Source organism: Rhodococcus sp. NPDC127593, from assembly GCF_042671975.1.
GTDB lineage: Bacteria > Actinomycetota > Actinomycetes > Mycobacteriales > Mycobacteriaceae > Rhodococcus_F.
Genome location: NZ_JBHXWI010000029.1, coordinates 1 through 57284, shown reverse-complemented (window position 1 = coordinate 57284; position 57284 = coordinate 1). Strand labels below are relative to the sequence as shown.

The 57284-nt window shown below is 64.9% G+C and carries 51 protein-coding genes and 2 pseudogenes; 26 read left to right on the top strand and 27 right to left on the bottom strand.

What is annotated here, in order from left to right:
- Nucleotides 1–70 precede the first annotated feature (70 nt).
- The 19 genes from ACFVJ3_RS26110 to ACFVJ3_RS26020 form a co-directional block, all read right to left on the bottom strand.
- Nucleotides 71–1183 carry an NDMA-dependent alcohol dehydrogenase gene (locus ACFVJ3_RS26110; RefSeq protein ID WP_378454806.1) on the bottom strand — a complete coding sequence of 371 codons (1113 nt, stop codon included), beginning with the start codon at nt 1181–1183 and terminating at the stop codon, nt 71–73.
- 14 nt (nt 1184–1197) lie between these two features.
- Nucleotides 1198–2673, bottom strand: a complete 1476-nt coding sequence (locus tag ACFVJ3_RS26105) for an aldehyde dehydrogenase family protein (RefSeq protein WP_378454805.1) — start codon at nt 2671–2673, stop codon at nt 1198–1200.
- A 41-nt stretch (nt 2674–2714) separates the two neighbouring features.
- Nucleotides 2715–3593: an SMP-30/gluconolactonase/LRE family protein gene (locus ACFVJ3_RS26100; protein ID WP_378454804.1), complete on the bottom strand. Its 879-nt coding sequence runs from the start codon at nt 3591–3593 to the stop codon at nt 2715–2717.
- A gap of 177 nt (nt 3594–3770) precedes the next feature.
- On the bottom strand, nt 3771–4316 hold the full coding sequence (locus tag ACFVJ3_RS26095; protein ID WP_378454803.1) for a DoxX family protein: 546 nt from the start codon (nt 4314–4316) through the stop codon (nt 3771–3773).
- A gap of 49 nt (nt 4317–4365) precedes the next feature.
- Nucleotides 4366–5241, bottom strand: a complete 876-nt coding sequence (locus ACFVJ3_RS26090) for an HpcH/HpaI aldolase/citrate lyase family protein (protein WP_378454802.1) — start codon at nt 5239–5241, stop codon at nt 4366–4368.
- Nucleotides 5241–6455, bottom strand: a complete 1215-nt coding sequence (locus ACFVJ3_RS26085) for a CaiB/BaiF CoA transferase family protein (protein WP_378454801.1) — start codon at nt 6453–6455, stop codon at nt 5241–5243. The genes ACFVJ3_RS26090 and ACFVJ3_RS26085 overlap by 1 nt, the downstream gene beginning before the upstream one ends.
- On the bottom strand, nt 6452–7444 hold the full coding sequence (locus tag ACFVJ3_RS26080) for an LLM class flavin-dependent oxidoreductase (protein WP_378454800.1): 993 nt from the start codon (nt 7442–7444) through the stop codon (nt 6452–6454). The genes ACFVJ3_RS26085 and ACFVJ3_RS26080 overlap by 4 nt, the downstream gene beginning before the upstream one ends.
- Nucleotides 7441–8448, bottom strand: a complete 1008-nt coding sequence (locus ACFVJ3_RS26075) for a phosphotransferase family protein (RefSeq protein WP_378454799.1) — start codon at nt 8446–8448, stop codon at nt 7441–7443. Before ACFVJ3_RS26075 ends, ACFVJ3_RS26080 begins: the two co-directional genes overlap by 4 nt.
- Nucleotides 8448–9251 (bottom strand): SDR family oxidoreductase, encoded by an 804-nt coding sequence (locus ACFVJ3_RS26070; protein ID WP_378454798.1) that lies wholly within the window; start codon nt 9249–9251, stop codon nt 8448–8450. Before ACFVJ3_RS26070 ends, ACFVJ3_RS26075 begins: the two co-directional genes overlap by 1 nt.
- Nucleotides 9252–9324: 73 nt before the next feature.
- The gene (locus ACFVJ3_RS26065) at nt 9325–10584 is read right to left on the bottom strand and encodes an amidohydrolase family protein (protein ID WP_378454797.1); all 1260 of its coding nucleotides are present in this window, start codon (nt 10582–10584) and stop codon (nt 9325–9327) included.
- Nucleotides 10585–10616: 32 nt separating this feature from the next.
- Nucleotides 10617–10997, bottom strand: coding sequence for a Zn-ribbon domain-containing OB-fold protein (locus ACFVJ3_RS26060; RefSeq protein WP_378454796.1), 381 nt, complete (start codon nt 10995–10997; stop codon nt 10617–10619).
- Nucleotides 10994–12127: a thiolase family protein gene (locus ACFVJ3_RS26055; RefSeq protein ID WP_378454795.1), complete on the bottom strand. Its 1134-nt coding sequence runs from the start codon at nt 12125–12127 to the stop codon at nt 10994–10996. Before ACFVJ3_RS26055 ends, ACFVJ3_RS26060 begins: the two co-directional genes overlap by 4 nt.
- 44 nt (nt 12128–12171) lie before the next feature.
- Nucleotides 12172–13101 carry an acyl-CoA dehydrogenase family protein gene (locus ACFVJ3_RS26050; RefSeq protein ID WP_378454794.1) on the bottom strand — a complete coding sequence of 310 codons (930 nt, stop codon included), beginning with the start codon at nt 13099–13101 and terminating at the stop codon, nt 12172–12174.
- Nucleotides 13098–14255 carry an acyl-CoA dehydrogenase family protein gene (locus tag ACFVJ3_RS26045; RefSeq protein ID WP_378454793.1) on the bottom strand — a complete coding sequence of 386 codons (1158 nt, stop codon included), beginning with the start codon at nt 14253–14255 and terminating at the stop codon, nt 13098–13100. The genes ACFVJ3_RS26050 and ACFVJ3_RS26045 overlap by 4 nt, the downstream gene beginning before the upstream one ends.
- On the bottom strand, nt 14252–14626 hold the full coding sequence (locus tag ACFVJ3_RS26040; protein WP_378454792.1) for a carboxymuconolactone decarboxylase family protein: 375 nt from the start codon (nt 14624–14626) through the stop codon (nt 14252–14254). Before ACFVJ3_RS26040 ends, ACFVJ3_RS26045 begins: the two co-directional genes overlap by 4 nt.
- 2 nt (nt 14627–14628) lie before the next feature.
- The gene (locus ACFVJ3_RS26035; protein WP_378454791.1) at nt 14629–15936 is read right to left on the bottom strand and encodes an acyl-CoA dehydrogenase family protein; all 1308 of its coding nucleotides are present in this window, start codon (nt 15934–15936) and stop codon (nt 14629–14631) included.
- Between the two features lie 262 nt (nt 15937–16198).
- A complete protein-coding gene (locus tag ACFVJ3_RS26030; protein ID WP_378454790.1) occupies nt 16199–17245 on the bottom strand; it encodes an ABC transporter substrate-binding protein in 1047 nt (348 codons plus the stop codon).
- 49 nt (nt 17246–17294) lie between these two features.
- Nucleotides 17295–18746 (bottom strand): ABC transporter permease, encoded by a 1452-nt coding sequence (locus tag ACFVJ3_RS26025; protein WP_378454789.1) that lies wholly within the window; start codon nt 18744–18746, stop codon nt 17295–17297.
- 293 nt (nt 18747–19039) lie between these two features.
- Nucleotides 19040–20338, bottom strand: a complete 1299-nt coding sequence (locus tag ACFVJ3_RS26020) for an ABC transporter ATP-binding protein (protein WP_378454788.1) — start codon at nt 20336–20338, stop codon at nt 19040–19042.
- A gap of 606 nt (nt 20339–20944) precedes the next feature.
- Between ACFVJ3_RS26020 and ACFVJ3_RS26015 the strand changes: the two genes are divergently transcribed.
- On the top strand, nt 20945–21724 hold the full coding sequence (locus ACFVJ3_RS26015) for a FadR/GntR family transcriptional regulator (RefSeq protein ID WP_378454787.1): 780 nt from the start codon (nt 20945–20947) through the stop codon (nt 21722–21724).
- Between the two features lie 141 nt (nt 21725–21865).
- Here the strand turns inward: ACFVJ3_RS26015 and ACFVJ3_RS26010 are convergent, their stop codons facing one another.
- From ACFVJ3_RS26010 to ACFVJ3_RS26000, 3 genes and pseudogenes are all read right to left on the bottom strand, one after another.
- On the bottom strand, nt 21866–22270 hold the full coding sequence (locus ACFVJ3_RS26010; protein WP_378454786.1) for a histidine phosphatase family protein: 405 nt from the start codon (nt 22268–22270) through the stop codon (nt 21866–21868).
- A 1774-nt stretch (nt 22271–24044) separates the two neighbouring features.
- Nucleotides 24045–24215: a hypothetical protein gene (locus ACFVJ3_RS26005; protein WP_378454785.1), complete on the bottom strand. Its 171-nt coding sequence runs from the start codon at nt 24213–24215 to the stop codon at nt 24045–24047.
- Nucleotides 24216–24299: 84 nt separating this feature from the next.
- Nucleotides 24300–24805: pseudogene (locus ACFVJ3_RS26000) on the bottom strand (transposase); the annotation flags it as partial.
- Between the two features lie 11 nt (nt 24806–24816).
- On the opposite strand from ACFVJ3_RS26000, the pseudogene ACFVJ3_RS25995 reads away from it, so the two are divergent.
- Both ACFVJ3_RS25995 and ACFVJ3_RS25990 read left to right on the top strand, forming a co-directional pair.
- Nucleotides 24817–25035: pseudogene (locus tag ACFVJ3_RS25995) on the top strand (WS/DGAT domain-containing protein); the annotation flags it as partial.
- An 837-nt stretch (nt 25036–25872) separates the two neighbouring features.
- Nucleotides 25873–26769, top strand: a complete 897-nt coding sequence (locus ACFVJ3_RS25990; protein ID WP_378454784.1) for a LysR family transcriptional regulator — start codon at nt 25873–25875, stop codon at nt 26767–26769.
- Between the two features lie 13 nt (nt 26770–26782).
- On the opposite strand, the gene ACFVJ3_RS25985 is transcribed toward ACFVJ3_RS25990, so the two are convergent.
- Together ACFVJ3_RS25985 and ACFVJ3_RS25980 are read right to left on the bottom strand one after the other, a co-directional pair.
- The gene (locus ACFVJ3_RS25985; RefSeq protein ID WP_378454783.1) at nt 26783–27220 is read right to left on the bottom strand and encodes an OsmC family protein; all 438 of its coding nucleotides are present in this window, start codon (nt 27218–27220) and stop codon (nt 26783–26785) included.
- Between the two features lie 7 nt (nt 27221–27227).
- The gene (locus ACFVJ3_RS25980) at nt 27228–27512 is read right to left on the bottom strand and encodes an ArsR/SmtB family transcription factor (RefSeq protein WP_378454782.1); all 285 of its coding nucleotides are present in this window, start codon (nt 27510–27512) and stop codon (nt 27228–27230) included.
- A 335-nt stretch (nt 27513–27847) separates the two neighbouring features.
- Between ACFVJ3_RS25980 and ACFVJ3_RS25975 the strand changes: the two genes are divergently transcribed.
- The 19 genes from ACFVJ3_RS25975 to ACFVJ3_RS25885 all read left to right on the top strand — a co-directional run bounded on the left by ACFVJ3_RS25975 (nt 27848) and on the right by ACFVJ3_RS25885 (nt 48789).
- Nucleotides 27848–29227 carry an MFS transporter gene (locus tag ACFVJ3_RS25975; protein ID WP_378454781.1) on the top strand — a complete coding sequence of 460 codons (1380 nt, stop codon included), beginning with the start codon at nt 27848–27850 and terminating at the stop codon, nt 29225–29227.
- 56 nt (nt 29228–29283) lie between these two features.
- Nucleotides 29284–29856, top strand: coding sequence for an OsmC family protein (locus ACFVJ3_RS25970; protein ID WP_128638790.1), 573 nt, complete (start codon nt 29284–29286; stop codon nt 29854–29856).
- Nucleotides 29857–29858: 2 nt separating this feature from the next.
- A complete protein-coding gene (locus tag ACFVJ3_RS25965) occupies nt 29859–31451 on the top strand; it encodes an AMP-binding protein (protein ID WP_378454780.1) in 1593 nt (530 codons plus the stop codon).
- The gene (locus ACFVJ3_RS25960; protein WP_378454779.1) at nt 31448–32275 is read left to right on the top strand and encodes an enoyl-CoA hydratase/isomerase family protein; all 828 of its coding nucleotides are present in this window, start codon (nt 31448–31450) and stop codon (nt 32273–32275) included. The genes ACFVJ3_RS25965 and ACFVJ3_RS25960 overlap by 4 nt, the downstream gene beginning before the upstream one ends.
- Before the next feature lie 159 nt (nt 32276–32434).
- Complete coding sequence (ccrA, locus tag ACFVJ3_RS25955) at nt 32435–33715, top strand: crotonyl-CoA carboxylase/reductase (protein WP_378454778.1); 1281 nt, start codon at nt 32435–32437, stop codon at nt 33713–33715.
- Between the two features lie 44 nt (nt 33716–33759).
- Nucleotides 33760–34743: an NADPH:quinone oxidoreductase family protein gene (locus ACFVJ3_RS25950; protein ID WP_378454777.1), complete on the top strand. Its 984-nt coding sequence runs from the start codon at nt 33760–33762 to the stop codon at nt 34741–34743.
- A gap of 59 nt (nt 34744–34802) precedes the next feature.
- A complete protein-coding gene (locus ACFVJ3_RS25945) occupies nt 34803–35615 on the top strand; it encodes an enoyl-CoA hydratase (RefSeq protein ID WP_378454869.1) in 813 nt (270 codons plus the stop codon).
- 17 nt (nt 35616–35632) lie between these two features.
- Nucleotides 35633–36793 carry an iron-containing alcohol dehydrogenase gene (locus ACFVJ3_RS25940; protein WP_378454776.1) on the top strand — a complete coding sequence of 387 codons (1161 nt, stop codon included), beginning with the start codon at nt 35633–35635 and terminating at the stop codon, nt 36791–36793.
- A gap of 25 nt (nt 36794–36818) precedes the next feature.
- Nucleotides 36819–38366 carry a CoA-acylating methylmalonate-semialdehyde dehydrogenase gene (locus ACFVJ3_RS25935; protein WP_378454775.1) on the top strand — a complete coding sequence of 516 codons (1548 nt, stop codon included), beginning with the start codon at nt 36819–36821 and terminating at the stop codon, nt 38364–38366.
- On the top strand, nt 38359–39465 hold the full coding sequence (locus ACFVJ3_RS25930; RefSeq protein WP_378454774.1) for an enoyl-CoA hydratase/isomerase family protein: 1107 nt from the start codon (nt 38359–38361) through the stop codon (nt 39463–39465). The genes ACFVJ3_RS25935 and ACFVJ3_RS25930 overlap by 8 nt, the downstream gene beginning before the upstream one ends.
- Before the next feature lie 395 nt (nt 39466–39860).
- Nucleotides 39861–40061 (top strand): DUF3311 domain-containing protein, encoded by a 201-nt coding sequence (locus tag ACFVJ3_RS25925; RefSeq protein ID WP_378454773.1) that lies wholly within the window; start codon nt 39861–39863, stop codon nt 40059–40061.
- Nucleotides 40058–41671, top strand: a complete 1614-nt coding sequence (mctP, locus tag ACFVJ3_RS25920; protein ID WP_378454772.1) for a monocarboxylate uptake permease MctP — start codon at nt 40058–40060, stop codon at nt 41669–41671. Before ACFVJ3_RS25925 ends, mctP begins: the two co-directional genes overlap by 4 nt.
- A gap of 21 nt (nt 41672–41692) precedes the next feature.
- Entirely contained in the window at nt 41693–42505 is an 813-nt protein-coding gene (locus ACFVJ3_RS25915; protein ID WP_378454771.1) for an enoyl-CoA hydratase/isomerase family protein, read from the top strand.
- On the top strand, nt 42502–44592 hold the full coding sequence (locus ACFVJ3_RS25910; RefSeq protein WP_378454770.1) for an acetate--CoA ligase family protein: 2091 nt from the start codon (nt 42502–42504) through the stop codon (nt 44590–44592). Before ACFVJ3_RS25915 ends, ACFVJ3_RS25910 begins: the two co-directional genes overlap by 4 nt.
- Entirely contained in the window at nt 44589–45848 is a 1260-nt protein-coding gene (locus ACFVJ3_RS25905; protein ID WP_378454769.1) for a nitrate/nitrite transporter, read from the top strand. Before ACFVJ3_RS25910 ends, ACFVJ3_RS25905 begins: the two co-directional genes overlap by 4 nt.
- Before the next feature lie 18 nt (nt 45849–45866).
- Nucleotides 45867–46178, top strand: a complete 312-nt coding sequence (locus tag ACFVJ3_RS25900) for an ArsR/SmtB family transcription factor (RefSeq protein WP_378454768.1) — start codon at nt 45867–45869, stop codon at nt 46176–46178.
- A 102-nt stretch (nt 46179–46280) separates the two neighbouring features.
- A complete protein-coding gene (locus tag ACFVJ3_RS25895; protein WP_378454767.1) occupies nt 46281–46535 on the top strand; it encodes a hypothetical protein in 255 nt (84 codons plus the stop codon).
- 464 nt (nt 46536–46999) lie between these two features.
- Nucleotides 47000–47632: a hypothetical protein gene (locus tag ACFVJ3_RS25890; RefSeq protein ID WP_378454766.1), complete on the top strand. Its 633-nt coding sequence runs from the start codon at nt 47000–47002 to the stop codon at nt 47630–47632.
- A gap of 566 nt (nt 47633–48198) precedes the next feature.
- Nucleotides 48199–48789 carry a hypothetical protein gene (locus ACFVJ3_RS25885; protein ID WP_378454765.1) on the top strand — a complete coding sequence of 197 codons (591 nt, stop codon included), beginning with the start codon at nt 48199–48201 and terminating at the stop codon, nt 48787–48789.
- Nucleotides 48790–49380: 591 nt separating this feature from the next.
- Here the strand turns inward: ACFVJ3_RS25885 and ACFVJ3_RS25880 are convergent.
- Nucleotides 49381–49584, bottom strand: a complete 204-nt coding sequence (locus ACFVJ3_RS25880) for a cold-shock protein (RefSeq protein WP_005242781.1) — start codon at nt 49582–49584, stop codon at nt 49381–49383.
- A gap of 363 nt (nt 49585–49947) precedes the next feature.
- Here ACFVJ3_RS25880 and ACFVJ3_RS25875 point away from each other — a divergent pair, with 363 nt between their 5' ends.
- The 4 genes from ACFVJ3_RS25875 to ACFVJ3_RS25860 all read left to right on the top strand — a co-directional run bounded on the left by ACFVJ3_RS25875 (nt 49948) and on the right by ACFVJ3_RS25860 (nt 54031).
- Complete coding sequence (locus ACFVJ3_RS25875) at nt 49948–51006, top strand: hypothetical protein (protein ID WP_378454868.1); 1059 nt, start codon at nt 49948–49950, stop codon at nt 51004–51006.
- 6 nt (nt 51007–51012) lie between these two features.
- Complete coding sequence (locus ACFVJ3_RS25870) at nt 51013–51999, top strand: hypothetical protein (RefSeq protein ID WP_378454764.1); 987 nt, start codon at nt 51013–51015, stop codon at nt 51997–51999.
- 84 nt (nt 52000–52083) lie between these two features.
- Nucleotides 52084–53376: an adenylosuccinate synthetase gene (locus ACFVJ3_RS25865; protein WP_378454763.1), complete on the top strand. Its 1293-nt coding sequence runs from the start codon at nt 52084–52086 to the stop codon at nt 53374–53376.
- A gap of 7 nt (nt 53377–53383) precedes the next feature.
- Nucleotides 53384–54031, top strand: coding sequence for an NUDIX hydrolase (locus ACFVJ3_RS25860; RefSeq protein WP_378454762.1), 648 nt, complete (start codon nt 53384–53386; stop codon nt 54029–54031).
- 246 nt (nt 54032–54277) lie between these two features.
- Here the strand turns inward: ACFVJ3_RS25860 and ACFVJ3_RS25855 are convergent, their stop codons facing one another.
- Together ACFVJ3_RS25855 and ACFVJ3_RS25850 are read right to left on the bottom strand one after the other, a co-directional pair.
- Entirely contained in the window at nt 54278–54532 is a 255-nt protein-coding gene (locus ACFVJ3_RS25855) for a hypothetical protein (RefSeq protein WP_378454761.1), read from the bottom strand.
- 422 nt (nt 54533–54954) lie between these two features.
- Nucleotides 54955–56802 (bottom strand): RNB domain-containing ribonuclease, encoded by a 1848-nt coding sequence (locus ACFVJ3_RS25850; RefSeq protein ID WP_378454867.1) that lies wholly within the window; start codon nt 56800–56802, stop codon nt 54955–54957.
- Between the last annotated feature and the right edge of the window lie 482 nt (nt 56803–57284).

The following is a 57284-nucleotide window of genomic DNA, read 5'->3' as shown; positions in this document are numbered from 1 at the left end:
CCGACGTGTGTGCGGCGTCGAGTCAAGCCCCGCGTCGAAGACTGCTGCACTGTGCGAATAGGTATATCCGTCAGGAGTGTTCGATCACTCCTCGGATATTCTTCCCGTTAACGAGGTCGTCGAACGCCTGATTGATATCGCCCAGCCGGTACCGGCGGGTAATGAGCTCGTCCAGCAGCAACGCACCACGCTTGTACTGGTCGACGAGCCGCGGAATGTCGGACAGCGGGTTGCAGTTACCGAACATCACGCCTTGGATTCGTTGCTGGAACCCCTTGAGAGACTGCGTATTCATCTCCAGCTGGTTCTCCCCATTACGTCCCGTGGCCACTACAATGATCGAGCCGACCTTTCCGACGATCGAACTCGCCTGGTTCGTGATTTCCACCGTATGGTCCGTGACAGTGATGATCGCGTGGTTCGCGAGCCGTCCCCAGGTTGCCTCCTTGATGTACTCATACGCGTCCTCGTGCGTGGCGAATGTGTGAGTGGCTCCGAACGTCTCGGCCATCTCCCGCTTGAATGGAACCGGATCCACCACGGCCACGATCGATGCCCCCGAACGGGCTGCACCTTGAACCGCGTTGCTGCCGACACCGCCTGACCCGTAGATCACCACGACGTCGCCGGCCCGGACGCCGGCCGCGTAGACGGCGGCACCCCAACCCGTGGGCACACCGCACCCGAGCAGCGCAGCCACATCGAGCGGGAGGGACGAATCCACCTTCACGCACGAGTACTCCGAGATGACGGCACGCTCGGAGAACGTGCCCAGCGCGCAGACCCCGCCGAGATCCTCGGATCGGTGGTGGAACCGGAAGGTCCCGTCGGGCAGCTGCCCCGTCCCGGCGTTCAGGCCCAGGTCGCACAGCGCCTGGTGGCCGGTTGAGCACCAGTGGCAAACCCCGCACACCGGCAGGAAGGAGCACACGACATGGTCGCCCACCGCTACCCGGGTGACGCCGGGCCCCACCTTCTCCACAACGCCGGCTCCCTCGTGGCCCCCGACGAGCGGGAACCGGGCGGGGAAGTCGCCCACCTGGAAATGCCGATCCGATTGGCAGAGTCCCGAGTATGCGAGCCGGATGAGGACTTCACGTTCTTTCGGCTCGTCGAGGTCGAGTTCGACGATCTCCCAGGGCTCTTTGACCCCGCGGACGACCGCAGCTCGTGTCGTGCTCATGGTTGGCTCCTTACTCAGCGGATCTTGGTGAACACCGACTTCTCTTCCAGATAGGGATCGAGGCCGTTCGGCCCGTGTTCCCGGCCCCAACCCGACTGTTTGTATCCCCCCGTCGGCAGGTGGTAGTCGCCCGCGCTGTGCACGTTGATGCCGACCCGGCCCGCACGCAGGCGCCGGGCGACGGCGTGTCCTCTGGCGGCGTCGCCGGTCCAGATGCTCGACGACAGGCCGTAGTCCGTATCGTTGGCCAGCGCGACGGCCTCGTCGACGTCGCTGAACGGCAGAATCGACACCACCGGGCCGAAGATTTCCTCGCGTGCGGGTGCCGCGTCGGGCGAGATCGCCGTCAGCACAGTGGGTTCGATGAAGAATCCGCCGTCGCCGGTCCGTCCACCGCCCACCGTCACCTCTGCGCCGCCAGCACGCGCCGCGTCGACGTAGCCGATCACACGGTCAAGCTGTTTGCCCGAGATCAGCGGACCGATGTCCGCCTCCGGGTCGGCGTAGTAGCCAGGCCGGGTGCGACGAGCGATAGCGGTCACACCTTCCACGACACGGTCGGCCACGCGCTGGTCCACCAGCAGCCGGGACCCGGCCGAACACACCTGTCCCGAGTTGCTGAAGATCGCTGCCGCTGCCGCGGGAATCGTGGTGTCCAGGTCGGCGTCGTCGAGAACGATGAACGGTGATTTTCCGCCCAGCTCCAAGGTGAGCCGCTTGAGGTTGCCCTCGGCTGCGTGGACCAGGCGCTTCCCGACGTCGGTGGACCCGGTGAATGCGATCTTGTCGACGTCGGGGTGGGCAGCCAACGCGGCACCGGCGACGTGGCCGCGACCGGTGACGAGGTTCACCACTCCCGCGGGCACGCCCGCCTCGATCACGAGTTGACCGAGTCGCAGAGCGGTCAGGGACGTCTCCTCGGCCGGTTTGAGCACACCCGAGCACCCGGCCGCCAGCATCGGGGCAAGCTTCCAGGCCGCCATCAGCAGCGGCGCGTTCCAGGGAACGATCATCCCGACGACCCCGATGGGTTCCCGCCGGGTGTAGGCGTGGATGGGCTCGCCGCCGACAAGGACATCCGTCGCCACCCCGTAGTTGTGGTCGGCGAGCCCTGCGTAGTACCGGAGGCAGTTCGCGGAACCGGTCACCATCGCGCCCAGATAGGCGGGCGGCTGGCCCTGATCCACGCACTCCAGGAGGGTCAGCTCGTCGTGGTGCTGTTCGATCAGGTCGGCGATGCGCCAGAGCACCTTCGCCCGTTCCGATCCGGGCCGACTGCGCCAGCGCCCGTCCTCGAAGGCCTCGCGGGCCGCTGCGACGGCGTCGTCGATGTCCGTCTCGTCACCGCCAGCGATCAGGCCGACGGGACGGCCCGTCCCGGGGTCGAGGGTCTCGTAAAGTCCACCGGCCCGGGGGGCCACCCAGTCTCCCCCGATAAGCAGCTTCCCGCCGGCGCTGCCCAACAGCCCGGCTACATCGATATCTGACACGTCCGCTCCCATCTCCGACCTCACCTGTCCGGCACGCGTTGTCACGCGGCCGGGACGGCGACCTCGATGCGGATGATCCGTCCCGGTCGTGCTCGTTCGGACCCGTCCGCCGGAGGCGTCGTGGCGGCCAGGTTCGACATGGCCGCAAAGAGCGAGATGCCATCGGGGCCACCGAGCGCGACGTCGAACACGTCGTCGTCGAACTCGATCACGTCCGTCACCTCACCACCGTCGAGCACCCGACGAGCTTGCTTGACGTGCGGGAACGCGACCCAGAGCCCACCGTCACGGTCCAGTGTCGATCCGTCGGTCATGTCGTCGAACTGGGCGAAGAGTTGCCCCGGCCCCAAGGAGCCGTCGGGCTGGATCGCATACTTGACCACCCTGTGCGCGAAGCTGTCGCAGCAGATCAGGGTGCAGCCGTCCGGGGTGATCTGCATCGTGTTGGGCATCGACAGACCACCGGCTACCTTGCGGATGTTCCCGTCGAGGTCCACGAGCAGGATCCGGCCGGCGCCCTCGAGCCTCTTCTCGTTCGATCCGTGGTCGATGAGGTCGTAGGCTTTGCCGAAGCTGGAGATATAGATTCGGCCGGCGGCGTCGACGACCGTGTCGTTCGACCACGAATCGGCGACGCCGTCGACCTCGATGTCATGGAGCACGTGTATTTCGCCGTCGCGGGAGGTGAGGAGCCGCTCGAATCGTCCACCGACGATCAGCGTGCCTTCGGGCGTCCAGGCAAGACCGATCGGGTACTCTCCCGGAAACGCCAGCCGGCCACGCACGGCGCCGCCAGCGTCGGCGGTGATCACTTCGTGCTCCTCGATGTCGCAGAACCACAGCTCGTCGCCCCGCCACCGCAGTCCCTCGGGGAAGATAAGCCCGTCGATGATGGTGGTGCGCGATTCCTCGTCGACCATGCGGTACTCCTTTTCAAATGCTGCGGAATTGGTCACCGGCGAAGCCTCACCTGTTTGGCGTCTGCGATACCGTCTGCCCCGTCAGCACGGCACGCACCACGGCCAGGTCTCGTTCCATCAGTTCAGCGACCTTCTCGTTCATTGTCCTACTTCATGAATGCTGTGTGATGACCGATTTCAGGGTTGTTTGTTACCGGCAGCCCTCTCTGGGTCCGGCGATATCAACACGGTGGCCGGTCGGAAGAAGAGTGCGAGAGTGCCAGCGCCTCCCGCCAGTCCCACCACGGCTGCGACCGTTCCACCGAGGACTCCGTTCGCTGGGTTCTCCCCGAAGAGCACATGGTCGATGCTGACGGTTCCAGACCCGGCCACCGCGACAACGAAGGCCGACAGCCCCAAGACGAGGTTGTATTCCCACCCGTTTCCGACAATGAAGAAACCGTTGCCGCGGTGCACCGTCCACGCAGCCACGAGCATCAGGGCGATCACCAGCGCCGCGGCGAGCGGTGTCAGCATTCCCAGCACCAGCAGGATTCCCGCTGCCACCTCGGTTGACCCTGCGAGCAGAGCATGGAATCGTCCCGGCTTCATTCCGATGCTCTCGAACCATGCCGCTGTGCCCGGAATCCGCCCACCGCAATAGAATTTCGCGTAGCCATGTGCGGTGATGACAACACCGAGAGTCACCCGGAGAATCATCAGGGCTGTGTCGACGGCGTCCATACTCACCTCGTTTCCACTACGTTTCGGTCGAATCGGTCCCTCGGCTCGCTCACCGTGCGAGGAGCGCGAGCGCCTTCTCGTACTCGTGCACGAGCACTGGGGTGCCAGCCTCGGTCAGGGCCGCAGCCTTTCCTTCCGACAGTGCCGTCTCGTAGGTCTCGACGATCGCTTGTGCGGCTGCGATCTCCTGGTGCCCGGGACTGAAGACGTCGTTGATGATGTCGACGTGTGGCGGGTAGAAGGTCGTCATGGTGGTGAAGCCCATGCGCCGCGAATCCTCGACCCGGTGGCGGATCTCGGTGAGGTCCCGGATGTTCTCGGCGTAGGCGATGTCCGTGACAGCCAATCCGTATGCGGCGCCGGCGAGCACGGTGAGCGACTTGGTCACCAGGAAGATCCGATTGAGCGCACCCCCGGGTTCGTACAGTTCGATGCCCGCATCCAGGCTGATGTCGGCGGGTCCGGACATCAGTCCGATCACGCTCGGATGCGCCGCGATCTCACGGACATTGAGCACGGACTCCGCGGTCTCGATGATCGCGAAGATGTCGGGATCGGCACCGTGTGCACGGAACTCCTCGATTACCTCGTCGACGCATGCGGCAGACCGGATCTTGGGATACGCCACCACATCCGGCTTGGCTGCCGCGAGCGCCTGGACATCATCCTTGCCCCACTGGGTGCTGAGGTGGTTGACGCGCGGCAGCAGCAGCTTCTCACCGTCGAACGCCTTCTCCGTGAGCGAGCGGACGACGCGGTCGCGCGCCTGCTCCTTCCGGTCCGGCGCCACGGAGTCCTCGAGGTCGAGGAAGATCATGTCGGCGGGAATGTTTGCCAGCTTCCCCCACTTGTGGTCGTCCATGATCGGTGTCTCGAGGATGCTCTTGATGGTGCGGTAGTTGTAGCGGCCACGATGTGCAGACATCAGATGACACCTTTCTCGCGGAGGTCGACCAGTTCGGCAGCGTTCCTGCCAAGCCATTCACCGAGGACGAGGTCGTTGTCCTCACCTAAGTGGGCCCCGGTCCGCCACACGGAGCCGGGATGTTGGTGCATGCGCGGTACCACGCCCTGCATCTTGACGGACCCGAGGTCCCGATCCTCGATCGAGATGATGTCCTCGCGCTCGGCATAGATCGGATCTTCGAGGATGTCGGCTGCGGAATAGACCCGCGAACCCACCACCTCCCCATCGGCCATTTCCTTGATGGCGACGTCGGCGGTGCGGGCACTCATCCACTTGTGCAGGAGGGTGTCGAGCCGCTCCTTGCGGGCGGTCTGCTGTTCCACGTTGCGGTAGTCCTCGGCGGGCTCACCGAGCATCTCCGCGATTCTCTGCACGGACCGTGGGGTTCCTGAGGTTACGGTGATCCACACCTCGTCGGCGGTGAGAAAGGTGTTCACCACCGCGGCCGGGGCGACCGCCAGCTGGTTGCCGGCACGACCGGGCACGGTGCCGAGCTGGTCCGCAATGATGACCTGCCATTCAATGAGGCGGAAGAGCGGCTCGAACAACGCGATATCGATCCATTCGCCGGTGAAGTCCGACTCATTTCGTCGCACCAGCGCTGAGGCGATACCGAAGGCACCCATGAGTGCGGTCACGCTGTCGCCGTGGGAGAAACCGGTGTGGATGGGCGGTCCGTCCGGGAAGCCCGTCAGGTGCACGACACCGCTGCGGGCCTCACCGACCTTGCCGAATCCCGGGTCGTTGCGCGCGGAGCTGGTGGCACCGTTGCCGGAGATCTGCAGCATCACGAGCTTCGGATGCTGTGCATGCAGGGTGTTCCAGTCGAAGCCCCACTTCTCGAGGGTCGAGCACCGCATGTTGGTGATGAGCACATCGGCCCACGCGATCAGCTCCCCGGCGAGCTTCCGCCCCTCGGGCTGACGTAGATCCAGGGTCACCGATCGCTTGTTGCGTCCGGATACCTTCCACCACAACCGGACTCCATCCTTTTCCGGACCTTGGAATCGTGCGGTGTCCCCGGTGCCCGGCGCTTCGACATGGACGACTTCCGCGCCGAGATCGGCGAGCAGGGTGCCGGCCAGCGGGCCCGCGATCACGTGGGCCAATTCCACCACTTTGACGCCGGAGAGCACCCCTCCACACGGACCTGGTGCGTTGTTCGTAGTCATGATTGAACTCCTCTCGTAAGTGCAGTGGACGGGCCCTGCGCGTGCCAGCCCATCGAAGACCGAACACGGGGAAGGACTTCCGCTCCGATTAGTTCGATCTGACGCAATACATCGGAGGGGTCGGCCTCGTCGGCGTCGACTCGGATATTGAGCGCGGAAGCACCGGACGTCCTCAGGTCCTCGACGAGTGCCTCGGCAACCGCGCCAGGTCCGCCGCTGATGACGCTGTTCGGCGACGCGGTCAACCACTTCTCTCGGCCCGACGACGCCTCCAACCACAGCCCATGGCGGCGGTCCGCGGTTGCCGAGTCCCCGATGCACACCCGCCTGATCAGGACACAGCTCCGGTTGCCACCCGCCTCCTCGTACTGCCTGATCAGCGATGCAGTCGCTGCTGCGCTGTCGAGTGACATCAACAGCAGACCGACATCGGCGTTCGCTGCCCGACGGGCGCCGAGCGGACCGGCCACACCTACCAGTACGGTCAGGTCTCGAACGCGGGCGTCGGCGATCGCCGCGTCGTCGGTAATCGGGTGCGGCGCGTCTCCGGGGCGTAGGACGCCGGTCAGGGTGTTCAGATGCGACCAGAACCTGGCCGATCGCGTCTCGAACTCGGCACCCAAGGCGTCGAAGTCGCGCTTCTGGTAGCCGGGGACGAAGCCTGCGGCCACACGGCCTGGGTATGCAGCGTCGATCCAGGCGAGATCTTCGGCGACAGTGTAGGGGTTGCGCAGCGGCAGGATGCTCGGTGACGCCGCGGCCCAGCCGTGGGGCATGTCGGCCAGAATCAGGCCGCACAGCAGGATCGGGTTCGGGAAGTACCCGGGGAAGCCGCCATGGTGCTCGCTCAGGGTCAGACCGTCGAAGCCGCAGTCCGCTGCTACGTGGGCCTCACGCCGCAACCGACGTATCGCCTCCGCCGCGGGTCCCGCGCTCGAGTTAAGTCCGATTCCGATGGAACCGGGCCCGAGCGGCAGCCCGGTTCTCATCTGCCACCGTCCAGAATGGATCGGGCCGAGTCGATCAGCGTGGCGATGGTCGGGGGTAGCTGTTCTTGGAAAGGATCGACATGGCGTCCTTCGCGGTGACGGCGCAGGTTGTGGGCCATGACGGCGGCCAGCTTGAACCGACCGAACGCGTGGAACCAGTCGATATCCGCGATGTGGGACGCACCGGCGGAGTAATACGTCTCGAGAAGCTCGTCCGCCGTTGGCATGCCCTCGACTGGTGCACCGACTCCGGGGAACAGGTTTGGGTCGCAGAAGGCCAGGAACCAGCCGAGATCGACGCCGGGAGTCGTCGCGGTCCAGATCTCCCAGTCGATGATGCCGGTGGGGGTAACGCCATCGAAGAGAACGTTGCCCAGTCGGTAGTCGCCGTGGACGAGGACCGAGGCTTCGACGGTGGAGGGCATCGTCGCTCGCAGCGCGTCGGGTAGCGCGGAGATGCCGGGTGCATCGTCTTCATAGGCAGCGGCCGCAACCTTTGCCCACCGGGCGAGTTCGGCCGCGATATCGGGAAGTTCGGAGTCCGTTCCGGCGACCGTGGTGATCGGTTGGCGATGCAGTACGCCGAGCATCCTGGCGGCGGCATCTGCGCGGGCCCTGACGACGTCCTTGTCGAAAACCCGTGTTGAGGAGTTCAGGACGGGCTCGGCGGCTTCGCCGGCGCAGCGTTCCATTACATAGAACGTCCATACCCCCGATCCGCGGGTGAGAACCTGGGGGACGACGAGCCCGTCGACGCCCCCCAGCGCGTCGAGGATGTGGGCCTGCCGCAGGACGTCGTGGCGGCCTTTCGGCTGCCGGCCATGGGGGGCGACCTTGATGACCACCTCGGCGACACCGTCGGTGTCGGTCTTTTTCGCTGCGAGCGTGATACCCGAGTGTCCGCCTTCGAGCACCTCGAGCGAGGAGACGGCTGAGCCGGGCACGTCCTGGGCGAGCGCCTCGTTGATGGCGTCCTCGAGCCCGGGAAATTCCTGCGGTTCCATCAGTAGACCCCGATCAGGTCTGCGGGTTCGCCGCCGACGTGGATGCGTCCACCGTCGATGCGGATGGTCGTTCCGGTGATCCATTCCGCCTCGTCCGACAGCAGGAAGCAGATGGCCGACGCGATGTCGGTGGGCTGCCCCAGCCGGCCGAGCGGGACGAGCCGCTCCTCTTGGGGCCCGCGCTCACCGTCCCACAGGGCACGGGCAAGTTCGGTGCGCACCAGGCCTGGCGAAACAGCGTTCACACGAATGCCTTTCGGGCCCAGCTCTCGCGCGAGGGTGGTGGTCAGACTCGCCAGTGCCGCCTTGCTTGCGGTATAGGGTCCAGTGACCGGATGCACCCGTTCGGCGCCGGTGGTGAGCACGTTGACGACCGCACCGTTCTGCATGCCGGCGGCCACCGCGAGCTGGACGAGGTTCAGCGCCGGCCATGTGTTGGCGAGCATGGTCTTGTGGAACGCATCCTTCGTCACGTCCATCAGCGGCCCGTACGACGCGGACGTGGCCGCGTTGTTGACGATCAGGTCGAGACAACCGAACTCGGAGAGTGCCGCATCGACCAACCCACCGGGCAGGGTCTCCGAGTTGATGCTCCCGGGGACACCGAGCGCACGGCCACCTGCATTCTGTATCTCCTCGACTGCCTCGGCGAGAACCTCGGGCTTCCGGGCGTTCATGACGACGGCGGCGCCGTCGGCGGCCAACCGCTGAGCGACCGATAGGCCGATGCCGCGCGACGCTCCGGTGACAATCGCGACTTTCCCGGCGAACCTCTTGTCCGAGCCGAATTCGGGTGTAGTCATGGGTTTCCTTCGCTGAGATTCCTGAGCGGGACATCCGGGCTGCGTGCCCCGACAAGGGCACGCAGCCGTGCCATCAGCTGATGTCGATTTTGTAGAGCTCGGCGGCGTTGTCCTGCAGGACACGCTTGATCGTGTGTTCCGGAAGCCCGCTCAAGACTCGCGCGAAGTGCTCGCGCGGACCGGGGAACAGGCAGGTCGGGTGCGGAATGTCCGTCTCGACCAGTACATTGTTGATGCCGATGTCCTCGAGCAGCTTCGCCGCGCCGATCTCCTCGAACCAGAACATCGCGAACAGGTGGTCCCGGAAGTACTCGGTGGGCCGGCGCTTCGCAGCGGCGAGTTCGTGATCGTGGGTGACCATCTCGTCGAACTGGAACTCCATCGCCTCGAGGATGAACGGGATCCATCCGATACCCGACTCCGCCGAGACGACCTTCAGGTTCGGGTAACGGTCGAACAGATCGGACATGCACAGGTTGACGATGATCCGCACGTTCGACATGAACATCTGCGTTGCACCCACGGCGAGCTGCCGCTGCTTACCGAACGACCGCCACGCAGGCTTGGCGACCCCGGTGACGTGGGGACCGGCGGTGCCGGAGGCCTTCTGTCCGATGTTGCCGCGCATGGCTTCCAAGTCTTCGCGGCGCGCACCCGCACCGATGTGGAAGTTGGGCACCGCACCGGTCTGGTTGAACAGGTCCCACATCGGATCGAAGTAGGACTCGGGCAGCTCGGGCAGCCCGATCAGCTCCGGCTTGTCGGACAGGGTGAAGCCGCGCATCCCCTTGTCGATCAGACGGGTCATCTCCTTGATCGTCAGGTCCATGTCCCAGATCGGTAGAAGAGCCTGCGGGAACAGGCGACCGTTGGACTCGATCTGTGTCTCCATGAGGAAGTCGTTGTAGACCTGCAGGACGGTTGTGCGCTCGACCTCATCCTCGATTGCGAAGACGTGGTTAGATGCGAAGCCGATGCCGTTCGGGTAGAGGATCTGCGCGTGGATGCCCTGGTCATCCATCAACGCGAGGCGTTCCTTGGTGTCCCACGACGAAATATCGATGTTCGAAAATGGTTGCACGACATGAGCGCCGAGAACCTTCTCGCGTCCGGTCGAGATCGTGTTGCCGCCCGTGCTTGCCCATACCTCGTCGTGCAGGTACCACGCGGTGATGCCGTCGATGGTCTTCTGGACCGGCACGCGGCCCTGCATCGCAGCAGGCACGCGGGAGGTCCACAGGTCGGCGGGCTCGGTCAGGTGCGCGTCGCAGTCGATGATCTTCACATCACGCAGTGCATCGGGGACGTGAGTCTCGGGCAGTGTTGCAGTCATGTCGTTCCAATCTGTAGATGGAAAGGTGGGGCTCACGAAATCCGGCGGCGGAAGGCGAAAGTGCTCCGGTCGGGGTGGTACTCGAATACGGCGACCTCGATCTCGTCGCCGACGATGACGTCACCGTCGACCAGTCCGATGACGCGGATTCCCTCCGCGAAATCAGTGACGCCGACGTTGTAGGGCGGCTCGATGAGCGCTCCGGGCGGCGGGGCGGTCACCTCGGTCAGGGCCGACAGCCGACCACGGGAGAGGCGCGTCTCGTGTATTACGCCGCCACATGCCGGGCATTCGGTGACCGTTGGGAAGTGGGTGCGGCTACAGGCGTCGCACGTCGACGCGAGTAGGGACGTGATCTCACCCACCGACGCGGGGACGTACCGCTGGTCTGCGGTAGGAGTAGTCGGGGTCATCGTTGCACCACCACTACGCAGGCGTTGTGTCCGGCGCCCATCACGTGCGCCATGCCGATTTTGGCGTCTTCGACCTGGCGTGCACCGGCGGTGCCGCGCAGCTGGGTAACGAGCTCGTGGATCTGCCCGAGACCCGATGCGCCGAGCGGTTCACCCTTGGACAACAAACCTCCGGACACGTTCACCGGTATGCTACCTCCGAGAGTCGTAGCGCCGGAGCGTAATAGCTCCGCTTCTTCGCCCTTCTTGCACAAGCCCAGATCTCGGTAGGCGATGAGTTCGGATGCGGCGTCCGTGTCCTGGCACTCCACCACGTCGATGTCGTCGACGCCGACGCCCGCCTGGGTCAGAGCTGCCTCTGCCGCGCGGGCAGTGATGCTGGTCAGGTCGGACTGAAGGGACGGTGCCGGAACGAACCAATCATCGGCACCTCGCGACACGAGGCCGATCCCACTGATTCGAATGGAGTTGTCGAGTCCACGCCGTGCTGCCTCCTCCTTGTGCATCAGCACCACGGCCGCAGCACCCTCGTTGGGTGTGCACAACATGAGAAGGGTTAGTGGGTCGCACACCGGTCGGCTTGCGAGAACTTCCTCGCGAGTAATCTCTCTGCGGTACATCGCGTTCGGGTTGTGCACTGCGTGCTTGTGGTTCTTCACCGCCACATCGGCGAGATCCTCGACGGTGACATCCTTGTCCCGCATCAGGTCCTGAGCCTGGAACGAGAAGTACAGCGGATTGACCCCGAGGCCCGACTCGACCTGCCAGCTCTCGAACCCGGCACCCGCGACGAACCCGCGAGGAGCCTTTTCGACACCCACGCACAGGACCGTCCTCGCGGCGCCCGACTCGATCAGGGACGCACCGAGAGACAGCGCCGAACCACCCGATGCACACGCAGCTTCCACGTTGATGATCGGCTTCCCGATGTACCGCACGCGATTGACGATGTTGTGTCCCTTGGCCATCTCGGCACCGACGTTGGCCACGAGGACCATGTCGACGTCCTCCGGCTGGAGAGCCGCGTCGGCGAGACAGTCCCGCATTGCGACTTCGCCGATCTGTCGGTACCCGTGGTCGAAACGACCGAAGGGATGAATACCGACACCAACGATTGCTACGTCTTTCATCGCCCGCTCCTTTCCGTGTAGTTCGTGGTCCGTGTAGTTCGCGATCACAGTGTGGCCAGTCGCGGCGCGTCCGAGCGGCCGACCAGAATGTCGCCGATCTCGTCGATGACCTGATCGGAGTCGCCGAAAAGTGCCTCGACGACGGTGATTCGACGCACCAGCTCGTGCAGGCCGAACTCCCACGTGAACCCCATTGCCCCGCAGAACTGCTGGGCTGCATCGACCGCTTCGCGGGCGGCTCGCCCGGCCCAGGCCTTCGCCGCCAGCGCTGCGAGCAGGTCACCCGAACCGCGCGTCGATTCGACAACGGCCTTCGCGGCCGCCAGGGCCGTGTTGGCGTCGACCAGCCGATGCTGGACCACCTGAAAGGCGCCGATCGCCTTGCCAAACTGCTTGCGTTCGGTGACGTGCTCGACGGCCCGGCTCAGGGCACGTTCGGCAAGACCGATCAGCTCGTGGGCAACAGCGCGCAAGGCCCGTACTTCGACTTCGTCCCACCGCAACCCGTCCACCGGGGTGCAGGAGCGCAACGACACGGTGCCGATTACGGTGTACAGGCCCAGTTCCGGATCGATCCCGTTCGCGGGCGTGGTGGTCACGGCGTCGGAGGAGACGAGCACGGCACCCTCTGCGGTGTGCACCAGGTACGGACCTGCCTTGTGCGGGTTGATCGCGAGGCCGTCGACCGCGATGTCGCCCTGCCGTAGTCCGGGCGCTGTGTGTGTGCCCAGTAGGGGCAGCACCGCCGTCCACGACGTGTCGAACGCGGAGCCGCTGACGATCAACGACAGCAGGGTCGAGGTCGCGCCCGCGCGCCCTTGAAGCGTCATCAGCGCACCGACGAGCTCGTCGTCGGAGTGCAGTTCCTCCTCGAGACCCGCGCCCACTAGTTCGTCGACCAACGCGTACCTGTTGGGCTGCTCGAACAGCCGAGCGGCGGTTTCGGTGATCAACTCGAGTTCGTCGGCGTTCATGACGACCGTCCTGCGGGCAGGCGCAGCACGTGCTGCGCAACGATGTCGCGTTGCACGTCGACGGCGCCACCGAAGATCGAGGCGGCGCGGCTGTAGAACCATTCGTCGCGTAATCTCGTCGATTCGAGGTCGTCGCTGACGACAAACTCCTCGAACTGCGCCTTGCGGGCCGCGTCGAACGTCGCGCGCTCCGCGGACGACAGCAGCATCTTGTCCACCGACACCACCGGGCCCGGATTGCGTCCCTCCGCGAGGGCAGCCACGGTTGTGGCGCAGCGGGCACGAAGCGCAGCCAGCAGGACGTAGGCTTCGCCCACCGCCCGCGAGGGCCGGGTGTCCCCCGGGCGCACTCTGCCCGCGACGGTGGCGAGTCGGTGATGCAGGATCGACTGGCGCAGCCACGCGTACATTCCGCGCTCGTACTGCAGCAGGAACATCGCGACGCCCCAGCCGCCGTCCTGCGGACCCACCCGGTGCTCAGCGAGGACGTGGACATCTTCGAAAAACACTTCCGCGAATTCTTCGCGGCCGTTCGCCGCGACGATGGGACTCACCGTGACGCCGTCCGATGCAAGGTCCACCCACAACATCGTCAGGCCGCGGTGGCGACTCTCGGGGGTGCCCGTCCGGGCGAGGACCATCGCGTAGTCCGCACAGGGACCGAGGGTCATCCAGGTCTTCTGCCCGTTGAGCAGGACGCCGTCGTCTGTTACGCGCGCGGAGGTGCGGACCGACGCGAGGTCGCTGCCGGCCTCGGGTTCAGAGAATCCTTGTCCCCACACCTCTTCGCCGCGCAGATAAGCCGGGAGATGTTCGGCTGCGAGCTCGGGCGAGTAGTGCGCCAGCACCGGCGCGACGGTCTCGAGGATGACGAAGACCTCGGGAATCTCCACCCCGGCGGCGCCCAGCCCGTCGTAGAGCGCCGCACGGTGTAGCTCGGAACCGCCCAGGCCGCCGATCTCCTCGGGCCAACCCCACCGCGACCAGCCGGCCTCGTAAAGCAGGGCCATCAGTTCGCGGGCGTGCTCGACCGCGCCGCGCACCCCGCCTTCCACCGGGCGGCGAAACTTGTCGAGCCGGGCACTATTCTCATCGATCCACGCGGTTAGAACAATGGTGTACTCGGCGATGGTCCGAGTTGCTGTCGACGTCATCTCTGTGCCCGTTCGTGTACCTGGACAGCCGTCTGCAGTTCCTGCAGCGCGTTGATCGCGCCGGGGAAGCCGACGTAGACGACAAGCATCCGCAGGGCGGACTGGAGCTTGTCGGCGGGGATCCCGCCCTGTAGCCCGCCGTGGAGGTAGTTGCGCAGCTGGTTGGTGCGCCCGGTCGCGGCCAGGGCGGTGATCGCGATGAGCATGCGCTCCTCGAAGGACATCTCGTCGCCGTCCCAGACGTCACCGAAGATGAACTCGTCGGACCACTCGCCGAGTTTGCCGTCGAGTTCGATGAGGGCTTGCTGCAACAGCGGGGCCTTACGTCCTTGTGCGCGTTCGCGCAGCGCGCGGCCGGTATCGGTGGCCATCGTCATCTCCCGTGCTTCACGAGGGTGGACGCGTACTTCTTGCGCGCCTGTTCCGTCAGGGTGGGAATGTGCTGGGTCGGAAAGACTCCGTCGGTCGGCTTATACTGCGTGAGGAGTTGCTTCGCGACCCCCAGGGTGTGGATCTCGCTGGGGCCGTCGGCGAGGCCCACGTGGAGGCCGTTGATGAGCATGCTGACAAATGGCATCTCTTCCGACAGGCCCAGTGAGCCGTGGATCTGAAGTGCCTTAGTTGCGACGTCGGATAGCACCTTGGAGGCAACGACTTTCACAGCCGAGATATCCATCCGGACTTTGTTGTAGTCGTTGTAACGGTCGATCTTCCACGCGGTCTGGAGCACGAGGAGTCGGAACTGCTCGATCTCCATCCACGCCTCCGCGATCATCTGCTGCACAAGCTGTTTCTGCGCGAGCTGTTCGCCCTGTGTGAACCGGGACAGTGCCCGCTCGCACATCATGTCCAGGGCCAGCTTCATGTGGCCGACGCTGCGCATCGCGTGATGGACGCGACCGCCGCCGAGCCGGGTCTGAGCGACGGCAAAGCCCTGCCCACGGTCACCGAGCAGAGCATCCTTCGGTACCCGAACATTGTTGTATCGGATGTAACTGTGGTCGCCGCCACCGTCGCCCTCGACCCAGCCCGCGACCTGGACATGGCGTACGAACTCGACACCCGGAGTGTTCACCGGCACGACGAACATCGACATCCGCTTCGAGATGTGAGCCTTAGGTTCGGTCACCGCAAGCACGAGAAGGATCTCTGCCCAGCGCGCGTTCGAGGAGAACCACTTCTCACCGCTAATGACCCACGAATCGTCGTCCTCGACAGCGGTGGTGGTGAACACCTTCGGGTCGGATCCACCCTGCGGCTCGGTCATCGAGAAGGCCGAGAACGTCGTGCCGTCGATCAGTGGCTTCAGATAACGGTCCTTTTGCTCCGAAGTGCCGTAGTGCGCGAGGATCTCAGCGTTGCCCGTGTCGGGCGCGGCGGTACCGAACACGATCGGGCCGACCGTCGGCCCTGGGCCACTGCGACCGAGTATCTCGTTCAGGAGTGCAAGCTTCAGCTGGCCGTACCCGGGTCCACCCAGCTCCGGACCCAAGTGGCACGCCCACAATCCCTGTCGGCGCACCTCCTCCTGCAGCGGGGAGATCAACTCCTGCCGAACAGGATCGGTCAAGTCGAGTGGGTGCTTGATGACGTACTGTAACGGTTCGACTTCGTTGGTCATGAATTCGTCGGCCCAGTCGAGCTTCTGCTGGAATTCTGGGTCCGTTTCGAAATCCCACATACTTATCAAGCTCCTCGGAATGGGGAGAGGTGCGGATTCTCGTGAAGGTGGTGTATCGCCGACGCGAATCGAGCGGCCGTACGCGAAGCGAACATTCACTGTAACAGTAGAATAGTTCGCATAGTTCGAATAATCAAGGGTGGCTTATGCTTCGGTCTCACGAAGTCATCCGGCGCCCAGACACAGACGACCACCGTTCACCGTCGTTCACAAAAGAGAGGCCGGTCGAACGGTGGTCGCCACGCCACGCGAGAGACGTGGACTACAGACCGATCAAGCCCAGCAGGCGGCTCTTGTCTGCGATTGCAGAGGCAGTATCGGCCCGCGTGTAACCCTCGGGCATCGGAACGGAGTCAGGAATGTCCGGCAACGGAGATGCCGCATATCCCCTGTTGAGAACCTCCTGCCCCGCACGGGTCAGCAGATAGTTGACGAAGAGCTTGGCTGCGTTGGGATGCGGGCCGTCGGCCGAAGCAGCGACGTAACCTTCGATGCCCACCGTCGGTTCCGGATAGACAGTCGCAACCGGTGCGCCCTCGTTCTGCAGAGCAAGCGAGCCGGACAATGCAGCCGGCGCCATCAGCACAGACTCTTGCGCGGCAACCTGCTGAGCCGCGGGAACCGCACTGTCGAGCCGCGTGGGAGACTGCTGAGCAATGGACTTCAGGAACCCTGTTCCGTAGTTGTCCTCGAGCATCCGTAGCCACGCCAGGTAGTACGGATTGTTCGTCGGGTCGACCATCGCAAACCGGTTCGCCGCCCGCTCGTCGAGCAGCGAATCCCACGACGTCACCTTCGCTGGATCGAATTCGTCTGTGTTGACAGTGATTCCGATCGGCTGCGTGTTGACCATGACGTAGTGGTTGTCCGGGATGAATTCGTCGGGCCACTGCGCCAACGCAGGAACCTCCGACTCGTTGAGATCGGCGAACCAGCCCTTGTCTTTCGCATCGTCGAAGAAAGCGGTCTCGGGAACGTGGAGAACGTCCGCGACTACCTTTCCTGCTTCTCGCTCGGCGTTGTAGCGCTGGATGAGGGTGTTTCCGGGGAACCGTACGACGTCGACCTTGATTCCGTAGGCCTTTTCGAAGCCGACCAGCACGTCGCCGATGGCGAACTCGGGAATGGGGGTGTACCACACCACGGTCCCTTCAGCCTGAGCTGCAGCCAAGATGCTGGATTCGGGCAGGCCGGCGTCGGGTGTCGGGATGACGCCTCGAGTTTCCGATTCGCCACCTCCGCAGGCCGCCAGTGTCAGTGCGCCGACGGCGAACACCGCGCACGCTTTCGTTCTCACAGACAGATGCATGAGTTCTTCCTTTTCAGATATATGGAGCGAGGACGAGCGATGGGCCCGCCTACTTGACCAACCGAATCCTGTCGCGCATCCACATGACCGCCAGAACAACCGAGCTGGCAACGACCGTCATGAGCACACCCAGCGCGGCCAACCGCGGGTAGGTGCCACTGGTCCACAGGTCGAGGATGACGAATCCGACTACTGGAGTGTGGGTTCCGGCCAGCATCGATGATGCTGTGATATCCCCGGTGATCAGAACGAACAGAAGCGACCATCCAGCGATCAGGCTCGGCGCCATCAACGGCAGAAGCACACGTCGGAATGTGGTCCCACCTGCTGCACCGGACGTCGCGGAGGCTTCCGCCAATTGACGCCCCACCTGGTGATATGCCGCAGACGAGTAGAAGGCCGCCTGGGGGATGTACAGGACGATGTAAGCCAGCAGCAGGATCGCGTAGGTGCCGATCAAGTAGAACGGCGCACCCGCAAACGCAACCACGAACGCTACCGCGAGGATGATGTGGGTGAGCGTGGCCGGAATCTTGACGACCCCGTCGAGCACTTGCGTGAGCTTCGATCGTCGCGACTCGACGGCCATTGTGATGAGCGCACCGGCAACGATCGCGACTGTGGCTCCCGCCAGGGCCAACAGCACGCTGTTTTTCAATCCGCCCCATACCAGTGTGTTTTCGAACAGCGACTGATAATTGGCGAGGGTGAGGTCTGCGAAGGAGAAGTCGGCCGTCCAGTACCGCTGGAGCGAGACTGCAACGAGGCCGGCCAGCGGAAGTACCGCAGTCAGCGCCATGAAGCCCAACATCGCGATACGGACCGGAAGTCGCCAGCGGCCGAGTTGTAGTGCCGCCGAACGCGCACCCCTCCCGGAGATCGTCGCATAGTTACCCGAACGCACCAATCGCCTCTGGAGCAACCAGCATAGAGATACCACCGCCACGATGACCAAGCTGAGGCCGAGAGCACCAGCCTTGTTGCTCGGATACTCCTGGGCCACCATGTGAACGATCTCCACTGGCAGAACATCGATGCCTGCAGGAGTGCCGATTACGAGCGGGATCGAGAACAAGGCGAATCCCATTGTCGCAATCAACAGGACGCTCGCGCCCAGCGAGGGACGCAGACTGGGAAGCGTCACCCGCCTGAATGTTGTGAACGCCCCCGCACCCGACGAGCGTGACGCCTCTTCCAGAGCAGGATCGAGTGACTGCAGGCCACTGCTGATAGTCAGATACGCGTACGGCGTCAAGAACAAGAAATATGCGAATATCAAACCTGGCCACGAGTGGATATTGAGCGGGCCCTCGGTCATATCGACGCCGACCAGGCCCAACGCATCTCGGATGAGCACATTCAACAGTCCGGCATTGCTCGATGCCAGGAATACCCAGCCCACCGCAGCGGCGATCGACGGGATGAACATCGGGATCAGGGGTAAGGATTTCGCGGCGAATCCGAGCCGCGCATCTGTTCTCTCATTCACCCAGGCGAACAAAGCCCCGGCCGCAAGAGCAAAGATGCCGGCGACTCCGACAGCGACCACGGTGTTGACCGTCATTGTCAAGGTGTGCGGCTGCCAGAACGTGGACCACATCGCCCCCCACTGGGAAGCTTCCGATCCGACGCCCAGCAGTCCCAGAAGGGTGCGCGCCAAGGGATACAGAATCAGAAAGGCCACTACGGCCGCGACAGCCCAGCACAGCCCTCGGAACGAGAACACGGCCGGCGCTCTGCGACGGTTCGGTTCGACTACCGGGTCCGGCGATGGGCGCTCGAGGAGGGATGTGCTCATTTGACGAACACCTGCGCCTTGGACTGGTCGAACCCGATGCGGACGTTCGTTCCCACTGTCGCCCACGGCATGTCTTCGGACCACACGTGCACAGACACCCCGTCGAGTTCGACGACATAGTCGCTGTAGTGTCCGAGCAGGGTCGCGGACGTGATTTGCCCCAGCAGCCCGGTAGTGGACGAGGGGGTTTCGGGGGTCAACCACCAGTCGTGAGCCCGAACGGACACGATGACCTCGTCGTGGGGCTTGCCCACGTCGGTAGCGATCTTCCCGACCACGGTGGACGCAACCTTGCGTCGCTCCGCTCCGCCATCGCTCTCGACTTCAATTGTTCCCGAGATCAGATTGCTGGTACCGATGAACTCCGCCACGTGGCGCGACTTCGGGCGATAGTAGATGTCGCGGGCGTCACCGATCTGGACGATCTCGCCATGATCGAGGACGACGATCTTGTCGGCGAGATCCATCGCTTCGGCTTGGTCGTGAGTCACGTAGACCGCTGTGAACCCGAATTCCTTTTGCATGGACTTTAATTCGGCGCGGAGCTGCTCCCGTACCTTGGCGTCGATATTCGACAGCGGCTCGTCGAACAGCACCACCTTGTTCCCGGCAACCACGGCCCGCGCGAGTGCCACCCGCTGCTGCTGCCCGCCGGAGAGTTCACCGATCTTCCGATCTCGGAGATGACCGATCTGCATCGCCTCCATGACGGCCACCACACGACTTTCCACATATGCACGCTTCGGTCGCGCGGAGCGCGGACCGACCGTCAACGGGTACGCGATGTTCTGGAACACCGTCATATGGGGCCACAACGCGTAACTTTGAAAGACCATCCCGACGGGTCGCTCCTGCGCCTCGAGCAGGACACGCCCGTCTTGGACGGCAACCGCAGAACCGATTTTCACGGTGCCCTCGGTAGGCTTCTCCAACCCCGCCAAGCACCGCAGCAGCGTCGTTTTTCCACAACCACTGGGACCCAACAACACCCAGAACTCTCCAGAAGGGATGCGGAGATCAACATCGGAGAGGGCGGTGAACTCGTGCCCCCTGCTGTCGACGTAGTCCATACGCAATCCGATGACTTCCACCTCCCCGCCTGTGGGAGTGCCGACTCCGGTTTCAACCGGCCTTGTACGCGTGCCTAAAACACTCATCTGACTCCTCCGTGGATGCAATAGAATTCGCCCATCATTTGGCGGCGAGTCCCGAGAGATGAAAGAAGCAAAGTCCCCCGAATGCCCGCAGATGCGCACATCCAGGACATAGTGAGGGATTGGTGCCGAAGTACCCATGTGCAGCTGGCGGGGAGGCGCTGGCCGACTCCGCATCGCCGATCACGCGCCCGAGCATGCGAGCACCGCTCCCCCCACGGTCGCGCGCGGAACCGACCGCCCACTCACACCTGAGGCTCGCATGGACAGAGTCGGCGTCCGCATCAATGCCGACTCGGGTGCGGCGTAGCGCGAAGTCCTCGGTTCATACATTTGCGTGCCTTCCTCGGACGAAACAGAAGTGCAATCCGTCAGCCAGCCGCTGGCCTGTTCTGACGTCGACTGCCCGCATGACCGCTGTGAACTGACTCACACTTTCGGTGAGAATAGTTCGAATAGTTCGCTTGGTCAATGCCCGCCGCAATGGGCCGGTCCCGGAAGTACCGTCACCACATGCCTGTGCGATACAGGCAGACGAGCAGTCGATGCCACGCCGGCCCCTACGGCAGCCAGGGAAGCCCTTCACGTCGCCGACTGGCAACAATCTCGTTACCTGAGTTCTCGATTGCAGCCTCGAACAGCAGCCTTCTCGTATCGTGACTAGTCCGGCGACCTCCCATCGCCGAGCCCGCGGGCGAGTTCGAAACTAATGTTCGTATTATTCGCATAGCGGGGTAGAATCCATATGTGGAGAAGCGTGGGGGTGCAGTGAACAGCACGAGGCCAGGAACACGCAGGCGAGGCGAACTTCGCTCCGAGAAACTCTCGGAGCTGATAGCACGACAAGTACTGCACGACATCGCCGACAAAAAACTCGCCCCTGGCACCCAGCTGCCGGCCGAGACCGCCATGTGCGAGCGCTTCAACGTCGGCAAAGCCTCCGTCCGCGAAGCAATGCGCATCCTGGAGATCAACGGTCTCATCTCCATCCGCACCGGCAGCGGCGGCGGACCCATCGTCGGCTCCACCGACGGACGCGGCTACGGAAGCATGTCCACCCTGCACTTCCAGTCCATAGGCGCCACACTGAGAGACCTCATCAACGCCCGCGCCGCACTCGAGCCGATCTTGGCCGCGCAGGCTGCGGCTCGGCCAGGCCCCGAAGCCGGCAACGCGCTGCGTGCCGCGCTGGAGAGTTCGCTGCAGGTCTCGCGAACCGATCCCGACAAGTTTGCGAGTACCAACTCGGACTTCCACGCCGTCCTCTACTCGGTGAGCGGAAATCCCATACTGGCCTTGACCGCTCGCGCGCTCAGAGATATCTGGTCTGTTCGCGTCGAATCCGTCATGCTGCCGGAAGACGAACGACACGAAGTCGAGAACTCCCACAAACGCATCACCGAAGCGGTCGAACAACACGACGGACGAGAAGCCGAAAGGCTGGTGCGAGAGCATGTCGAGTTCTACAGGGACTTCTGCGAAGAGAACTACCCGCACATCCTCAGTGACATTGTCGAGTGGTGGTGACCGCAGCATCAGCGGTCGGCGTGTGACGTCGGCGCGCAGGCAGCCGTGCACGCGGAAGTGAAACAGTTTGGGAAACACGACGACCAACTCTCCACCACGTGAATCGACAGATCGGTTGTGCCAGACAGGGCCCCGCGGCTCTTATACGCGACCTGACACCACGCAACCCGCCACGGTGGCGTACCAATGACCGTCACTCCGAGGGCACCGACGCTGCCGAGTTCGATTCCAGAAGGCAACAGGTTCGGACAACCCGCGCCAGGGCATCGAAGACTTCCACGGGTACAGAAGACGGCCCCGTCGACCTCCGGCACCTCCAGCACCTCCAGCACCGCGAGCAGTTGATCGGGTCGGTGCGCCCGCCGCCAGCAGAGGGTGATGATCGTCGATGCGCAGCCCCCGCGCCGCGGCCAGCGCCAGCAGCGTCTGACGGCAGCGGGCGCTGGGACCGACGAACAGGGCCCGCAGTTCGATGCTATCCAGCGCGGCGACGAGGCCGCGTGCCTGCCAGTACCCGAGGGTGCTCAGCGGGTGTGCGGTCGGCATCGGGGCCGTGCCAGCTCTTCTTCTCGCCCGCGTGCGCGTGACGGACCAGGACGAACATTCGCACCCTCTCGGCCACCCGAGCCATTCGGTGTGGTTGGCCGGCGTCAGGTGATCACCGTCGACGTTTGGTCGTTCGTCACACATTTCACCACCACGGGATCCGTTGTGGTCCCCGGTCATCTGATCGAGCGCGGCAGGTTGCGCCCGCACGCTGAACCCAGTCGGCCGACACCTCGATGTCCGCGACACGACCGCCACCGCCAGCACCGTCTCGAGATCTCGTTGGCGAGCAACATCGCCACGCCCAGCATCCCCGGATCGCACGCGGGCGCAGGGTGAGCAGGACCGCAGAGACCATCCCGACGGGTCGACCTCCTCGCGGCGCGCCCAAACGAAAATGACGGGTACCGGAACGGCGCGCAGTCGTGCGCCCACCCGATTGATGGCGAACGCAATTCGTACTGAGCCACAACGGAAGTCAAACGACGATCATTTACCCAGATGGCGGAGCCCGGGAACGGATCCGCCGACATCGGTGTCGCCCCAACGGGCGGGCAGATCGACGACTTCCTTGCCCGCGCCGTGACTGCCGATCTCGCCGAGTGCATGTCATGGGACCAAGTCACCATCCGACTCGGTGTGCCACCACCTGAGACCTCCGACGGGCCACCAACCGACCAGGACCGGCAGAACGCAACCGCGGCCCACAAGAACGCTCGGGCGCAGCGCCCGCGGGGGTTCAGTGGTCGACCCTACCTAACGGGCGAGCCGAAGCCGAGGCCATCCCGTCCTGTTCAAGGACAAAAGGCGTGCCCAGTCATTCGCAACCTCGCCCATCGACCCGAACGCCCCAGATTGAGGCGGCATCGCGTCGTAACTCTGTCTCCGGCGGAACCCGGACTGCAGACAATCCACCTCCGCTCGCGGCTTGTACAACCGACACATCCACTTTGAAGTGGAACAATGGCCGGACCGTATTGCTTACACACTAAGCCGTTTGATTAGAGTGCAGCTCCCGCCGGTGTCATTACAATCGTTCGCATCCCAGATCTCAACTGTTCGTGCACCTACGAGTGATGCACCGTGCATCACTCATGCCACCAATTCGTGAACCTCCCAGTCGATACCAACATCGATGAACTTCCGGTCAGGGACACAGCGATGGCCGTGATGCTTCGAACTCGCGGCCCGGAAACTGGACTGCTCCGATTCAGAGTTGCGGGTGGCGCTGGGACAGGATCTCGGCCTGCTTGGCCCCGCTGGCAATTGCCGTTCGCAACTCCCGATCGATCACCGACGCACTCAATTGCACTGCCAAGTACCTATTCGTTCACGCACGCGGTCCCAGCGTCGAACTCGCCTCCGACCTGCACGGCGTCGGAGGCGTCGTCGGCTGCCGCTACGGATATCCCCACGGCGTCAGCGCGCCCACCAAAGAGTATCGACATGGAACGCCCCTTCCTCCATTCCACGCTCATCGACCTCAACGGCGGCACCTACGGCCTCCGCGGCGTCGAACTTCGCCATGCGGCCGTCACGCCGATCGCCCGCGACGAGTCATTTTGCGGTAGACGGCCAAGCACTCGAAGTGCGGGCGATCGGTTGGTCAGGGCCGAAATCACGATGCCTACAGAGCTGGACAGCACCGCAGCCGAAGCCCTGCGGGCGGCGCGGCGCTCCGGTGAACCACGCGCTGAGATGCCTGCTCGTCGCATGTCGTGATCTGCGAGTGCCAGTCCGTTTGCGCCGCGCCGTTCTACAGCAGTTCACGCGGTCAGCTGATGTCGATGTCGGCGTAGATCGCGGCGTGATCGGAAGCCGCATGGAACAGGGAGGTCAGGGTTGGGAAGTGCTCGAACAACGTACCGTTCCTCCCACCCCACACACCCTTGCGGAAGAACGCCTCGCCGGTAGCGCGGTCGAACAATGCGGGTGAGAGAAACACGTAGTCGATCTTGTTGCATGCGGTGCTGTTGGCGGAGCTGCCGGGCCGGCCCCGTCATCAAACCCGTCCACCTTGGCCACTTCCCGTAGGTCGGTGTCGGCGGGCGGACTGCGCGGCCCGACTGTTGTTGACCCGACCATGCCCGCGGGCCACGCGGGTGGTGAGATCCTCGACCGCAATCACCTGCGCGGCGGCGGCGGAGTCGGTGACCTGGCGGGCGAAGTGGAAGGCGTTCCCTCCTCTTGACGCACACCGCGGTGCCATGGGCGTCAAGGACGGCGATCTTCTCCTCCAGCTGGTCGCGGACCGCGGATTCGGCGGTGGCGGCCAGTTGCGGCAACCGGGCCGCCTTACTGTGCAGCATCTGCCCCCTCGGTCTGCAGGTGGGCCAGTTTGATCCCGCGGCCTCGGTCGTCGTAGGTCCAGCGCCGGTTATCCGACAACAGCCCCACAGGGTTTCGGCGGTGATGGCGGCGGCGCCGAGCGCGGCCGGGGACAGATCGACCCGCGACCGCGATGGTGGCCGAGTCCAGGTCACCTTCCGGGACGAGTTCGGTCGCCGCGCACCGCCACAACAGACCCCTGCGGTCGCAGGATCAGGCCCGACACCCCGCTGTACTGGAACGGCGCCCGCCTCGACTCCCTCTACCCCCTGTCGATCCCGGTCACCGGACAAGCCCTGAACATCACCTGCACCAGCAGCGACGACCAACTCGTATTCGGGTTGACCGGCTGCCGGCGGACCGTCCCGAACCTGCACCCGATGCTCGACCACCTCGACATCGAACTCGACGCATTCGAACAGGCAGTCGGCCTGTAAGCCACCCCTCGGCCGCCGTGATCGACGGCCCCGCGGTGACGGTGATGACCGAAATACGCTACTCAATAACAATTTTCGACACTCACGAATAGCCCGCCGACGCCCCTCGGTATTGTGGCTCGGTAACGCTGCTACGCCATTTCGGGACTAGCGACAGCGGTGACTCGTCCGGCGTTGCCCGGCTGGTCCAGCGGATCGGCGGCGGCTCGTACCGCCGCCCTACCCCTGTGTTGCAGGAAGAGCTCGATTGATCCACTCCTCGTCGGCCCCTGATCGTCCGAAAAGCTCTCGAAATTCCGGCCTCTCGCGGAGCCTACTATTTCTCCAGTGCGAGAAGCGCAACTGCAGGCGGCCGGGTTGCAACCCGTTGTGAACGAGCTCAAATCGGCACTCGTGCGGCGAAACAGAAGAAACCGTCTTCCCCGGGGGCACACAGGTGGCATGATTTGCGGTCCGTGGCGCCTGCCACCAGTCGCCTATGCTCCATTGTTGCCCGGGGAGCCGCCATCGCCCGTGGGTTGCGGTGACGCAGCGGCGCGGCTGGTCTACCAGCGGAGCAGCGCGCGACCGTACCGGCTCCTGCGATCCCATTCCGCGGTGGGGTCGCCGCGGTCGATCCCCTTTGACCGGCGATCGACCCCACACGAGCTGCGCGCGGTGGTCGTGGATGCATGACGGACATCCTTCGGCACCCGGCACCACCCGACCGGCCGCATTCGGCGCCATGTCGTCGGCGGATGAAGGATCCGTGGGAAGCGCAGATCCGCGGGCACGTGAAACACGCCGAAACTATATGGCGGGGTGAGCGGGCGAGAAGGTGGTGATTAGAGTGCCATTATGTTCTCCGCCGATGACCTCAGGCTGTTTCTGGAGGTTGCGCGCCGAGGTCGGTTGACCGAGGCAGCTAGACACCTTCAGATCAATCACACGACGGTCAGCCGCCACATCACACGCCTCGAGCGCGCGGTCGAGAACCGCCTGTTCGATCGCACTTCGGACGGATGGACGCTGACCGACGCTGGTCTGCGGCTGTTGGCCCACGCCGAGACCATCGAGTCGGCGATGCGCGTCGCACAGGAAGACTGTTTGTCTCGGGATTCGTCGCTGACCGGTCATGTCCGGGTGATCGCGCCTGACGGATTCGGGGCATATCTGCTGCTCCCGGGTCTCGTCGAGCTCCAGCGTCAGCATCCAGATCTCACCATGGAAGTTGTGACAGCGAACAGGCACGCCTCGCTTACGCCCCGCGAGTTCGATCTGGCCGTCACCATTGAGCGGCCGCAGGCGCGCGCTGTAACGGTGCAGAAGCTGGCCAACTACACGCTGGGCTTCTACGCTTCCAGCAACTACCTGGCGTCGCATTCTCCGGTGGAGCGGGTCGAAGATCTCTACAACCAGGTTCTGATCTGGTATGTCGACACCGCCTTGGACCACTCGACGTTCAACCTGCTGTACGAGGTGCTGCCGAACGCGAAAGCGCGGATTCAGACGAACAACATCGCGGGGTTCATTCAGGCTGCGGAAGCGGATCTCGGCATCGCGTTGCTCCCTTCGTTCATCGCCGACCGCAATCCTCGCTTGCAACGGCTCACGTCGATCACTGCGAGGATCGAGAGCAGCTATTGGATGTCGATTCCTCGCGATCTCGTGCGCCTGGCGCGGGTACGCGTGATGGCCGAGCACATCGAGAAACTGGTGGCGGAGCAGCCGGGCGGACTGTTCGCTGCCCGCTAGAATTCTCGCCGATTCACAGCGGTTTCCACGAACTACGCACCCGCACACCACTTGCGACGAACAGCTGGATGATGGGGCAGCGGCGTTCCACTTCCCGCCCCAACTCCTCGAGTTCTGCGTTACTCAGCGACGTGTCGACCGTTATGTCGATATCGAGGGTGTCGAATTTCGAGGTGCCGGCTACGCCGAACACGAGAATGGAGTTGTCGAAGCTCGTCTCGATTTCGGTGTGCATCTCGCCCAGCTTTATCCGGCGCGATCGGGCGACGATGTCGGCTGTGATCTGGCAGCAGGCGCCGAGTGCGCCTAGGAGGTGCTCGAAGGGCCCGAGTGCCCGGTCGCTACCGCCGAACGCCGGGTGGCCGTCGAACCGGAGCGGCCGCGCGAGGTCGGCACCGTGTGCTACGTGATAAACGCCGGTTCCTCGTCCACGGACGGTGGATACGTACATGGCCCGATCAGCCCAGGCCGTTCAGCGCGGCCGCCAATGCACGGGCCGTCTCGGGCCGGTAGGTGTAGTGGAAGTTGCGCCCCTCTTTGCGGACCTGTACCAGCCCGGCGGTTCTCAGTGTCTTGACGTGGTACGAGACGGTCGAGGCGGAGACATGGGATTCATCGACCAAGTCGGTGCACGCCATCTCGTCGACGGCGGCGATGCGCCGGAGGAGATCCAACCGCACGGGGTCCGCCAGCGCTTTCAGGATGTCAACCTGCTCGTCGAGAGTCGGTGTGGCATGAAGCACGGGCCCTCCTAATCCTTCGATACTTCTACAAATGGCCAACATTCCAACTATAGCTGGCGACACCCTCCACCCGGGGGAAACCGCGAAAACCGGCTCTGACCTGCGTTCTGCAGATTTGCACAGCCTTGCTCGACATTGGTCATTGCCGTTCGTTCACCTTCAGCTGAGACTTGAGCCACACCAAAGAGGAGTCGGGCTATGCATCACAGCACGCCTTTCACCGCTTCCGATCCCAACTCCCTGGCCGCACCGGCGGCTACCCCAAGTACATGCCCCCACATCCCTCTTGGTCCCGACTCCGCACGGCGACCCCCTCCCGAGAGGAGACCCCGACCATGAGCTCACCGACAGCGCCGTCGGGCGCAAATAAGCCCAACTCGCCCCGCATGGTCGCACTGGGAAGTTTCGTCGGCACCACGATCGAGTGGTACGACTTCTTCCTGTACGGCACCGCCGCAGCCCTGGTATTCAGCCCCCTCTTCTTCCCGGACGTCAGCCCCGCGATCGGACTCATCGCAGCGTTCGGTACCTACGCGGTGGGCTTCCTCGCCCGCCCCATCGGCGGGGTCGTCGCCGGCCACATCGGCGACAGGGTGGGACGTAAGGCGATGCTGGTGGCGTCGCTGCTGATCATGGGAGCCAGCACCACCCTCATCGGCGTCCTTCCCACCCACTCCTCGATCGGCATCTGGGCACCGATCCTGCTGCTCGTTCTCCGTCTCGCACAGGGATTCGGCGTCGGCGGCGAATGGGGCGGCGCAGCACTGATGTCCGTGGAGTCCGCACCCGCGAACCGCCGCGGCTTCTACGGGAGCTTCACCCAGATCGGCGTCTCGGCCGGCATGCTGCTCGCCGTCGGAGCGTTCAGCATCGCTCGCACCGTTCTCGACGAGTCAACCTTCCTCGCCTGGGGCTGGCGCATCCCCTTCCTCATCAGCGGCCTGCTCGTCTTCGTCGGCCTACTGATCCGCATCGGATTGTCGGAACCCGAAAAGTTCGCCGACATGAAGAAGAACGACACCATCGCCGAAAGGCCCGTAGTCGAGCTGTTCCGCAACGAACGACGTGCGGTGTACCTGACAACCGGAATGCGACTGTCACAGAACGCGATCTACTACCTATACACAGTGTTCGGCATCGCCTACATCGCCCGGAGTGTGGGCACAGCGACCAGCGTCGGCTTGAACTCCGTCCTCATCGCGTCGGCCATCGGCCTTGTTTCCGTACCCATCTGGGCAGCACTGTCCGACAAGCTCGGCCGACGCCCCCTATATCTGTTCGGCGCGATCACCAGCGCACTGTTCATCGGCCCGTTCTTCCTCCTGGCCGACACCGGGAACCCGGTCCTGATCACCCTCGCCATGGTGATCGGATTGAACTTCTTCCACGACGCGATGTACGGCCCGCAAGCTGCCTTCTTCTCCGAAATGTTCTCCACCGGAGTGCGATACAGCGGCGCATCAGTCGGCTATCAAATCGGCTCGGTGTTCGCTGGCGGCTTCTCACCTCTGATCGCAACAACACTGCTCGCAGTCGGAAACGGAAGCCCGTGGCTGGTGGTCGGATACTTCACCGTCCTCAGCGTCATCACCGCGGTCTGCGCCTACCTCGCACCGGAGACCAACAAGAAGGACATCGATCTCGATCCCCACAGTTCACCGAAAAGAACTGCTGCGGTCGACAACCACGACTCCCCTGCTCCCTCAAACGCCTAGCGGAAGCGTCCATCGACGCCCCGCGCACGCTCACACGAAACGAAAGGCAGCACCTCATGACCAGCACCTCCTCAGCCACCACCATCAACGGCGTCGACAAGCAGGCCCTTCACGCGACGATCGACGCGGTCCGCGAAACTCCCGCACTCGCCCAGGTGACGTTCTCACTCGGATCCGAGTGGCTCGACGGCTGCCATCAGCGTTCGACCACGGGCGAGCTTCACCAGAACGGTGAGCTGGTGAGCAGCCGGGAGGCGTCGTACGTCCTCGAGTCCGACGAGCCGGCGGCTTTGCTGGGCACGGACAAGGCTGCCAGCCCCGCCGAGTACGTGCTCCAGGCGCTCGCCGGCTGCTACGCGGTCACCTACGCCACCAACGCGGCCGTGCGGGGCATTGAACTGTCCTCGCTGCGACTGGAGATGCAGACAGATTTCGATCTCCAGGGCTTCCTCAACCTCGACGACAGCGTCCGCCCCGGCGCCCAGGAGATCAGGATTAGCGTGCACGCCGAGTCCCCGAACGCCTCGACCGAGCAGCTGCAGGAACTGACCGACGCCGTGCAGAAGCGCTCCCCGATTCGGGATACCCTCGCCAACCCGGTGCAGGTCGTCACCACCCTGGTGAAGTAGCCATGTTTCCCCTGACCGTCGACCATCTGCTGTGGCGAATGAGCAACATTCATCCGCAGTCGGAGATCGTGAGCATCGCAGGAGAGGCCACCGGGTCGGCGACCACACGATGGCCCTTCCCCGATGTGGCGGCACGAGCGCAGCGCTTGGCTGCCGGTGCCCACGCACAGCTGGGCATCGGGCCAGGGCACACGGTCGCGGTACTCGCGTTCAACACTCTCGAGCACTTCGAGGTCCTGCTCGGCGTGCCCCTGCTCGGCGCCGCCGTCAACAGCCTCAACGCACGCCTGAGCGCTGAGCTCCTCATCGACCAGGCCATGTCTCCCCGACCGGCCGCCGTGGTGGTCGACGGGGAGATGGTCGACCACCCGGTCCTGGGTCGGAACGTCCGATCGGTCCTGGGCGTACTGCGCCAGGCCGGGGTACCCCTGATCGTCGTCGGCGACCGCGACTGGACCGAGCACGCGGACACGATCGTCCGCTACCGCGACCTGATCGAGGCAGGCGCGACCCTGTCGACGCCGGCTGCGGTGGACGATGAGAACACCACCGCGTACCTGTTCCATACCAGCGGAACAACTGGGCGGCCAAAGAGTTACGCGGTCAGCCACCGCGCAGCCATGCTGCACACCCTCAGCCAGGCCACCACCGCCGCCTCGGGGCTGCACAGCACCGACCGGGTCTTACCACTGGCACCGTTCTTCCACGTGAACGGATGGGGGCTGCCCCTGACCTGCGCGCTGACCGGAGCGTCGCTCGTCCTCTGCGGCGGTGACCTCACTGCCGACCGCGTGGCCACGATCCTCGCCGAGGAGTCCGTCACCGCCGCCGCCGCGGTCCCGACCATCTGGCACGACGTATGCGCGGCCGTCGCTGCCGGGCACGCACCGCGGCCGAACCGTCTGCGGGAAGTCTTCAGTGGTGGCAGTGCCGTCCCGCAGCCCGTCGTGGACGCGGTGGCGACCGTTCTCGGCGCCACCGTCAGCACGGCATGGGGCATGACCGAGACCATGGCGTGCAGCACCTACGAACGCCTCGAACCCACGACCTCGGCCGGAGTCCCCATTCCCCTGGTGGAGCTACGAGTCGACACTGGCGGGTTCGCCCAGGACGGCTCCGAGCCGACCATGGGCAAGCTGCATGTACGAGGGCCGTTCATCGTGGGAGTACGGGACGGCAGCACAAACTGGTTCGACACCGGCGACATCGCCTCGATCGACCAGCAGGGCCGATTGCGGCTCCACGACCGGGAGAAAGACCTGATCAAGTCCGGGGGCGAGTGGATCGCCACCGCCGAACTCGAGCAGTACCTGTGCACCCATCCGGCCGTGTCGTCGGCCGCCATCGTCTCGATGGCACATCCGCGTTGGATCGAGCGCCCGCTCGCCTACATCGTGGTCGCCGACAACGCCACCGAGGACATCGACGCCGCCCTCCGCGCGCACATCGGTGAGCGATTCCCCCGATGGTGGATTCCCGACCAGTTCATCGTCGTCGACGCACTGCCCCGGACCGCCGTGGGCAAGGTCGACAAGGCCCGTCTGCGGACGCAGTCGGCCTCCGAAATCGAACTACGAAGCGAGGCAATAGCATGACCACATCCACCGACGATCTCGTCCGCACCGAGCACCGCGGAGAAGTCGCCTGGCTGACCATCAACCGGCCGAAAAAGCTCAACGCGCTGTCGGTCGAATTGATGCAGGAACTGTCGCAGGCACTGACCGCGGCCGAAGCCGACCCGACCATCAAGGTTGTCGTTCTGCAGGGCGGGGAGAAGGCGTTCAGCGTCGGGTACGACATCGCCCAGGAAGTGGAGATGGGTGTCTCGACCGCCGAACAGTGGCATGCCGGCCTGACCAACAACATCGGGCTGTCGATGCAGGTGTGGCGACTGAAGAAACCGGTCATCGCCGCCGTCTCCGGATGGTGCCTGGCCGGAGGATGCGAACTGGCGATGGCCTGCGATCTGATCATCGCCGCCGACGACGCCCAATTCGGTGAGCCGGAGATCCGGTTCGGCTCCGGGCCTGTGACGCTGTTGATGCCGTTCCTGCTCGGGCAGAAGGCAACCAACGAACTGCTCTACACCGGCGACATCATCGACGCCGAACGAGCCGCAACGCTCGGGATGGTCAACCGTGTGGTCGCCAAGGCCGACCTGGACAAGACCGTCGACGTCCTCGCCCGCAAGATCGCACTCACTCCCCTGTCGATCCTCCGGTACACCAAGCGGGCCATCACCCGCGCCTACGACGCGATGGGGCTGACCAGCGCGGTCGAGTCCAATCTCGATATTGCCGCGGTGCTGAACTCGGCCGATACCCCCGAGCGCGCCGAGTTCACCAAGCTCGTCGCATCCAAGGGACTCGGAGCCGCCCTGGCATGGCGGGACGAACGGTACGGCGCCGTCGAACAGTAGTCACCTCGGCCCCGATTGCGTGAGAACTTTTCTCCCGCAACCGGAGTCCGAAGGCCGAACCTACCCCCGCCTGCCTCAGACCGAAGGGCGGGCGGGGCTGGGATGACACCAAACCAATTGTTTGATGATCCTACGACTATGAATTTTTAGGAGATGATCGTGACCGAACTGATGGAGCGCCAGCAAGTTGCCGACCCGACCACCGACGCGGTGGAGCCGGGAACACTGCCCCCGCTCGGCGTGGTTCCCAAGAGGATGCACGCGCAGGTCGTGCGCCCGGAGCGGTACGGCGATCCGGCCACCGCGTTCGTGAACGAAGTCGTCGACACCCCGCAGCTCGGTACCGGTGAAGTGCTGATCGCCGTGATGGCGGCCGGCGTCAACTACAACAACGTCTGGGCGGCCCGCGGCTACCCCGTCGATCAGGTCACCACTCGGCAGCGACGGGGCGAGACCGAGGACTTCCACATCGGAGGATCGGACGCCTCGGGCATCGTCTACGCCGTCGGTGAAGGGGTCAGCGGCATCAGCATCGGCGACGAGGTCGTCGTCCACCCGGGAGTGTGGGACGCGGACGACCCGTGGATCACCTCCGGCCGCGACCAGATGATCGCACCCAGTGCGAAGATCTGGGGCTACGACACCAACTACGGCTCGTTCGGGCAGTTCGCCCGCGCTCAAGCACACCAAATACTCCCCAAAGCGGCACACCTGAGCTGGGCCGAAGCGGCTGCACCCACCCTGGTCGGCACGACCGCCTACCGGATGCTGCACGGCTGGCAGGGCAACACCGTCACCGAGGGCGACCTGGTGTTGGTGTGGGGTGGCTCCGGCGGACTCGGCACCCAGGCCTGCCAGCTCGTCCGCGAAGCCGGCGGCCGGGCGGTTGCCGTGGTATCGGACGACGAACGCGGCTCCTACGCAATGAAGTACGGGGCCATCGGCTACATCAACCGCCGCGAATTCGATCACTGGGGAATCCCGCCGTTGGTCGACGACGCCAAAGGCCAGAAGAAGTGGACCGCCAGCGCCCGCGCGTTCGGCAAGAAGATCTGGGAAATCGCCGGCAACCGAGAAGACCCGGCGATCGTGTTCGAGCACCCCGGCGCCTCGACCATCCCCACCAGCATCTTCGTGTGCCAGCCCGGCGGCATGGTCGCCATCTGCGCCGGAACCACCGGCTTCGACGCCATGGTGGACCTGCGATACCACTGGACCCGCCAGAAGCGACTGCAGGGCTCGCACGGCACCAACGACGCCCAGGCGATCGCCTACAACCAGCTGGTCGTCGACGGGAAGATCGACCCGGTCGTCGGCCGCGTCCTGCCCATGGCCGACATTCCGCTCTCCCACGCCCAGATGGGCCGCGGCGAGGAGGTCTTCGGCAACACCGTCCACCTCATCGGTGCCACAACCCCCGACGAGGGTCGCCGAGCCTGACCACCCGCAACGGCACAGCAGAACCACAAGCAAAGGTGCACAACATGTCCCGAGCATGGAGAGTACGCGAGTACGGAGAACCCAGCTCCGTCCTGCGACTGGAAGACACAACCGAACCGACCCCCGGCCACGGGCAGGTGCGGCTTCGAGTCGCCGCCACCTCGTGCAACTTCGCCGACGTTCTGCTGTGCCGGGGCGAATATCAACAGAAGCCGGACCCGCCGTTCACCCCGGGCCTCGAGGTGTGCGGCTGGGTGGACGACATCGGTGGCGGAGTCGACCCCATGTTGCTCGCCTCGCGGGTCGTCGGCCAGCCGATCCTGCCTCACGGCGGTTTCGCCGACGTTGCCCTGCTGAACGCGGACGAGGTCTACATCGTTCCCCGCGCCATCGACGACAGTGTCGCGGCAACCTTGAATCTGACCTATCTGACCGCCTGGCTGGGCCTGCACCGACGGGCGTCGATCAAGGCCGGTGACACCGTCGTGATCACCGCCGCCGCGGGTGGTGTCGGCTCGGCGGCCGTGCAGGTCGCCCGAGCGGCGGGTGCGACCGTGATTGCGATCGTGTCCGGTGCGGACAAAGCCGCTACCGCCTCCCGTCTCGGAGCCGACGTGGTCATCGACCGATCCGACGGCGACGTGATCGAACAGGTGAAGGCCGCCGCACCGGACGGCGCCGACACCGTCTTCGACTCGGTCGGCGGCAAGGCCTACGAGCAGGCAACGAAATACATCGCCTTCGAAGGACGCATCGTGGTCATCGGATTCGCCAGCGGCTACATCCCCCGGCCACACCTCAACCACGCGTTAGTGAAGAACTACACCATCGCCGGCCTGCACTGGTCGTTGTACCGCAAACACCGACCGGACCTCGTACACATCGCCCAGGCGGCCATCTTCGAGATGGCCGCCGCCGGCCTGATTGATCCGCTGATCACCGCCCGATTAGGCCTCGAAGATGTACCCACAGCCCTCGACCAGCTCGCCCACGGACGCACCCAAGGAAAGACAGTCATCACCGTCTGACGTCGTCCGTCGCCCATCGCAGAAACCAAGAAGAAACAGGAGTGCGGCATATGACCTCCATGGCCGAAGAAGCCCCGTCGTTCGACGGCAACTGGGACGAGTACGAACACCTCCGCGTCGAACGCCGCGGTCCGGTAGCGCTGATCACGCTCGACCGCCCGAAAGCGCTCAACGCCCTATGTGATGCTCTCACCATCGAACTGACCCACGCGCTCGATGCCACCGAGGCCGACGACGGCATCGGTGCCGTTGTATTGACCGGCAGTGCCAAGGCCTTCGCGGCGGGCGCCGATATCGCCGAGATGCAGCCGAAGTCGTTCACCGACGTCTACCTCGAGGACTTCATCACGGCCAGCTGGGAACGCGCCTCGACGACCCGCAAGCCGATCATCGCCGCGGTCGCCGGATACGCCCTCGGCGGCGGCGCCGAACTCGCGATGAGCTGTGACCTGATCATCGCGGCGGACACCGCCAAATTCGGCCAGCCTGAGATCACCATCGGGATCCTTCCCGGCGCCGGCGGCACCCAACGCCTGACCCGGGCGGTCGGCAAGTCCAAGGCCATGGACATGGTGTTGACCGGACGCACCATCGACGCCGAGGAAGCGGAGAAGATCGGCCTCGTCGCCCGCATCGTCCCCGCCGACGACCTCATCGACGAGGCAATCTCCATCGCGCAGAAGATCGCGGGATTCTCCCGACCCTCGGTCCTGATGGCCAAGGAGGCCGTGAACTCGGCCTTCGAGACCCCGCTGGCAGAGGGTCTGCGGTTCGAGCGTCGCCTGTTCCACGCCGCCTTCGCCACCGACGGCCAGACCGAAGGCATGGCCGCCTTCCTCGACAAGCGCAAGCCGTCCTTCACCAACCGCTGAGAAAGCGAGACATGCACATGGCTTCATCTATCGCACTCCCGCGGATCATGCGGATTGGCGGCGGCGCCGTCCAGGAAATCGGCGAGGTGGTCACGGGCCTCGGGCTCACCCGCCCGCTGGTGGTCACCGATTCGTTCCTCGTCGGCACCGGCGCCGCGGAGCAGATGATCAAGACCCTCGAATCCGCCGGTCTGTCGCCGCGCCTGTTCGCCGACACCGTCCCGGATCCGACGACCGACTCCCTCGACGCCGGCCTCGCCGCGATCCGCGAGCACGATTCCGATTCGGTCATCGGGTTCGGTGGCGGCAGCCCGATGGACACCGCCAAGGCCCTGGGCATCCTCGGCCGCCAGGGCGGGCAGATGCGCGACTACAAGGCTCCCCGCAACAACGTCGGTCCCGCCCTGCCGGTCATCGCCGTTCCCACCACCGCCGGAAGCGGTTCGGAAGCAACCCAGTTCACCGTCATCACCGATAGCATCAGCGACGAAAAGATGCTCTGCCCAGGCCTGGCGTTCCTGCCGATCGCCGCGGTCATCGACTACGAGCTGACCGTGTCGATGCCACCGCGGCTGACCGCGGACACCGGGGTCGACGCGCTGACCCATGCGATCGAGGCGTACGTCAGCAAGAAGGCGAACCCCTTCGCCGACAGCCTCGCGCTCGTCGCGATCGGCACCATCGGCCGGGTCCTGCGCCGCGCCTATACCGACGGTAGTGACGCCGAGGCCCGCGAGCAGATGATGCTCGCCGCCACCCAGGCCGGCATCGCGTTCTCCAACTCCTCCGTCGCCCTCGTCCACGGAATGAGCCGACCGATCGGCGCCCACTTCCACGTCGCCCACGGACTGTCGAACGCCATGCTCTTCCCCGCGGTCACCGCATTCTCGGTCCGTGCCGCGCAGTCGCGGTACGCCGACTGCGCCCGCGCCCTCGGCGTCGCCACGACCGGCGATTCCGACGCCACCGCCGCGGACAACCTCGTCGACGCGCTGCGCGAACTGTGCCGCGACGTGGCAGTCCCCACCCCCAAGGCCTACGGCATCGACAAGGCCCGCTGGGACGAACTGATCCCGCTCATGGCCGAACAGGCCCTCGCCTCGGGATCACCAAACAACAACCCCCTCGTCCCGACCGACGCGGAGATCCGCGACCTCTACGCCCAGATCTACGGCTGAAAACCCCTTCAGGAGAACCCTTCACATGACTGCCACCATCCCCGCCTCGGCATCGGGTACCACCGCACCCGGTCACCCGGCCGACATCGACCACTACATCGCCGGCCACATCGACGCCCGCGGCGCCGCAACCCGTAGCGACGTCTACAACCCCGCCACCGGGCAAGTCACCGGCAAGGTCGCGATGGCCACCACCGCGGATGTCGAGGCCGCGGTCGCCGCGGCGGCCGCCGCCTTCCCCGCCTGGTCGGCCACCCCCGCGCACATCCGGGCCCGCATCCTGTTCCGGTTCCGCGACCTCGTCGAACGCGACTCCGACCGGCTCGCAGCCATCATCACCGCCGAGCACGGCAAAGTGCACTCCGACGCCAAGGGCGAAGTGACCCGCGGCCTCGAGGTCGTCGAATTCGCCTGCGGCATCCCGCAGCAACTCAAGGGCGAGTTCTCCGAGAACGTCGGCCGCGCCGTCGACGGCGTCACCTTCCGCCAGCCGCTCGGCGTCGTCGCCGGCATCTCCCCGTTCAACTTCCCCGCCATGGTCCCGATGTGGATGTTCCCCGTCGCCCTCGCCTGTGGGAACACGTTCGTGATGAAGCCCTCCGAGAAGGACCCCACCCTCAGCAACGAACTCGCGAAGCTGCTGACCGAGGCCGGGCTGCCCGGCGGGGTGTTCAACGTCGTGCACGGCGACAAGGTCGCTGTCGACGCCCTCCTGACCCACGATCAGGTCGAGGCGATCAGCTTCGTCGGCTCCACCCCGATCGCGGAGTACATCCACACGACCGCCTCCGCGCAGGGCAAGCGCGTCCAGGCCCTCGGCGGTGCGAAGAACCACATGGTGATCATGCCCGACGCCGACCTCGACCAGGCCGTCTCCGCCCTCATGGGTGCCGCCTACGGCTCCGCCGGTGAACGCTGCATGGCCATCTCCGTCGCCGTGCCCGTCGGCGAGGACACCGCGAACGCCCTGCGCGAGCGGTTGATCGCCGCCCTCGCCGATCTGAAGGTCGGCCCCGGTACCGACCCCAAGGTGGACATGGGCCCGTTGGTGACCGGGGTGCACCGCGACAAGGTCGCCTCCTACATCGACCTCGGCGTGCAGGAAGGCGCGGAGCTGGTCGTCGACGGTCGGGAGACCATTCCGGCGACTGCGGGGGAGGGGTTCTTCCTTGGCGGCACCCTGTTCGACCACGTCACCCCGTCGATGCGGATCTACCTGGAGGAGATCTTCGGGCCGGTGTTGTCAATCGTGCGCGCCGAATCCTTTAACGACGCACTGCAGTTGGTCAACGCTCATGAATTCGGCAACGGCACCGCCATCTTCACCGCCGACGGCAACACCGCCCGCACCTACCTCCACCAGGTCAAGGCCGGCATGGTCGGCATCAACGTCCCGATCCCGGTGCCGATGGCCTTCCACTCCTTCGGTGGATGGAAACGCTCGCTGTTCGGTGACCACCACATCCACGGCCCCGAGGGCGTGCGGTTCTTCACCCGCAACAAGACCGCCACCACCCGCTGGCCCAACGACACCCAGGTCCGCACCGACTTCTCGATGCCGACCCATGAGTGAGGTGCGATTCGGGCGGTGTGGGTACACCCTTGCGCCTGAACGTCCGGCAGGCCAGCGCGAGCAGAGCGCCATCGTCCCCGGTGATGGCGATGAGATCCGGTATCTCCGCCAGGGCCCGATCGCTCGGATCGTTCTCAATCGTCCGAAGGCGTTGAACGCGCTGACCACGTCGATGGTCGACCAACTCCACAGTGCGCTCGACGAGTGGGAAGAGGATCCGGGGACCGCTGTGGTTCTGGAGAGTTCGAGCCCGAAGGCGTTCTGTGCCGGTGGTGACATTCGTCAGATCCGCCAGAACACTGTCGACGGCGCCTACGGTGACACTGAAGCCTTCTTCTCCTCCGAGTACCGTCTCAACACCCGGCTCGCCGAGCTCGCAACCTCTGTGGTCTCGCTGATCGACGGGATCTGCATGGGCGGCGGCATGGGACTGTCCGTGCACGGGGCTTTTCGGGTTGTCAGCGACAAGGCGTTGCTGGCGATGCCGGAGACCGCGATCGGGTTCTTCCCGGATGTCGGCGGTAGCTATTTCCTCCCTCGCCTCCCGGGCGGGCTCGGGATGTATCTCGGGTTGACGGGCTATCGTCTCGACGCTGCCGATGCGATCTACACCGGGCTGGCCACGCACTGGGTTGCCGACACGGCGCACGTGGTGTCAGCGTTGGAGGGCAATCCGGTCGCGCCGGTCGATGAGGTGTTGCGGTCACTGTCTCCAGCGGCCCCCGCTGCCCCCGGCCAACTGGCCGAGCATCGATACGGGATCGACTGGTGCTTCGGCGCACCGAGCGTGACCGAGATCCGCTCTCGCCTGCGTGAACTCGACAGCTCGTGGTCTCGGGAGACTCTGGAGGTACTCGATTCGGCGTCCCCGCAGAGCTTGGAGGTGACGTTCGCGGTGTTGACCGCGGGCAAACAACGGGACCTGCGGCGCTGTTTGAAGATGGAGCTGGACGTCGCCACCCATCTCGCCCGCACGCCCGACTTCGTCGAAGGCGTCCGTGCGGGTTTGGTCGACAAGGATCGATCCCCCGTTTGGGGAGGGTCGCTGTTCGGCGGGTTCGACGCCGGTGGGTCGAGCGTATGGCACCGGCTGCCGTAGCCTGCTGGGACACCGCGGGATGCTTGCTCTGGGGGATGCGGCGATGTTCCCCAGAGTAGTGGCCTTGATGTGCGGCGCTCCCCTGCTCGCCGGTGGGGTGTTGTGCTGTGTGTGGGCGCGCCCGTTGTCCTGTTACGTCGACGACGACATTCCTCGATCATGACTCTCCAACTTTGCGGGAACCGAGACACCGAATATGGTTGTCCCACTATATTTTTGGTCGGTTGTTGAGCATATTCGGTGCGGAGAACTTGGGCGTTGACCAGCCACCGCCAATGTGATCTGATTCTCACATCCAATACTTCGATAGATTTAGGAGTATCAAAATGATTCCTGTGCCCCCACCCAGCACCCCTCCGGACAACCCTCGACCGACCTTGTCATGGACCAAGCGCGTGATCTGCACGATCCTCGTAACCACACCGGTCGCGCTCGCACTGTCCGTTCCGCTGTACCAACACACCGAACCAACCCTCGGCGGATTGCCGTTCTTCTACTGGTTCCAGATGACCATGGCGATCGCCGCCGCCTGCGGATGCGGCGCCACCTACTACATCGCCTTCCGCAACGAACCTGAAATCGGGGACGCACAATGACCTTCAACGGCGTCACCTTCGGTGTATTCATGGTCCTGTTCGTACTGGTTACCGGAATGGGTTTCGTCGCCAGCCGATGGCGCCGAGCCAAGAACGAACACCAACTCGACGAGTGGGCCCTCGGCGGCCGCGGCTTCGGCGGATTCATCACCTGGTTCCTTCTCGGCGGCGACCTGTACTCCGCCTACACCTTGATCGCTGTACCCGCAGCGATCTTCAGCATCGGCGCCTTCGGCTTCTACGCGGTGCCCAACGCGGTAGTCCTCTACTCGCTGGGCTTCCTATTCCTGCCCCGTCTAGTTCGGCTCGCCCACGAGAAGGGCTATGTGACGCTGACCGACTTCGTCAACGACCGCTTCAAATCACCAGCCCTCGGCCTGGCGATCACCCTCACCGGACTGCTGGCCACCCTGCCCTACCTCGCACTGCAGCTCGTCGGCCTCGAGGTCGTCTTCGCATCCATGGGTATCCAGGCGGGCCCAACCGCCAGCTGGATCGTCCGCGACCTCCCACTGTTCATCGCGTTCGGAGTCCTCGCGGCATATACCTACTCCTCGGGTATCCGCGCGCCGGCACTGATCGCGTTCCTCAAAGACGGGCTGACCTACATCGTGGTCATCGTCGCCGTCATCGTCATCCCGATCAAACTCGGCGGCTTCGGGCAGATCTTCGCCGACGCCGGCGCCGCAATCGCCGAACGCACCAACTCCCCCGACCCGGAGGCCGCGACGATCAGCGTCAACGCCAGCGTCTACATGACCCTCGCGCTCGGCTCCGGCATGGCGTTCTTCCTGTACCCGCATGCCATCACCGGCGTCTTCGCCGCCCGCGGCGCCCGCACGGTACGCCGAAACATGTCCGTCCTCCCGATCTACACAGTGCTCCTCGGCTTCGTGGCGTTGCTCGGCATCATGGCCCTGGCAGCCGGAATCAAACCCCTCAACGGCAATCCGCAGTTCGCCGTGCCACAGTTGCTGCAAGAGATGTTCCCCTCATGGTTCGTCGGCGTCGCATACGCCGCGATCGCGATGAGCGCCCTTGTCCCGGCGGCAATCATGGCCATCGGCGCCGGGAACCTGGTCAGCCGGAACATCATCCGCCAGTTCTCCCGCTCCGAGACCACCAGCCGCCGGGAAACCGAGATCTCCAAAGTGGTGTCCGTACTGGTCAAGCTCGGGGCACTGGTATTCGTCCTGACCCTCGACAGCCAGTTCGCCCTCAATTTCCAGTTGCTCGGCGGTATCTGGATTCTGCAGACCATCCCCACGGTCCTGCTCGGCCTGTTCACCGAACGCTTCGCCGACAAGCGGGCACTACTGGCAGGGTGGGCAGTCGGTATCGCCTACGGTACAATCGCCGCCTACAACGTCTCATCACCCAAAGCCAGCCACTTCGGCGGCTCGACAGCGGCCCCGTTCTTCCTGTCCTCGCCGATGTACATCGCCATCTCCGCGCTGATCCTGAACCTCGTCGTCACGCTCATCTGGAGCGGCATCACCTCGACACTGCGCCGTACCCGGCAGATCAGCACCACCGCACCTGTACCCCCCAAGGGCGCCACGCCCGGCACCGACATCGACGCCGCCGCCAATGTGCCCGCCGCCCACTGACCTTCAGGAGTGCCGATTTCCATGACTGCCACCATCAACCGGACCGACGACGGTCCAGTCCGGATTCTCACCATCGCAAACCCCGCCAAGCGCAACGCCTTCAGCGGCGACATGGCCCCTTGTCTGCGCAAGTTACTGCTCGAGGCCGACCAGGACACGTCCGTCCGGGCCATCGTGATCACCGGTGACACCAACACCTTCTCCTCCGGACACGATCTGCAGGAAGTCCTGCACAACCCGGAGACAGCAGGTGACCCCGAGGCCAACGCCGCCTTCACACTGCCCGCCGACCTCGGCACCCCGGTCATCGCTGCCGTGAACGGCGCAGCCTACGCCGCGGGATTCATCCTGGCACTCAACTGCGACATCCGGATCGCCGGCCACAACGCGAAATTCTGCGCTGTCGGCGCCCGCATCGGCCTAGTCCCCGTCGGCGGGCAGTTGAGCCGCCTGCTCGACATCGTGACCTACCCGGTCGCCTTCAAAATGCTGGCCACCGCCGCACCAGTCGCCGCCGACGCCGCCCGCGAATCCGGATTCGTCAGCGAAGTGTGCGACCCGGCGGACACCCTCGACCGCGCACTCACGCTCGCACACCAGATCGGAGAAGTCTCACCCGCCGTGGTGCGGGCGATCAAGACCGGACTGCGGGTGACCCTGCACGACGGACTCGACGCCTGCACCGCGCTCGAGCCGCTACTCGCCGCAGTGGTCCGCGACCTGCCCGACGGAGACGAAGGTGTGCAGTCCTTCCTGCAGAAGCGGCCTCCGCAGTACCCGAATGCACCCACCGATCTGCAGGACAAGCTCGACAAGGCGGGAGCAGACCGATGACCCAACGACTCCGCGAAGACGTCATCCGCGACCTTGCCATCCGCTACGGTGTCGCCGCCAATGCGGTCACCTTCGCTACCGACGGCGTCGAGGCCGGCCGGATCGCAGAAACAATCGGCCGTCCCGTCGCCGTGAAACTGGTCGCCGACAACGTCGTCCACAAGAGCAAGGCAGGCGGCGTCCTGCTCGGGGTGGCACCGGACAACACCCGCTGCCGCACCGACGAACTCCTCGAGTCGCAGCGCTCCCAGGGGTCGATCGTTCGCGGTGTCACCGTCGAGGCGATGGTCGACTCCGGCCTCGAAGCGGTGGTCGGGGGACTCGAAGCACCCGGCTTCGGTCCGGTCGTAATGTTCGGCCACGGCGGGGTCGACATCGAAACCCTCGACGACGTCGTGTTCGCGCTGGCCCCGATCGATGCCGCCGAGGCCCGGCGGATGGTATCGAGCACCCGACTCGGGCGGGTCATCGAGAAACGCTTCCCACAGCGCCTCGACGAGGTCATCGAGATGCTCGTCGCCGTCGGCGGGCCATCCGGGCTGCTGCTCAACGAGGACGTCACCGAGGTCGACTTCAACCCGGTCGTCATCACCTCCGAGCGCATCGTCGCCGTCGACGCCCGGGCGACCGCACTCGATGTCACCGAATGCCATACACATTCGGTCCCCGATCCGGCTACCAGCTATGAGACCCTGCGGCCGGCCATATACCCACAATCGGTGGCGATCGTCGGTGCCTCGGCCGACGAACGGAAAATGGGTTTCCGCGCGGTGCGCAGCCTCGTCGACTTCGGCTACACCGGCCAAATCCTCCCGATCAGCAGCAAGAACACCAGCATCTACGGTGTCCCGACCGTCCCGGATATCGAAACACTCCCCCAGAACATCGACCGCGCGGTCCTCGCATTGCCGGCCGCGGCGGTGCCCGACACGCTGCGGGCACTCGCCGAACGCGGCACCCGCACCGCACACATCCTCACCGCCGACACCCCGCCGTTCAACGACATCCTCAACACAAGCGACCTACGGGTTCTCGGGCCCAACTGCATCGGCCACTACACACCGTACGAGCGGATGACCATGATCGGCACCGACGCGTCCAGCACGACCGAGGGACACCTCGCGGTGGTGTCGCAGTCCGGCACCTACGCCGGCGACATCCTGCGGCGCGGGACCGAGCTCGGTCTTCAATTCAGCTTCGTCAGCTCAGTGGGCAACTGTGACGATGTCAGTCCCGCCGAGCTCCTGGCCTTCTGCGAAGCCGATCCCCGAACACACGCCGCCGCCTTTTACCTCGAGGACGACCGGTGGGCCGGCGAGTTCTTCCGACTCGCTCGCAACATGACCAAACCCGTGGTGCTACTCAAGGGCGGCCGCACCGCGGCGGGCGGCGCCGCCGCCGCCTCGCACACTGGCGCCCTCGCCAGCGACCCACAGCTTCTCGAGGACGCCGCACGCCAGGCGGGAGTGCTACTGGTCGACGACCTTGACCAACTGCTCGACGTCCTCACGGCGCTACAATTCGTCCCCGCGCTCGACGGGGACAACCTTGCCCTGGTCGGCAGCGGCGGTGGCGTCGCCGTGGTCGGCTCCGACCGTGCCGACCGGTGGAACCTGCGGATGGCACCATTCGCCGAATCCACACGCGAACGACTGACGCCGTTCGAGGCCCCAGGAACCAGCTTGTCGAATCCGATCGACATTCCGATCTGGTCCCTGTTCGACGAGACCGGGAGCTTCACCGGCTCCATCGTGTCCGCCGTCGCCGCCGACGACTCGATCGACGCGATCTGCGCGTTTCTCGATCTCGGCACCGTGTTCGATATGCAGGCCATCGATCCCGGAAACAAGCTGGTGCGGTCGCTGACCGAAGACCTCGTCAACGCCGCGCGCGGTGGTATCCCGCTCACGCTGGTCCTGCGCAGTGGATTCGACCAGAACCAGGACGAACTGATCCGGCAGCTACGTCCGGTCGCCGCTGCAGCCCGGGTCGCGCTCTTCGATTCCGTGGACCGCGCAATCGACGCACTCGGCGGTGTCCGGTGGCTGACCCGCCGCGGCAAGAACCCGGGAGGCGACCGGCAGTGAGCCCGTACGACGCCGAGATCCAACCAGCGCAAGAGCGCACACCGGCCGCTGCACCAGCGCAACGCCCCTCAACCGCGCTCACCCTGATCGCCATCAGCACGTTCCTGTCGATGAGCGTGTGGTTCTCGGCGTCGTTCGTGGTCCCACAACTGGTGACAGTGTGGAACTTGTCCACCGCAGAATCGTCACTGCTGACCATCGCCGTCCAGTTCGGCTTCGTCATCGGCGCGGTCACCGCCGCCGCCACCGGCCTGGCCGACGCCGTACCCGGCCGCATCCTGATCTTCGGCGGCGCCGTCGGCGCCGCCCTCGCCAACCTCGGCCTACTCTTCGCCGACGGTCTCGCCGCGGCCATACCTCTGCGGCTACTCACCGGCATCTTTCTCGCCGCGGTATATCCGCCGGCGCTGAAAGAGGTATCCACCTGGTTCCGAACCGGGCGCGGCACCGCACTCGGAGTCATGATCGGTGCGCTCACACTCGGGTCGGCGCTGCCGCACCTGGTCAACTCGTTCGGAGATGTGCGGTGGCAGCACGTCATCACCGCCACCACCATCATGACGGCGTCCGGTGGCACCCTGATCCTTCTGCTGCGCACCTCCGGCCCGTACCCGTTTCCCCGACGGCCGTTCAGCCTCACCGCCGCAATCACCAGTCTCCGGAACAAACACGTCGCGCTGGCCAACATCGGCTACATGGGGCACATGTGGGAGCTCTACGCCATGTGGGCCTGGGTCGGGGCATTCCTCGCCAGCGTTCCTGCCATCGCCACCCGCCCCCACCCCGATGCGACCGCGTCCGCGCTCTCATTTACCTGCATCGGTGCCGGCGCAATCGGGTGCTTCGTCGGAGGCCGCCTCAGCGACCGGTACGGTCGGGCACAATCGGCACTGATCTGCCTGATCTGCTCGGGAACCGCTGCGATCGGGCTGAGCATCCTCGACACGGCGCCACTACCGATCGTGCTCACCGTCTGCGTGTTCTGGGGATTCTGGGTCATCGCCGACTCGGCACAATTCTCGGCGCTGGTGACCGAACACGCCGATCCGGTCTACGTCGGCGGAGCAGTGTCCATCCAACTCGCACTCGGCTACCTCACGACCACCCTCACCCTGTGGCTGGTCCCGGTCCTGGTCGAGCACCTGTCCTGGTCTGCAGCACTGCTGGCTCTTGCGCTGGGACCCGGCATCGGGGCAGCCGCAATGGCTCTACTTATTCGTGCAGACCGCGACATCACCACGCCGCCGAACCACTGAGCAGACAGAGAACGATCAGTGAAATCCGAGCCCCATTTCCCCGATAAGGTCGCCCGCATCGCGCGCATCCTCGCTGATCCGGTGCGGCTACACCTGCTGACAATCATCGCCCGAGCGCGGGAAATCTCGTGTGCGCACCTGCTAGACCACGCAGACGTCGGCGCATCCACAGTCTCGTACCACGTGAAAATGCTCACCGAGGCAGGATTGGTGACAGTAGTCATCGACGGACGGCACCGATACGTGCGTTTCGAACGAGAAACCATGCGCCACTTCACCGAAATCGTCGCCCCCTCGATCGACCGCGACCCACCCAACCAGCACCCCTAACGCCACCGAGAAACTGACCAGCATGCCAAGAGGAACCACGAGCCCCTCGCCAGGACAAGGACACCCACGACCGGCCCACATCCTCTGCCGCTGCTCACTCCAATGCAGTTGCTCGATACCAATACCCGGCTCGGACTCGAGCAGCGAAAACTGAGCAAGGCGATCGACTCCGCGCTGCCGCGCCAAGCTCTCGGTCCCCGGGCTTCCCGGACGCCATATTCCTCCGACCACTCACACGGTGTGCTGCGATCCGGCGTGGACATCACGCAGGGGATGGAGGACGCCGCCCCACCCAGTCCGCGCCAGCTCCACGGACCGACGAAGTACGTGACGTTGCCGAAGCAGTCGGGTGGTTAGACGAGCGAACCAGCGGTGACATATGCCTAATGCGGGTGGAAGATCGAACTAAGAAACCAACGGGTCTCGACCCTGTTCCCGCGGGACACCACGGAGGTCGTGTGCGATGCGTCCATACTCCGAAGAAGTCCGGGAGGACGACACCAGAGCGGCGAAAGGAACCGTTCAGGCTCGACTCTACCCATCCGAGGACCAGCCATTTGCCATCGATTTTGGCGGTACCTGTCCGCGCTGCGATCACGCGATCAGCGACCGCAAAGTACTCGTCGGGATCCTCGGGGCTGGCAGGATGAACGCCAGAAAGAGACGACGTCACCTCGCCGACTTGAAGAGGCGTGGTGATCTCTCGGAAGGTGACCACACCTTCGACCTCATCTGTTCTTGTACGGCCGCCCACACCAATCGCCCACCTGAGAAGGTCGGCTGTGGTGCCAGATTCCGCGTCCGAGTCCAGTGGCCCTGACATGCCTGTACGACTAGGCGAGCCCGAAGGCTTTCCCACCCCAGCATCCCTAGCGGAAGAAGCCGACTGGCAAGCCTTGCTCGGCACGCAGCTCGCGGATACACGCAAGATTGCGGAGAACTGGCGGACTGGTCTCGCCGCACTGCTGGGTCTCGTAACCGTGTTCTCCGCGGTGAAGGGCGAAGCCGCGATCAGCGGCCTCGAATTTCGCTACGCGGTGGCAACCGGCGTCCTGCTGCTGATGGGAGTCTGTGTCGCCGTCATCGGGGCTCTCGCGTCGCTCCGAGCGGCATATGGCACACCGCGTGCGGTGTCTCGGGGAGAGCTGTTATCGACCGGCGGCCTGCCCGGATACAGGTATGAGCTCGCATGCCAAGCGGTTTCCGACCTGCGGTGGGCGAGGTGGACGACGCTGACTTCACTCGTCTGCATTATCGCCGCAATCAGCGTGACATGGTACGGGCCTCGTCCAGCTCAAGCGATCATCGACGTGGAAAGGACTGGTAGCGCTCACGTTTGCGGGAAGCTTGTTGCCTCGGCTGATGGATATATCGATATTGAGCTGTCATCCGCCGAAGCCGCCCGCATCGCGAACAAGGACATTCTCTCCATCAACGCGGTGAGTGAGTGCTGACGGTGTCTCGTGTTGATCGCCCCTACCTCGACCAGATCCCGGACCCCGACCTGGACACAATGGTCGCTGATATCGTTGAGCAGGTTGATTTTTCGTCGACGGATATAAAATCGAGACTCCGCTCCCCTAACCTCCGAATCGAAAGAACCTCGTCAGCGGCGGATCTAGACGCGCGAACCGAGATACTGTTCGGCCATCGGACAATACTCATGGGTGGAGGACTGTATCCCTTTCTCTCCCAGTACCTTCGTGCGGCGTCATCCTACTTTCTAACCTGCAACCAGGGCGGTACTCCCGCCTCGAACTGGCACGCCGGGCGCTCCTCGCTCGCGACGACTCTGGATTGGCTCTCGACACCCACCGAGATGCCGCACCGGCCCGCGTTCACAATAAGTCGAACCCAGGACAAATCGGCGCTCAGCCTTGCTCTCTACACATACCGGTTTCTGCTATGCCACGAACTCGCCCACGTTGCACTTGGCCACTCTCCCATCGAAGCTGGATCCGTTCCGGACAACATAACCCCGCTGCACCAGCAACAAGACCAAGAGCTCAAGACAGACAGAATGGCACTGACCCTGCAGGTCCGGTCAATACCCACACGGTCCGAAACCGTCAAAGGCCTGGCAGGCGCGGTCTATGCCTTCGCGGCGGAGGCACTACGCAACAGCAGACTTATGTTGCTGGCAGAACTGGTTGACGAACGGCAGTGGGAAATCGAACTCACACACCCCCCAACCATTCAGCGGGAAGTTGGCCTGCTTGGGGCAGCCAACAGTCTGTGCGGGCAAGCAGCGATGACCGATATGCACCGTCTACGCAATGACCTACGAGAGCTGAACGATCAAGTATTGGCCGACGCGCTGCACCAACAACAGATGGTTGTCAAGAAGGCGAGGCAGCTGTTGCGAATCGAGATGGACACACTGCGACTGCGCGGTAACGATCCTCTGCCGGCAGTCTTACCCGACCTGCTAAGACTCTTCGTTCAGAGTCCTGTCGGCGTGATGAAGGCACTCGAGCATCCCCCTAACAATGCTTCCGACGACACCAGCGCAATCGCATCATTGATCGACCGGCTCGTTGCTGAACTCCCAGCCGAGTTCCAGGATTTCCACAACCAATCACCCAAGGAGCGTGCCATCGACTTGGCGTAATCGAAACCGCAGAACTGCCCGGGAAACCCGCGTCGACGTCGAGAGCCGACCGGCGCACCGGCCGGCGGTGCAATGACGGCGAACGCGGTCGCTGACTCGCCGGAACCTGCCAACGCGGGAACCATTCTCATGCAATGCCGCGAACGAGGATTGCTCATCGGCAAGGGCGGATTGTCCGGCAACGTCCTCCGCGTGGCATCACCGATGACCGTCGATCGAGGAAGCCAAACAGGCTCTCGGAATCCTCGGCGACATCCTCTCATACGTAGCATCGCGGGCCGAGCCGCAACCAATCCACTGACCGATGCCGGACACGGCGCCCATAGTCCGTACCGACGACACCATGACCGCCGACGAACGAACCGTCGGGCCGGGCACTGCCCCTCTTCAGCTCTCATCGGCGTGGCAGCACTCCCGATGGCTCGACTCCCCACCGATGTCCGTCGCCCCAGGTGATCCTGACCCAAACACTCAGTCTGCCCACGCAGGGGCGGTCGCGGACCCCCTTGTTGAGGCACTACCCGCGGGGACCGATCCAGCGATAAGAAATGGGGACCGCACCCACCGGATGCGGTCCCCACGTGACACTGGTCAGACAGAGCGTACGTTCGTGGCCTGCGGGCCCTTCTGCCCCTGGCCGACCTCGAACTCCACACGCTGGTTCTCATCGAGCGACTTGAAACCGCTGCCCGAGATTTCCGAGTAATGCACGAAGACGTCCGGAGTTCCGTCGTCGGGTGCGATGAAACCGAAGCCCTTCTCACCGTTGAACCACTTCACAATGCCCTGCGCCATGCCGATACTCCCTCAATCTCGATCCGGACCCTCACATCGAGGTTCCGATCTCGATCACTCGATACTGCCATCCTCGGTGCAGTCGCGAAGGCCGCCCACCGTTTTTCACACCGACCTACGACCGGTCGTCGATGCACCATCAATGACCTGCGGTGTCGGATTGATGGTGTCGCGGTCCCCAAGTGACCGGGTCGTTACACACCAACCGGGAACGACTCCAGGTCTGAGTGTGTGGGGATCGCGGCGATGCACTCGTGGGTTCCGCCGACATAGGTGGCCATCGATCGACATTGCTTGTGACCGATTCCAGCGGGGGGATTGCACTTCCTAGTTTTAGTCATATAGACTAAAACAATGGAAACGATGACGGAGGCACTCGACGTCGTCGGCGCGGCAATCGTGCCGAGCGACCTGTTCGGCCCAATCACCCACGACCCGGCAGCTCAGCGCGCAGCCCGTCGGCGGTTCCACCGCCTGTCGGTTCTGATTCACCCGGATCGGGTTGATCCGGCGTACACCGCCCGCGCCGCAACGGCATTCACACATGCGTCCGACCTGTACCGCCGCTGGCAGCACGACACGACCACCACGGACGCGGCCACGGCCATCGTCTTGGACGGCAGAAGCGGCTCCTACCGACTCGGGACCCGGCACGCCCGCGGTTCGATCGCCGACCTGCACCATGCCACCGACAGCGGCGGCGCGGGCGTGGTGGTGAAGGTTCCCCGCAATGTCTCCTCGAACGCTCTGATCGACGCGGAACGGGCTGCGCTCGCTGAGATTGCGGCGTCCGCCGAGGGTGGGAATGGTTGGTTGCGCGCGTACTTCCCGCAACTGATCGACTACCTCACCCATGCCGACCCTGTGACCGGTGCCCGGAGGCAGATGAATGTGTTGGACTCGCTGACCACTGGATTCGTCACCCTCGCCGAGGTGCAGGCTGCGTACCCGGATGGGCTCGATTCGCGGGATTGGGTGTGGATACACCGGCGTCTGCTGCGAGCTCTTGCCGCCGCCCATCGGGCTGGGTGGGTGCACACCGCGGTGACCGCGGACAACGTGCTCATTCACCCTGAGCGGCATGGACTGGTACTGGCCGGGTGGTCGTTCGCCACCCGCCCAGGCACAGTCCCCTTGGCGACGATCCCCTCTCGCCGGGATCACTATCCACCGGAACGTTCCACCGGATCCCCCGCAACCCCGGGCTGGGATGTGTTCATGGCACATCGGTTGATGCTGACGATGCTCGCCGACACGGCCCCGGACCGCCTGCGCGCGTTCGCACGCGGCTGCATGCAACCACAACCTGGTCTGCGACCTGACGCCGTCGATCTGCTCGACGAGTTCGACGACCTGCTCGACACGCTCTACGGGCGGCGACGCTTCCGCCCGTTCACCATGCCCACCACGAAAGGACAGTGATCCACCATGGGATACGGCAAGTGGGATGACGACACCTACACCGCGGCCAAGACGTTCCGCGCCGCCCACGGCGTCGACGACTTCGGCTACACCAGCGCCCTGTACGCAAAACCGATGGATCAGTGGAAGGCCGATCCGACCCTGGACCCGCTGGGTGTGACCGTACGGGAATGCCGGGATTCGGCCGGGCACCCCGAGTCGCTACCGATCGCCGTGCTCTTCGACGTCACCGGTTCGATGGGCGCGGTACCGCGGATCATGCAGGACAAGCTCGGCAAACTGCACGGACTGCTGCAGCGCAAGGGGTACGCCGACGACCCACAGATCCTGTTCGGCGGCATCGGGGACGCCGACTCCGACCGAGTGCCCCTGCAGGTCGGTCAATTCGAGTCCGGCAACGCCATGGACGAGCAACTCCGCACCATCTTCCTCGAAGGCAACGGCGGCGGTCAGAAGTCCGAAAGCTACGAACTGGCCGCATATTTCATGGCCCGTCACACCGCCACAGACGCGTGGGACAAACGCGGCCACAAGGGGTACCTGTTCATCATCGGCGACGAACTGAACAAGGCCCGACTGTCGGCCCGGCACGTGCGCGCGGTGATCGGCGACGACCTCGACCGCGATGTCACCGTCGAGTCGGTGTACCGGGAACTCGAACGGCGGTGGAACGTCTACTTCGTACTGCCGAATCAGTCGGCCTACTACCACGATCCCGAGATCGCCGAGCACTGGCAACACCTGTTCGGGGAACGGTTCCTCAAGCTGGACGACCCGGGCGCGGTCTGCGAGCTCATCGCGCTGACGGTCGGCATGGGCGAGGACCGCATCGACCTCGGCGAGGGTCTAGCGGACCTGCGCGACGTCGGATCCGCCGCCGAAGCGGCCACCGTCGGTCACACGCTCGCCGTCCTCAGTGCGGCGCGGGCCCCCGTCGCGGTGAGTCCACTGCCGATCGATCCGTCCGGCAGCGACGACGTGTCCTTCACCTGACACCCGTTCGGGAGGCGGGGCATTCGATTCCGCTTCGGGTGCGAGCCCCGCCTCCCGACGCCCCCTTCTACGACAGGAGATCCCATGACCACGGTGTTCGGTGACCGCGACATCATCGTCGTCGACCTGGGCTTCGGCGACGCCGGTAAAGGCGCCACCGTCGACTGGCTCTGCGCACCGGACGCCGGCCTCGACATCGCAGCCGTCGTCCGGTTCAACGGCGGCGCACAGGCCGCGCACAACGTCGTCGTCGACGGTCGCCACCACACCTTTTCCCAGTTCGGGTCCGGGACCTTCTCCGGCGTTCCCACGGTGCTGTCGAAGCATGTCCTCGTCGAACCGATCGCCCTCGCCGCCGAGGCCCGCGCCCTGGCCGCGTTGGATGTACCGAATCCGCTCCAGTTACTGCACATCGACGCCCACGCGCTTCTGACCACCCCTATCCACGTCGCCGCCAACCGCGCCCGCGAGGACGCCCGCGGTAACGGCCGGCACGGCTCCTGCGGCAAGGGCATCGGGGAGACCGCCGCCTATGCCCTCGATCACCCGGACGCACCCACCGTCGGGGACTGCCACCGCCCAGCGGTTCTGCGCGCCAAACTCGCCGCGATGGCCGACCACTACCGTCACCTGGTCTCCCCCAGCGTGCACCGGTGGCCCGACCTCGACGACACAGTCACGATGTACTCCGAATTCGCGGCCGCCGTCCGGACCTCCGACGACGGTGATCTCGCCGCCCTCGCGAACCGGGGGCGCTTGGTTTTCGAGGGCGCACAAGGAGTGCTACTCGACGAGTGGCGCGGGTTCCACCCACACACCACCTGGTCCACCGTGGAACCGAGCAACGCGCGCGCACTCTCCGCCGAGCACGGCCGCGACAGCCACGTCCTCGGCGTCACCCGCACCTACACCACCCGGCACGGTGCAGGGCCGATGCCCACCGAGAACCCGGCACTCGGCGCGGTCCTTCCCGAGTCGCACAACGACACCGGCAGCTACCAGGGCACCTTCCGGATCGGGGACCTCGACGAGGTACTGATGCGGTACGCCGCAAAAGTGTGCGGCGGGGTGGACAGTCTGGCCGTCACCCACCTCGACGCCGTCACCCGTGCCGCAGCGGCCGGCATCCCCATCCGTAGCGCACGCCGGCACCCCGGCGTCGGCGACCTGCTGCCGCTCGGGCCGTGGAAGGACCTCACGCATCAACAACAACTCACCGACGTCCTGTCCGCACTCACGCCCCACACAGTCGAGTTGCCGACACATCCGGCGGACGTCGCGGCGCACCTCGGATCGCTGGTCGGCGCACCGGTGGTGCTCACCTCCGACGGTCCCAGCCGGGCCGCTCGTCACATCCGAGAACCTGCTGTCGCATGATCACCGTATGGAACAGTCATCGGTCTCCGTCGACGTGGTCGCTCTCCGGTTCGGCAACCCCGAACCCGGCTCGCTGCGCTACGGCGTCGCGCCCCGCCGCTGGGAGCCGTACACCGGGCAGACGGCCCTGCCCGGTGTCCTTCTCGGCGCCGGTGAACGCCTCGAGATGGCAGCCCGCCGCGCCGTCACCACCAAGCTCGGTATCCGGGACGACGCGATCCTGGCCGTGGGACAACTCGAGGTGTTCGACGAACCCAGTCGCGACCCACGCGGGCCGACCCTGTCCATCGCCATGTGGGCCGTCATCACCGCCGACAACATCACCACGGACCCTGCCGCCGCGACGCAGTGGCGCGGCTTCGACGAACACGGCACCCTCGCCTTCGACCACGACCGCATCGTCGCGGCCGGACGCCGCATCCTCGCCACCAGTCTCCTCTGGCGGGACGCAACATTCACCCGGGCCCTCCTCGGCGCAGAATTTCCCGCCACCCACGCCGTCACGGTCACCTCTGCCCTCACCGGCAGCCGGCCCGATCAAGGCAATCTCAATCGCACGCTCAAGGCGATACCGGGACTCGAACGTACTGACGAGCGCGTCCGCGTGCAGGCTACCGGCCGACCGGCAGTCGTATGGCGTTGGACCACAACATAAGTCACATTCTCACGGACACCGTTCCTAGCGCACCGAGCGTGGCCCCCGTCCCTGCTGACCTCGGTCGCTGATGCGAGAATGGACGTAGCGACGAGCCTGGTCGCCGCTGTTCGGGGCCACGGCTCGGATTCGACACCTCATCACTGTCACCACGAACCGCTCGGTGCTGTTCGGGATGATCTTGGGGAAGCAGCGCCGACTCGCCGGGGCGACCGTTCCCGACCACCTCGTCAGCGGTGCTGCCCCCTATCCGGAGTCTGCTGCGCCTATATCGACCGTGAGGTCCTCGGTGTCGGCGAAGACCAGCCGCCCGTCGTCGAGCGCCACCGCCCACCGATGCACGGGTGCCCAATCGTGGCCGCGTTCAGCGGTGTCGGTCAGTTCGGCGTAGTCCTCGACGATCACGCCTGTCGCTGCCTCAGACTGCCTGCGCACCAGCACCCGGGTGCCCACGCTCAACGCATCCGGTGACGCCGACTTCTTCTCGCTCTCGTCACTCATGAACTGCGCCTTTCCTCGGCTGCCCTCAGAGCATAAGCATGACCCATCCGCGCCCACAGATGAACTCACAACCGCCGACCGAATCAACGCCCAGGCCATGTGGGATCACAGATGCTCCCGGCCGCGCATGCGGCGAGCTGGCATGCGGGTCGCCCACGGACCGCATTGCGGTCGATTTCTCCAAGGCGAAGCGCGGAGTAATTCGATGTTCCGCGGGTACTCACGACCTACGCTGCACAGCGGGCTCGACGGCCCCGGTGGCAGCCAGGCCCTACGACCAGCGCTCCCCTTTCGCGGGCCGGAGGGCCGTTCGCCGCTCGCGCCGATGCATCAAGGGCTACCCCCTGCCGCCCCTGGCCATGGGCGGCGCCTCGTACGTCTTTGTCGAATCGCACGCACTGGCCGGGTGGGTCAGTTTCGGTTTACCGGTGTGATCGGGCGGGCGACGTCTCGTCGAGAAGCGAGTCGACAAGGTCCGCTGCTGCGGCGGTTTTCGCGTGGTTCTTTGTTGTCCCGCGGCCGGTTGCTGTGTGGTCCAGGTAGCGGACTTCGCACGTGAACACCGGCGCGTGGGCGGCGCCCTCCATCTTCACGGCCCACTGCGGGGAGGGATGGCCGTGGTGTTCGGCATGGCTGATCACCCAGGCGATCGGGTTCTTCTGCGCTCGCTCCCGCCGTCTCGATGCCTGTCCCGAATCCGAATCCATGGGTCCGCTGCGCGCTGATGCCGGCCGCGCCCGTACCCCTGCGTGCGTGGCGCTCGGGGGCACCGGTTGCGGATCGTCCCGCAGCGGGGAGCCGATCTCCGGATGGCTCTCCCCTGCCGCGACTGCCTTGGTGAGGCCCCACGCTGCGTCCTGCTCGGCTCGCTTCTTACTGCCCGCGGTTGCCCACGGCCCGCGGACCTGACCCATCCGGAACCGGGCCGCGAATACCGGTGTGTGCGAGGGCCCGCGGTGATCGCCGTCGATCTCGGGCCGGGGCAGGTCGGGATGCGCCTGCAGCCACATCGACACCACACTCGGCCCGAACTCCGGATGCGCCTGCGATGCCCAGTCGAAGACCTCGCGTCGGATCGGCGCCCAATTCTCCCCGGCTTCGAGCAACGTCACGATCGTGGTCACCGTCACGTCGTCGGTCTGCACGCGGCGGCGCAGCTCGCTGACCACGTCACCGATCGGGTCACGTGCTGTTGCGGCGGCCAGCACCTTCGCCCACCGCTTCGAGTCGAGTACCTCGAGTTCGCCGGCGGCGACGACCTGCGCGGTCACCTTTCGATCGCGCGCCTTGAAGTGCGCTGCCTTCTCTTCCCGGTCCGCGGCGATACGCCGGTTGATATCGGCGGCGAGGTTGCCGAGTTGCTCGCTCGTGTACGGGGCCGGCGCGGAGTCGAGGTGGGCGAAGATCACCCGCTGGGTGATCAGGTCCGACACCCTGCGCAGCGGCGACGTCGCGTGCGTGTACGCCGCCAACCGGAGCCCGTGATGGCCGTGCACCGTCGGGGCGTAGGTGGCAGCACCATACGACGATTGCAGACGCGAACGCAGCTTCTCGAACAGCACCGGATCGGTCATCGCCACCGCAACCTCCGCCGCGAGGTCCTCGGTGCTGCCCGCGGTCACCGCGCTGCGGTGATTGCGGAACAGGACCGGAAGATCCTCCCGCACACACCACATGGCGATGGCCTCGTTGGCGGCGATCATCAACTCCTGCACGATGACATATCCCACCGTGCGCACGTCCAGTGGGATCGGCGCGATCCCCCCTTCCTCAGTGGAGCCCCAGCCATGCGCGAGATCGTAGAGGGCGAAGACACCGGACCTGCGACGTCCCTGGAGCAGCACCTGCGCGGCGTCATTCGCGGCTCGCACGCCCTCGTGTAGCGGGTCGTCGACCGACCCGAGGACTTCGGTGATCTGCGCATGATCGACCGCGACGCACCTACCGGCCGGCACCCGCCCGCGATCAACGCTCACCCCGGACACCACCCCGTCCGCGGACAGATCAGCAAGGACCCGCAGCGTGGACCTCTCCGCTGTCACGGTCAATGTTGCCGCCTGCTCGGTGTCGCGGCCAAGCATCGGCACTGTCCGACGGGAAAGATACTTCGATTCACGGCGCAGGAATGCCGTCGCATCGGCGTCGGAACCTAGGGCCACGACGTCCGTGACCCCGGCGATGTGCACCTCCAGCTTCCAACCTGAACCGTCGGCGAGCTCAGTCACCGCGAACGCATCATCGCGATCGAGGGCCTCGGACCGATCCACCATCAACAACGGCACACCACTATTGGACACTGCGCCTCCTCAACCAGAAATCGGCAGCGACACTGCACCAGAAACCATCAGTACCAGCGACGGACATCAGTGTCGATCACCTCTTCCCTTCGACACGCCCACCGATCCGGCGGACTTGCGGCTACGCCGCCAACGCCCTGTTGAGGCAGCTTCGTCCCTGCCCACTCTGGTGTCTCCCACGCCCCTGGTGCCGGTCTCTTGCCCCTGAGTACCCGTTACTTCCGGATCTGACGACCACCGAAACGGGGGCCGCGTTGTACGGGAGCGTCTCCAGCGTGCACGAACACGCCCGACCAGCACGAACAAGACGACCACCTCGCTCAAAAGCGTAGATCTGGTCTAACACCCGGGCCGACAACCCAGGGTGCCGTAGTTGTTGATTTCTGGAGCTGTGAGCTGCGTTTTCAGGTTCCCAGGATCAGGTCGACCGCGTGAACAGGGTTGGCGGCGAGTCG

What these genes read in the sequence shown, in the direction of transcription:
- ACFVJ3_RS26110 (WP_378454806.1), bottom strand. Translation starts at nt 1,183, where the DNA reads ATGAGCACGACACGAGCTGCGGTCGTCCGCGGGGTCAAAGAGCCCTGG.
- ACFVJ3_RS26100 (WP_378454804.1), bottom strand. Translation starts at nt 3,593, where the DNA reads ATGGTCGACGAGGAATCGCGCACCACCATCATCGACGGGCTTATCTTC.
- ACFVJ3_RS26095 (WP_378454803.1), bottom strand. Translation starts at nt 4,316, where the DNA reads ATGGACGCCGTCGACACAGCCCTGATGATTCTCCGGGTGACTCTCGGT.
- ACFVJ3_RS26090 (WP_378454802.1), bottom strand. Translation starts at nt 5,241, where the DNA reads ATGTCTGCACATCGTGGCCGCTACAACTACCGCACCATCAAGAGCATC.
- ACFVJ3_RS26085 (WP_378454801.1), bottom strand. Translation starts at nt 6,455, where the DNA reads ATGACTACGAACAACGCACCAGGTCCGTGTGGAGGGGTGCTCTCCGGC.
- ACFVJ3_RS26080 (WP_378454800.1), bottom strand. Translation starts at nt 7,444, where the DNA reads ATGAGAACCGGGCTGCCGCTCGGGCCCGGTTCCATCGGAATCGGACTT.
- ACFVJ3_RS26075 (WP_378454799.1), bottom strand. Translation starts at nt 8,448, where the DNA reads ATGGAACCGCAGGAATTTCCCGGGCTCGAGGACGCCATCAACGAGGCG.
- ACFVJ3_RS26070 (WP_378454798.1), bottom strand. Translation starts at nt 9,251, where the DNA reads ATGACTACACCCGAATTCGGCTCGGACAAGAGGTTCGCCGGGAAAGTC.
- ACFVJ3_RS26065 (WP_378454797.1), bottom strand. Translation starts at nt 10,584, where the DNA reads ATGACTGCAACACTGCCCGAGACTCACGTCCCCGATGCACTGCGTGAT.
- ACFVJ3_RS26060 (WP_378454796.1), bottom strand. Translation starts at nt 10,997, where the DNA reads ATGACCCCGACTACTCCTACCGCAGACCAGCGGTACGTCCCCGCGTCG.
- ACFVJ3_RS26055 (WP_378454795.1), bottom strand. Translation starts at nt 12,127, where the DNA reads ATGAAAGACGTAGCAATCGTTGGTGTCGGTATTCATCCCTTCGGTCGT.
- ACFVJ3_RS26050 (WP_378454794.1), bottom strand. Translation starts at nt 13,101, where the DNA reads ATGAACGCCGACGAACTCGAGTTGATCACCGAAACCGCCGCTCGGCTG.
- ACFVJ3_RS26045 (WP_378454793.1), bottom strand. Translation starts at nt 14,255, where the DNA reads ATGACGTCGACAGCAACTCGGACCATCGCCGAGTACACCATTGTTCTA.
- ACFVJ3_RS26040 (WP_378454792.1), bottom strand. Translation starts at nt 14,626, where the DNA reads ATGGCCACCGATACCGGCCGCGCGCTGCGCGAACGCGCACAAGGACGT.
- ACFVJ3_RS26035 (WP_378454791.1), bottom strand. Translation starts at nt 15,936, where the DNA reads ATGTGGGATTTCGAAACGGACCCAGAATTCCAGCAGAAGCTCGACTGG.
- ACFVJ3_RS26030 (WP_378454790.1), bottom strand. Translation starts at nt 17,245, where the DNA reads ATGCATCTGTCTGTGAGAACGAAAGCGTGCGCGGTGTTCGCCGTCGGC.
- ACFVJ3_RS26020 (WP_378454788.1), bottom strand. Translation starts at nt 20,338, where the DNA reads ATGGGTACTTCGGCACCAATCCCTCACTATGTCCTGGATGTGCGCATC.
- ACFVJ3_RS26010 (WP_378454786.1), bottom strand. Translation starts at nt 22,270, where the DNA reads ATGCCGACCGCACACCCGCTGAGCACCCTCGGGTACTGGCAGGCACGC.
- ACFVJ3_RS25990 (WP_378454784.1), top strand. Translation starts at nt 25,873, where the DNA reads ATGTTCTCCGCCGATGACCTCAGGCTGTTTCTGGAGGTTGCGCGCCGA.
- ACFVJ3_RS25985 (WP_378454783.1), bottom strand. Translation starts at nt 27,220, where the DNA reads ATGTACGTATCCACCGTCCGTGGACGAGGAACCGGCGTTTATCACGTA.
- ACFVJ3_RS25975 (WP_378454781.1), top strand. Translation starts at nt 27,848, where the DNA reads ATGAGCTCACCGACAGCGCCGTCGGGCGCAAATAAGCCCAACTCGCCC.
- ACFVJ3_RS25970 (WP_128638790.1), top strand. Translation starts at nt 29,284, where the DNA reads ATGACCAGCACCTCCTCAGCCACCACCATCAACGGCGTCGACAAGCAG.
- ACFVJ3_RS25965 (WP_378454780.1), top strand. Translation starts at nt 29,859, where the DNA reads ATGTTTCCCCTGACCGTCGACCATCTGCTGTGGCGAATGAGCAACATT.
- ACFVJ3_RS25960 (WP_378454779.1), top strand. Translation starts at nt 31,448, where the DNA reads ATGACCACATCCACCGACGATCTCGTCCGCACCGAGCACCGCGGAGAA.
- ACFVJ3_RS25950 (WP_378454777.1), top strand. Translation starts at nt 33,760, where the DNA reads ATGTCCCGAGCATGGAGAGTACGCGAGTACGGAGAACCCAGCTCCGTC.
- ACFVJ3_RS25945 (WP_378454869.1), top strand. Translation starts at nt 34,803, where the DNA reads ATGGCCGAAGAAGCCCCGTCGTTCGACGGCAACTGGGACGAGTACGAA.
- ACFVJ3_RS25940 (WP_378454776.1), top strand. Translation starts at nt 35,633, where the DNA reads ATGGCTTCATCTATCGCACTCCCGCGGATCATGCGGATTGGCGGCGGC.
- ACFVJ3_RS25935 (WP_378454775.1), top strand. Translation starts at nt 36,819, where the DNA reads ATGACTGCCACCATCCCCGCCTCGGCATCGGGTACCACCGCACCCGGT.
- ACFVJ3_RS25930 (WP_378454774.1), top strand. Translation starts at nt 38,359, where the DNA reads ATGAGTGAGGTGCGATTCGGGCGGTGTGGGTACACCCTTGCGCCTGAA.
- mctP (WP_378454772.1), top strand. Translation starts at nt 40,058, where the DNA reads ATGACCTTCAACGGCGTCACCTTCGGTGTATTCATGGTCCTGTTCGTA.
- ACFVJ3_RS25915 (WP_378454771.1), top strand. Translation starts at nt 41,693, where the DNA reads ATGACTGCCACCATCAACCGGACCGACGACGGTCCAGTCCGGATTCTC.
- ACFVJ3_RS25910 (WP_378454770.1), top strand. Translation starts at nt 42,502, where the DNA reads ATGACCCAACGACTCCGCGAAGACGTCATCCGCGACCTTGCCATCCGC.
- ACFVJ3_RS25895 (WP_378454767.1), top strand. Translation starts at nt 46,281, where the DNA reads ATGCAGTTGCTCGATACCAATACCCGGCTCGGACTCGAGCAGCGAAAA.
- ACFVJ3_RS25890 (WP_378454766.1), top strand. Translation starts at nt 47,000, where the DNA reads ATGCCTGTACGACTAGGCGAGCCCGAAGGCTTTCCCACCCCAGCATCC.
- ACFVJ3_RS25885 (WP_378454765.1), top strand. Translation starts at nt 48,199, where the DNA reads ATGGCACTGACCCTGCAGGTCCGGTCAATACCCACACGGTCCGAAACC.
- ACFVJ3_RS25880 (WP_005242781.1), bottom strand. Translation starts at nt 49,584, where the DNA reads ATGGCGCAGGGCATTGTGAAGTGGTTCAACGGTGAGAAGGGCTTCGGT.
- ACFVJ3_RS25875 (WP_378454868.1), top strand. Translation starts at nt 49,948, where the DNA reads ATGACGGAGGCACTCGACGTCGTCGGCGCGGCAATCGTGCCGAGCGAC.
- ACFVJ3_RS25870 (WP_378454764.1), top strand. Translation starts at nt 51,013, where the DNA reads ATGGGATACGGCAAGTGGGATGACGACACCTACACCGCGGCCAAGACG.
- ACFVJ3_RS25865 (WP_378454763.1), top strand. Translation starts at nt 52,084, where the DNA reads ATGACCACGGTGTTCGGTGACCGCGACATCATCGTCGTCGACCTGGGC.
- ACFVJ3_RS25860 (WP_378454762.1), top strand. Translation starts at nt 53,384, where the DNA reads ATGGAACAGTCATCGGTCTCCGTCGACGTGGTCGCTCTCCGGTTCGGC.
- ACFVJ3_RS25855 (WP_378454761.1), bottom strand. Translation starts at nt 54,532, where the DNA reads ATGAGTGACGAGAGCGAGAAGAAGTCGGCGTCACCGGATGCGTTGAGC.
- ACFVJ3_RS25850 (WP_378454867.1), bottom strand. Translation starts at nt 56,802, where the DNA reads ATGGTGGATCGGTCCGAGGCCCTCGATCGCGATGATGCGTTCGCGGTG.